The 54,005-nt window shown below is 65.5% G+C and carries 65 protein-coding genes, 1 tRNA gene and 1 pseudogene (1 of these 67 running past the window's edge); 51 read left to right on the top strand and 16 right to left on the bottom strand.

The window, feature by feature from the left end:
• The 24 genes from MBENS4_RS24030 to MBENS4_RS08940 form a co-directional block, all read left to right on the top strand.
• A protein-coding gene (locus MBENS4_RS24030) for a gp16 family protein (RefSeq protein WP_084592013.1) crosses the window boundary here: on the top strand, positions 1-557 show its 3' portion. 151 nt of this gene lie to the left of the window's left edge; the window shows 557 of its 708 coding nt (coding positions 152-708); its start codon lies beyond the left edge, outside the window; it ends in the stop codon at positions 555-557.
• Positions 557-742 carry a hypothetical protein gene (locus MBENS4_RS09045; protein WP_039390267.1) on the top strand — a complete coding sequence of 62 codons (186 nt, stop codon included), beginning with the start codon at positions 557-559 and terminating at the stop codon, positions 740-742. Before MBENS4_RS24030 ends, MBENS4_RS09045 begins: the two co-directional genes overlap by 1 nt.
• A gap of 3 nt (positions 743-745) precedes the next feature.
• Complete coding sequence (locus MBENS4_RS09040; RefSeq protein WP_052322138.1) at positions 746-1,015, top strand: hypothetical protein; 270 nt, start codon at positions 746-748, stop codon at positions 1,013-1,015.
• Complete coding sequence (locus tag MBENS4_RS09035) at positions 1,012-1,401, top strand: hypothetical protein (RefSeq protein WP_039390265.1); 390 nt, start codon at positions 1,012-1,014, stop codon at positions 1,399-1,401. Before MBENS4_RS09040 ends, MBENS4_RS09035 begins: the two co-directional genes overlap by 4 nt.
• Before the next feature lie 72 nt (positions 1,402-1,473).
• Entirely contained in the window at positions 1,474-2,160 is a 687-nt protein-coding gene (locus MBENS4_RS09030; protein ID WP_052322137.1) for a glycoside hydrolase family 108 protein, read from the top strand.
• Positions 2,157-2,801 (top strand): hypothetical protein, encoded by a 645-nt coding sequence (locus MBENS4_RS09025; protein ID WP_039390262.1) that lies wholly within the window; start codon positions 2,157-2,159, stop codon positions 2,799-2,801. The genes MBENS4_RS09030 and MBENS4_RS09025 overlap by 4 nt, the downstream gene beginning before the upstream one ends.
• Positions 2,798-3,238, top strand: a complete 441-nt coding sequence (locus MBENS4_RS09020; protein WP_039390260.1) for a hypothetical protein — start codon at positions 2,798-2,800, stop codon at positions 3,236-3,238. The genes MBENS4_RS09025 and MBENS4_RS09020 overlap by 4 nt, the downstream gene beginning before the upstream one ends.
• The gene (locus MBENS4_RS09015; RefSeq protein WP_039390257.1) at positions 3,238-3,585 is read left to right on the top strand and encodes a hypothetical protein; all 348 of its coding nucleotides are present in this window, start codon (positions 3,238-3,240) and stop codon (positions 3,583-3,585) included. Before MBENS4_RS09020 ends, MBENS4_RS09015 begins: the two co-directional genes overlap by 1 nt.
• Positions 3,582-3,881, top strand: a complete 300-nt coding sequence (locus MBENS4_RS09010) for a VpaChn25_0724 family phage protein (RefSeq protein WP_039390255.1) — start codon at positions 3,582-3,584, stop codon at positions 3,879-3,881. Before MBENS4_RS09015 ends, MBENS4_RS09010 begins: the two co-directional genes overlap by 4 nt.
• Complete coding sequence (locus MBENS4_RS09005) at positions 3,881-4,465, top strand: phage protein Gp27 family protein (RefSeq protein ID WP_039390252.1); 585 nt, start codon at positions 3,881-3,883, stop codon at positions 4,463-4,465. The genes MBENS4_RS09010 and MBENS4_RS09005 overlap by 1 nt, the downstream gene beginning before the upstream one ends.
• A complete protein-coding gene (locus MBENS4_RS09000) occupies positions 4,462-4,719 on the top strand; it encodes a hypothetical protein (protein WP_039390250.1) in 258 nt (85 codons plus the stop codon). Before MBENS4_RS09005 ends, MBENS4_RS09000 begins: the two co-directional genes overlap by 4 nt.
• The gene (locus MBENS4_RS08995) at positions 4,716-6,350 is read left to right on the top strand and encodes a hypothetical protein (protein WP_052322136.1); all 1,635 of its coding nucleotides are present in this window, start codon (positions 4,716-4,718) and stop codon (positions 6,348-6,350) included. The genes MBENS4_RS09000 and MBENS4_RS08995 overlap by 4 nt, the downstream gene beginning before the upstream one ends.
• Positions 6,347-8,452 (top strand): phage portal protein, encoded by a 2,106-nt coding sequence (locus MBENS4_RS08990; protein WP_039390248.1) that lies wholly within the window; start codon positions 6,347-6,349, stop codon positions 8,450-8,452. Before MBENS4_RS08995 ends, MBENS4_RS08990 begins: the two co-directional genes overlap by 4 nt.
• 4 nt (positions 8,453-8,456) lie before the next feature.
• Positions 8,457-9,170: an HK97 family phage prohead protease gene (locus tag MBENS4_RS08985; protein ID WP_052322135.1), complete on the top strand. Its 714-nt coding sequence runs from the start codon at positions 8,457-8,459 to the stop codon at positions 9,168-9,170.
• Between the two features lie 363 nt (positions 9,171-9,533).
• Positions 9,534-10,637 carry a phage major capsid protein gene (locus MBENS4_RS08980; protein ID WP_206778140.1) on the top strand — a complete coding sequence of 368 codons (1,104 nt, stop codon included), beginning with the start codon at positions 9,534-9,536 and terminating at the stop codon, positions 10,635-10,637.
• Positions 10,561-10,836: a hypothetical protein gene (locus MBENS4_RS26105; RefSeq protein ID WP_199904360.1), complete on the top strand. Its 276-nt coding sequence runs from the start codon at positions 10,561-10,563 to the stop codon at positions 10,834-10,836. Before MBENS4_RS08980 ends, MBENS4_RS26105 begins: the two co-directional genes overlap by 77 nt.
• A gap of 86 nt (positions 10,837-10,922) precedes the next feature.
• A complete protein-coding gene (locus tag MBENS4_RS08975; RefSeq protein WP_039390245.1) occupies positions 10,923-11,189 on the top strand; it encodes a hypothetical protein in 267 nt (88 codons plus the stop codon).
• 24 nt (positions 11,190-11,213) lie between these two features.
• Positions 11,214-11,651, top strand: coding sequence for a hypothetical protein (locus MBENS4_RS08970; RefSeq protein WP_039390244.1), 438 nt, complete (start codon positions 11,214-11,216; stop codon positions 11,649-11,651).
• Positions 11,652-11,654: 3 nt separating this feature from the next.
• Positions 11,655-12,221 (top strand): hypothetical protein, encoded by a 567-nt coding sequence (locus MBENS4_RS08965; RefSeq protein WP_039390243.1) that lies wholly within the window; start codon positions 11,655-11,657, stop codon positions 12,219-12,221.
• Positions 12,218-12,568 (top strand): hypothetical protein, encoded by a 351-nt coding sequence (locus MBENS4_RS08960; protein ID WP_039390241.1) that lies wholly within the window; start codon positions 12,218-12,220, stop codon positions 12,566-12,568. Before MBENS4_RS08965 ends, MBENS4_RS08960 begins: the two co-directional genes overlap by 4 nt.
• On the top strand, positions 12,558-12,689 hold the full coding sequence (locus MBENS4_RS27165) for a hypothetical protein (protein WP_255352644.1): 132 nt from the start codon (positions 12,558-12,560) through the stop codon (positions 12,687-12,689). Before MBENS4_RS08960 ends, MBENS4_RS27165 begins: the two co-directional genes overlap by 11 nt.
• Positions 12,690-12,939: 250 nt before the next feature.
• Positions 12,940-13,155: a hypothetical protein gene (locus tag MBENS4_RS08950; RefSeq protein ID WP_039390239.1), complete on the top strand. Its 216-nt coding sequence runs from the start codon at positions 12,940-12,942 to the stop codon at positions 13,153-13,155.
• On the top strand, positions 13,152-13,433 hold the full coding sequence (locus tag MBENS4_RS08945; RefSeq protein ID WP_052322134.1) for a hypothetical protein: 282 nt from the start codon (positions 13,152-13,154) through the stop codon (positions 13,431-13,433). Before MBENS4_RS08950 ends, MBENS4_RS08945 begins: the two co-directional genes overlap by 4 nt.
• Positions 13,427-13,951, top strand: coding sequence for a fatty acid desaturase CarF family protein (locus MBENS4_RS08940; protein WP_039390238.1), 525 nt, complete (start codon positions 13,427-13,429; stop codon positions 13,949-13,951). Before MBENS4_RS08945 ends, MBENS4_RS08940 begins: the two co-directional genes overlap by 7 nt.
• Positions 13,952-13,969: 18 nt before the next feature.
• Here the strand turns inward: MBENS4_RS08940 and MBENS4_RS08935 are convergent, their stop codons facing one another.
• On the bottom strand, positions 13,970-14,269 hold the full coding sequence (locus MBENS4_RS08935) for a hypothetical protein (protein WP_039390237.1): 300 nt from the start codon (positions 14,267-14,269) through the stop codon (positions 13,970-13,972).
• Between the two features lie 87 nt (positions 14,270-14,356).
• Here MBENS4_RS08935 and MBENS4_RS08930 point away from each other — a divergent pair, with 87 nt between their 5' ends.
• From MBENS4_RS08930 to MBENS4_RS08870, 13 genes are all read left to right on the top strand, one after another.
• Entirely contained in the window at positions 14,357-14,704 is a 348-nt protein-coding gene (locus tag MBENS4_RS08930; protein ID WP_039390235.1) for a hypothetical protein, read from the top strand.
• Positions 14,704-15,279 (top strand): hypothetical protein, encoded by a 576-nt coding sequence (locus tag MBENS4_RS08925; RefSeq protein ID WP_052322133.1) that lies wholly within the window; start codon positions 14,704-14,706, stop codon positions 15,277-15,279. The genes MBENS4_RS08930 and MBENS4_RS08925 overlap by 1 nt, the downstream gene beginning before the upstream one ends.
• Positions 15,272-15,700, top strand: a complete 429-nt coding sequence (locus tag MBENS4_RS08920) for a hypothetical protein (protein WP_039390231.1) — start codon at positions 15,272-15,274, stop codon at positions 15,698-15,700. The genes MBENS4_RS08925 and MBENS4_RS08920 overlap by 8 nt, the downstream gene beginning before the upstream one ends.
• A gap of 11 nt (positions 15,701-15,711) precedes the next feature.
• Complete coding sequence (locus MBENS4_RS08915) at positions 15,712-16,311, top strand: hypothetical protein (RefSeq protein ID WP_039390229.1); 600 nt, start codon at positions 15,712-15,714, stop codon at positions 16,309-16,311.
• A gap of 195 nt (positions 16,312-16,506) precedes the next feature.
• On the top strand, positions 16,507-17,013 hold the full coding sequence (locus MBENS4_RS08910; RefSeq protein WP_039390223.1) for a hypothetical protein: 507 nt from the start codon (positions 16,507-16,509) through the stop codon (positions 17,011-17,013).
• Entirely contained in the window at positions 17,010-17,267 is a 258-nt protein-coding gene (locus tag MBENS4_RS08905) for a hypothetical protein (protein ID WP_199904359.1), read from the top strand. The genes MBENS4_RS08910 and MBENS4_RS08905 overlap by 4 nt, the downstream gene beginning before the upstream one ends.
• Entirely contained in the window at positions 17,260-19,500 is a 2,241-nt protein-coding gene (locus tag MBENS4_RS08900; RefSeq protein WP_039390220.1) for a hypothetical protein, read from the top strand. The genes MBENS4_RS08905 and MBENS4_RS08900 overlap by 8 nt, the downstream gene beginning before the upstream one ends.
• Positions 19,497-20,165 (top strand): hypothetical protein, encoded by a 669-nt coding sequence (locus MBENS4_RS08895; RefSeq protein WP_039390218.1) that lies wholly within the window; start codon positions 19,497-19,499, stop codon positions 20,163-20,165. The genes MBENS4_RS08900 and MBENS4_RS08895 overlap by 4 nt, the downstream gene beginning before the upstream one ends.
• Entirely contained in the window at positions 20,158-20,763 is a 606-nt protein-coding gene (locus MBENS4_RS08890; RefSeq protein ID WP_039390215.1) for a hypothetical protein, read from the top strand. Before MBENS4_RS08895 ends, MBENS4_RS08890 begins: the two co-directional genes overlap by 8 nt.
• Positions 20,748-21,212: a DUF6950 family protein gene (locus tag MBENS4_RS08885; RefSeq protein ID WP_039390214.1), complete on the top strand. Its 465-nt coding sequence runs from the start codon at positions 20,748-20,750 to the stop codon at positions 21,210-21,212. Before MBENS4_RS08890 ends, MBENS4_RS08885 begins: the two co-directional genes overlap by 16 nt.
• On the top strand, positions 21,197-23,296 hold the full coding sequence (locus MBENS4_RS08880; protein ID WP_039390212.1) for a fibronectin type III domain-containing protein: 2,100 nt from the start codon (positions 21,197-21,199) through the stop codon (positions 23,294-23,296). The genes MBENS4_RS08885 and MBENS4_RS08880 overlap by 16 nt, the downstream gene beginning before the upstream one ends.
• Positions 23,297-23,304: 8 nt before the next feature.
• Positions 23,305-24,813 carry a hypothetical protein gene (locus MBENS4_RS08875; protein WP_039390209.1) on the top strand — a complete coding sequence of 503 codons (1,509 nt, stop codon included), beginning with the start codon at positions 23,305-23,307 and terminating at the stop codon, positions 24,811-24,813.
• A gap of 2 nt (positions 24,814-24,815) precedes the next feature.
• A complete protein-coding gene (locus MBENS4_RS08870; protein WP_039390207.1) occupies positions 24,816-25,757 on the top strand; it encodes a hypothetical protein in 942 nt (313 codons plus the stop codon).
• A 233-nt stretch (positions 25,758-25,990) separates the two neighbouring features.
• Here MBENS4_RS08870 and MBENS4_RS08865 read toward each other — a convergent pair whose 3' ends face one another.
• From MBENS4_RS08865 to coxB, 9 genes are all read right to left on the bottom strand, one after another.
• On the bottom strand, positions 25,991-26,878 hold the full coding sequence (locus tag MBENS4_RS08865) for a class I SAM-dependent methyltransferase (protein WP_052322132.1): 888 nt from the start codon (positions 26,876-26,878) through the stop codon (positions 25,991-25,993).
• Between the two features lie 17 nt (positions 26,879-26,895).
• Positions 26,896-28,296: a threonine synthase gene (gene thrC, locus MBENS4_RS08860; RefSeq protein WP_039390204.1), complete on the bottom strand. Its 1,401-nt coding sequence runs from the start codon at positions 28,294-28,296 to the stop codon at positions 26,896-26,898.
• Positions 28,297-28,445: 149 nt separating this feature from the next.
• A complete protein-coding gene (locus tag MBENS4_RS08855; protein ID WP_039390201.1) occupies positions 28,446-29,009 on the bottom strand; it encodes an SURF1 family cytochrome oxidase biogenesis protein in 564 nt (187 codons plus the stop codon).
• Positions 29,010-29,271: 262 nt separating this feature from the next.
• Positions 29,272-30,093 carry a cytochrome c oxidase subunit 3 gene (locus tag MBENS4_RS08850; protein WP_039390199.1) on the bottom strand — a complete coding sequence of 274 codons (822 nt, stop codon included), beginning with the start codon at positions 30,091-30,093 and terminating at the stop codon, positions 29,272-29,274.
• Positions 30,094-30,177: 84 nt separating this feature from the next.
• Positions 30,178-30,810: a cytochrome c oxidase assembly protein gene (locus MBENS4_RS08845; protein WP_052322131.1), complete on the bottom strand. Its 633-nt coding sequence runs from the start codon at positions 30,808-30,810 to the stop codon at positions 30,178-30,180.
• Between the two features lie 3 nt (positions 30,811-30,813).
• Positions 30,814-30,957, bottom strand: a complete 144-nt coding sequence (locus tag MBENS4_RS26100) for a hypothetical protein (RefSeq protein WP_199904358.1) — start codon at positions 30,955-30,957, stop codon at positions 30,814-30,816.
• 8 nt (positions 30,958-30,965) lie between these two features.
• Positions 30,966-31,886 carry a heme o synthase gene (locus tag MBENS4_RS08840; RefSeq protein WP_039392074.1) on the bottom strand — a complete coding sequence of 307 codons (921 nt, stop codon included), beginning with the start codon at positions 31,884-31,886 and terminating at the stop codon, positions 30,966-30,968.
• Positions 31,887-31,996: 110 nt separating this feature from the next.
• Positions 31,997-33,682 (bottom strand): cytochrome c oxidase subunit I, encoded by a 1,686-nt coding sequence (gene ctaD, locus MBENS4_RS08835; RefSeq protein ID WP_039390197.1) that lies wholly within the window; start codon positions 33,680-33,682, stop codon positions 31,997-31,999.
• Between the two features lie 35 nt (positions 33,683-33,717).
• Positions 33,718-34,710, bottom strand: a complete 993-nt coding sequence (coxB, locus tag MBENS4_RS08830) for a cytochrome c oxidase subunit II (RefSeq protein ID WP_052322130.1) — start codon at positions 34,708-34,710, stop codon at positions 33,718-33,720.
• Positions 34,711-34,918: 208 nt separating this feature from the next.
• On the opposite strand from coxB, the gene pyrE reads away from it, so the two are divergent.
• From pyrE to MBENS4_RS08785, 9 genes are all read left to right on the top strand, one after another.
• Positions 34,919-35,503 carry an orotate phosphoribosyltransferase gene (gene pyrE, locus MBENS4_RS08825; protein WP_039390195.1) on the top strand — a complete coding sequence of 195 codons (585 nt, stop codon included), beginning with the start codon at positions 34,919-34,921 and terminating at the stop codon, positions 35,501-35,503.
• A 72-nt stretch (positions 35,504-35,575) separates the two neighbouring features.
• Positions 35,576-36,319 carry a pyridoxine 5'-phosphate synthase gene (locus MBENS4_RS08820; protein ID WP_039390193.1) on the top strand — a complete coding sequence of 248 codons (744 nt, stop codon included), beginning with the start codon at positions 35,576-35,578 and terminating at the stop codon, positions 36,317-36,319.
• Positions 36,316-36,582 carry a hypothetical protein gene (locus MBENS4_RS08815; RefSeq protein WP_039390190.1) on the top strand — a complete coding sequence of 89 codons (267 nt, stop codon included), beginning with the start codon at positions 36,316-36,318 and terminating at the stop codon, positions 36,580-36,582. The genes MBENS4_RS08820 and MBENS4_RS08815 overlap by 4 nt, the downstream gene beginning before the upstream one ends.
• Entirely contained in the window at positions 36,579-37,001 is a 423-nt protein-coding gene (gene acpS / locus MBENS4_RS08810) for a holo-ACP synthase (protein WP_039390188.1), read from the top strand. Before MBENS4_RS08815 ends, acpS begins: the two co-directional genes overlap by 4 nt.
• A gap of 18 nt (positions 37,002-37,019) precedes the next feature.
• Positions 37,020-37,946 carry a signal peptidase I gene (lepB, locus tag MBENS4_RS08805; RefSeq protein WP_039390187.1) on the top strand — a complete coding sequence of 309 codons (927 nt, stop codon included), beginning with the start codon at positions 37,020-37,022 and terminating at the stop codon, positions 37,944-37,946.
• Complete coding sequence (locus tag MBENS4_RS08800) at positions 37,943-39,121, top strand: AI-2E family transporter (RefSeq protein ID WP_242404845.1); 1,179 nt, start codon at positions 37,943-37,945, stop codon at positions 39,119-39,121. The genes lepB and MBENS4_RS08800 overlap by 4 nt, the downstream gene beginning before the upstream one ends.
• A 57-nt stretch (positions 39,122-39,178) precedes the next feature.
• Positions 39,179-40,273 (top strand): DUF3089 domain-containing protein, encoded by a 1,095-nt coding sequence (locus MBENS4_RS08795; RefSeq protein WP_340140807.1) that lies wholly within the window; start codon positions 39,179-39,181, stop codon positions 40,271-40,273.
• A gap of 67 nt (positions 40,274-40,340) precedes the next feature.
• The gene (gene ruvX / locus MBENS4_RS08790) at positions 40,341-40,814 is read left to right on the top strand and encodes a Holliday junction resolvase RuvX (RefSeq protein WP_039390185.1); all 474 of its coding nucleotides are present in this window, start codon (positions 40,341-40,343) and stop codon (positions 40,812-40,814) included.
• A gap of 118 nt (positions 40,815-40,932) precedes the next feature.
• Positions 40,933-41,490 carry a CAP domain-containing protein gene (locus MBENS4_RS08785; RefSeq protein ID WP_052322129.1) on the top strand — a complete coding sequence of 186 codons (558 nt, stop codon included), beginning with the start codon at positions 40,933-40,935 and terminating at the stop codon, positions 41,488-41,490.
• 148 nt (positions 41,491-41,638) lie between these two features.
• Here MBENS4_RS08785 and MBENS4_RS08780 read toward each other — a convergent pair whose 3' ends face one another.
• From MBENS4_RS08780 to argH, 4 genes and pseudogenes are all read right to left on the bottom strand, one after another.
• The gene (locus MBENS4_RS08780; protein WP_039390182.1) at positions 41,639-42,433 is read right to left on the bottom strand and encodes a precorrin-2 dehydrogenase/sirohydrochlorin ferrochelatase family protein; all 795 of its coding nucleotides are present in this window, start codon (positions 42,431-42,433) and stop codon (positions 41,639-41,641) included.
• Between the two features lie 35 nt (positions 42,434-42,468).
• Positions 42,469-43,728: a diaminopimelate decarboxylase gene (gene lysA / locus MBENS4_RS08775; RefSeq protein WP_039390179.1), complete on the bottom strand. Its 1,260-nt coding sequence runs from the start codon at positions 43,726-43,728 to the stop codon at positions 42,469-42,471.
• Positions 43,729-43,796: 68 nt separating this feature from the next.
• Positions 43,797-44,054 carry a hypothetical protein gene (locus MBENS4_RS08770; RefSeq protein WP_039390177.1) on the bottom strand — a complete coding sequence of 86 codons (258 nt, stop codon included), beginning with the start codon at positions 44,052-44,054 and terminating at the stop codon, positions 43,797-43,799.
• 22 nt (positions 44,055-44,076) lie between these two features.
• A pseudogene (gene argH, locus MBENS4_RS08765) lies at positions 44,077-45,449 on the bottom strand (argininosuccinate lyase).
• A gap of 172 nt (positions 45,450-45,621) precedes the next feature.
• Between argH and MBENS4_RS08760 the strand changes: the two are divergent.
• Complete coding sequence (locus MBENS4_RS08760) at positions 45,622-46,080, top strand: TlpA family protein disulfide reductase (RefSeq protein ID WP_340140806.1); 459 nt, start codon at positions 45,622-45,624, stop codon at positions 46,078-46,080.
• Between the two features lie 112 nt (positions 46,081-46,192).
• Complete coding sequence (locus MBENS4_RS08755) at positions 46,193-47,296, top strand: bifunctional transcriptional activator/DNA repair enzyme AdaA (RefSeq protein ID WP_242404844.1); 1,104 nt, start codon at positions 46,193-46,195, stop codon at positions 47,294-47,296.
• Positions 47,297-47,300: 4 nt separating this feature from the next.
• On the opposite strand, the gene MBENS4_RS08750 is transcribed toward MBENS4_RS08755, so the two are convergent.
• Positions 47,301-49,160 (bottom strand): methyl-accepting chemotaxis protein, encoded by a 1,860-nt coding sequence (locus MBENS4_RS08750; protein ID WP_052322128.1) that lies wholly within the window; start codon positions 49,158-49,160, stop codon positions 47,301-47,303.
• Positions 49,161-49,353: 193 nt separating this feature from the next.
• On the opposite strand from MBENS4_RS08750, the gene MBENS4_RS08745 reads away from it, so the two are divergent.
• The 3 genes from MBENS4_RS08745 (at position 49,354) to MBENS4_RS08735 (ending at position 53,262) form a co-directional block, all read left to right on the top strand.
• Positions 49,354-49,427: transfer RNA gene (locus MBENS4_RS08745), tRNA-Gly, on the top strand.
• A gap of 77 nt (positions 49,428-49,504) precedes the next feature.
• Positions 49,505-51,013: a site-specific integrase gene (locus tag MBENS4_RS08740; protein WP_340140805.1), complete on the top strand. Its 1,509-nt coding sequence runs from the start codon at positions 49,505-49,507 to the stop codon at positions 51,011-51,013.
• A 434-nt stretch (positions 51,014-51,447) separates the two neighbouring features.
• Complete coding sequence (locus tag MBENS4_RS08735) at positions 51,448-53,262, top strand: ATP-dependent nuclease (RefSeq protein WP_039390171.1); 1,815 nt, start codon at positions 51,448-51,450, stop codon at positions 53,260-53,262.
• Between the two features lie 4 nt (positions 53,263-53,266).
• On the opposite strand, the gene MBENS4_RS08730 is transcribed toward MBENS4_RS08735, so the two are convergent.
• On the bottom strand, positions 53,267-53,593 hold the full coding sequence (locus MBENS4_RS08730) for a hypothetical protein (RefSeq protein ID WP_039390168.1): 327 nt from the start codon (positions 53,591-53,593) through the stop codon (positions 53,267-53,269).
• Positions 53,594-54,005 lie beyond the last annotated feature (412 nt).

Below are 54,005 nucleotides of genomic sequence, written 5' to 3'. Positions count from 1 at the left end.
TGAGCCTGACGAAGTGTTCCGACGCGCAGCTGGCCCGCATGATCGAGTTCCTGAAATCGCGCGGCTTCCGGCCGATCCAGCAAAAGGGCAACGCGGGCATCGCCCAGCATCCCATGGCGCGCAAGGCGCGTGCGCTTTGGATTTCGCTTCACCACCTGGGCGTGGTGCGCAGCGCGCACGAGGGGGCTCTGGAGGCATTCGCCAAGCGGCAGCTGGGCTGTGACAAGCTGATCTGGGCGCGCCAGTCGGATGCCTATCGCCTGATCGAGGCGCTCAAGAACATGGGCGAGCGCAATGGCTGGGCGATGAGCGATCACATGGACAAGCCATTCGGCCCGATCGGCCTGCAGCAGAGCCTGTGCAAGGCCATCCTTGCCCGGCTGAAGCGCGAGGCGAACATTCCCGAGGACTGGTCGCTGGACATCGCAGCCTATCGCCTATGCGGCATCGATACCGCCTGCGAGACGGCGTACACCGCGCAGCAGTACCAGGACCTGGCCGAGGCCCTGGGCAAGAAGCTGCGCGAGCTGGCGCCGGTGCGCGGGGGGCAGGAATAATGGCGCAGCGTCCCCGCTATACCAGCCAGTCGCGGTTCGGGCCGACGCGGGAATGGGAAGGCCTGCCCGAGCTTGGTTCGCGCACCGGCGCCCGGCGCAGCGCAGGCCTTCACCGGCTTGCCCTGGGCAGCCTTGTCCTAGGCGGCATCCTGATCGCCGCTCTTGCCGTCCAGATGGGAGGTTGAGCCATGTCGGGACCGCGTATTTCCGATCACGCCCTTGTCTGCTTTCTTCAGCGGGCGGGGGCATATGACATCGAGACGCTGCGCATGCGCATTTCCCAGGCGCTGGCCCGTTCCCACGAGGCCGTGCGAGCGATCAGCGACAGCGATTACCTGGTGCGCGTGGATGGGCATTCCTTCGTCGTGCGCGGGGAAACCGTGACGACGATCATGGATGACAGCACCTATCCGCGCGATCGCGCCATAGCGCTTGCGCCCCGGGGCGAGCGCCCATGATCACGCTGCCCGGCGTCCTTGCCCAGATCGCCGACGTGGCGGGTGAAGACGCCGCGCTGGCGATTGCCGAGGCGCGTGGCGGGACGCAGGTCTACATCCCGCCCGTGCCCGGCGCCGACCACTGGCTGACCAAGCTGATCGGCCGTGAGGCCGCCCGCGCGGTGGCCGACGAACTTACTTGCGGTGTGGGCGGCCTGCGCGTTGACCTGCCGCTTGGCCCGACCGGCCATGCCGCGCAGATGCGCGCCCGGATCGATGCGATGATCCAGGAAGGCCGTTCCGAGCGTGACATTGCGCTGTGCACCGGCTACAGCACCCGAACCATCCGCCGCCGCCGTGCCCGCCTGGGCAAAGATGGCGATGACAGGCAGATGAGCCTCTTCTGATCCCATGATCACCGCGCCCACGGACATGCGTCCGGGGCGCTTGGCGCGGTCTCAACCGCCACAAGCAGCGGCATGAGCAACGCCGCAACTCCTCCCCCGTCCGGTCAGGACGACATCGAAATTATCGTGCGCGCCTATTCGGTTCGCTTCGGCGTTGCCGTGCGCAAGCTGCTGCGGATCGAGGGCGGCTTTGTCGACGACAAGCTCGACCGGGGCGGCGCGACCAAATACGGAATATCGCTGCGCTTCCTGGCATCGGAAGGTGCGTTCGACGATGACGGCGACGGCAAGGCCGACTTCGATCTGGACATGGATGGCGATGTCACGATTGACGACATCCGCCTTCTGACCGTGAGCGGCGCGGTCTATCTCTACCACCGTTGCTTCTGGCAGGCCCTGCAGTGCGAGCGCTTTCCCGCACCGATCGGTGAAATGCTGTTCGACCAGGGCGTGAATGGCGGGCGCGGATCAGCCGTGAAGCTGCTGCAGCGCGCCATCAATCAGTGCCTGATGGAGGCACGGGCTAAGATGGGGGCGAAAGACGCGCCCGCCATGCTCAAGGTCGATGGTGGCCTTGGCGATCTGACCCGGACCGCGCTTGGCTGGGTTCTGCGCTATCCCTCGCTGGGCCGTGATGCGCTGGTGCCCGCGTTCCGCGCGGCCGCGCGCGAGCGGTACCGCGATATCGTGACACGCTACCCTTCGCAGCAGCGCTTCCTGAAGGGCTGGCTGGCCCGGGCGGACGAGCTGGGCCGTTGAGCCGCCTTCGTGCCCTTCTGGCCCTGGTGCCCGGGCTTGGCCCGCTTCGCGCCGCTGTAGGTGGGATCTGGCGTGCATGCTGGGCCGTCTTCGCCTGGATCTTTGCAGACTGGCGGCATGCGGCGCTGTTCGTGCTCGCCCTGGAAAGCCTCCACGCGAATGTCTTCGAGATCCCGGGCCTTCGCGGCGAGCTGGCCGAGGCCCGCGCGGACGAGACCAGAGCGCGCGAACGCGCCGAGGCCGCCGAGGCGACGGTTTCCAATCTGCAGGACGCTGCGCGCCAGGCCGAGGCCACGCAGGAAAGCAATCTTCGACGGGTCGCCGCCGAGCGGGCCGCGAAGGACCAGGAGGCGCTTCATGACTACCAGGATCGTATTGCCGCTTTGCGCGCTCGCCATGAGCGCCTGCAGTCCCAGGCCGCCGCAGCCGCTGCCCGCGTACCCGGCGCAGCTGACGTGTCCTCCAGCCTGGGAAGCGCCCGAGGAGCTGCTGAAGCGCCCGACGATACTGGACTTCCTCCCGTCCTCGTCTGCGAGCCGATGAACCTTCACGAGCGCCTGATCGCGAGCGAGCAGGCCGAGCAGCTCAACGCCCTGATCGACGCGGTCGAGGGGCAGGCCGCGATAAGGACCAATCCGTGATCGACCATCCCTTCCAGCACCTGGCGAGCTTTTACGGGCCGTGGTCGGCTTCGCTGGCCGCTGCCGTGATGCAGGACGCGCAGGTGGCCGCCCCTCTGCTGACGATCCAGTTCGACGGGATGGCAATCCCTGTTGTCCAGGTCGTGCTGGCTGCGGCCGGGGTTCTGCTGGCGCGGCCGCTGGCCCCGAAGCAGGAGCGGTCGCAGGGCACACTGCGGTTCCTGCTGGTGAGCGCGATCATGCTGATCGTTGCGGTCACCTGGGCGGCCCAGGCGCAGCCAGGCCCGCTGTTCGCCTTCGTCGTTGCCATCGGCCTTGGCTTCTCCGGCTACTCGCTGATCGAGCTGGCCGGCCGCGAAATCGAAAACATGATCAAGGCCATCTTCGCGTCGGTGACGGGCGCGATCGGGTCGCGCAATTCCGGGGATGATCTCTAATGGAAATCTGGCTGCAGTGGGCGATCATCGCCTTCATCGTTCTGGCGATCGGATACGTGGTGTTCCGGGGCGGTGCCGCGAACCCGGAAGGCACCGGGCACCTGGGCCGGAAGGTCAACGAGATCTCCAAGAACATGAACACGCTGAGCGGGCGCGTGGGCTATCTCGAGGCGGACCTCGACGAGATGAAGCGCGAGGTCGCCACCATCAAGGACATCGAGCGGATCGAGGAGCGGATCGCCACCGTGCGCGCCGAACTTGGCGGGCATCGCGAGCTTTCCCAGCGCACGAACCATTCCGTCGACCGCATCGAACGCATGCTTATTGAAAGGGGCCTTGGCAAATGAGTGGGCTGGCTGGCGTAATTGCCGAAGATGCACGGCTGCAGATCCTGCGCGAACTGGAGCGACAGGCGGATGGCCGCCTCAACGATCTGCTGATCCGGCGCACGCTGGATATCTATGGCATCCGCCGCGACCGCGACTGGATCAAGACACAGCTGCGCAAGCTGGAGCAGCTGGGGGCGATCGAGCTTTCCCCGGCCGGTGAGCTGCTGGTTGCCAAGCTGACGCGCGAGGGCCGCGATCACCTGGAAGAGCGCAGCGTGATCGCGGGTATCTCGCGGCCTGCGGATGTCGACTGATGGCGGGCGCGACCTCGAACCGGCGTGAAGGGCGCGGACGGCTTTCCTCGATCGACCTTCTGCCCGACGAGGCAGAACCGGACGTGGTCTGGGCGCTCGAGCAGCTGCGTGAGCGCAACCTGCCCCAGACGGCGATCCTGGCCGAGTTCAACGAACGCCTGGCCGATCGCGGCCTGGAGCCCATCTCGAAGTCCGCCTGGAGCCGCTTTGCCGTGCGCAAGGCGATCCAGTTCCGCAAGCTGGATGAAGTCCAGCGCATGTCGGGCGAACTGGTGACGTCGCTTGGCACGGAAGGGCCCGACCAGGTCACCGTGGCGGTGGCCGAGATGCTGAAGCTGGCGATGTTCCAGATGCTCGAGGATGGCGAGGTGACCACCAAGGGCATCATGGAGATGAGCCGAGCGCTGCAATCGGCGGTCAATGCGCAGAAGGGATCGGACGAATACCGCCGTCAGCTCGAGCGCCGTGTCTCCGAGCAGATGGAGAAGGCCGCCGACCGCGCCGAAGGGTTCGCACGCGAGGCCGGGCTTCCGGCCGATCGCATCGCGCAGATGCGCCGCGAGTTCCTGGGCGTGAAGTCATGAGCCGCCTGCCCGATCGTCCGCGCGGTGTGCGCAAGTACTGGAAACGCGAGATCCCCGACCTTTGCGAGATCGGCGTCTATCTGCGCGAGCAGCTGATCGGCCTTGCCGATGACTGGGGCGATCCGGTGGAGGCGGTGCGCTTCTCCCATGGTTTCAAGGTGCGGCGTGTCGAGGCGATCTATGCCAACGGCAAGCACGTGTCGCTGAGCCGACACGGCGCGGGCCACATGGTGTTTCGGGTGAAGCCGCTGTGAGCGTGGCCGAGCGCGATACCTTGCCCACGGCGGACCAGGCCCCGCCGCGTTCGCCCGTGGACGAGCTGGTGTTGGGCGAACTTCCGCCCGAGGACTTGGACCCGCTGGCCGATGGCATCCTGATGGAGCACCAGAAGGCCTGGATCGCGGATCAGTCCGACCTGAAGCTGGGTGAGAAAGGGCGGCGGACCGGCATCACGTTTGCCGAGGCGCTGGATACGACCCTGATCGGCGCTGCCGCCAAATCGGCCGGTGGGCAGAACAGCTATTACATCGGCGACACCAAGGACAAGGGCCTGGAGTTCATCTCGGTCTGTGCGCGCTTTGCCAAGGCGGTGGCCAAGGAACTTGTCCAGGTGCACGAGTTCCTGTTCGACGATGTCCAAGGCGATGGCAGCACCAAGCAGATCGCGGCCTATCGCATCCGCTTTGCTTCGGGCAACGAGATCGTCGCGCTGTCGAGCAACCCGGCCAATATTCGCGGTCTTCAGGGCCGCGTGATCATCGATGAGGCGGCGTTCCACCGCAATGTCGCGGCCGTGATCGATGCCTGCAACGCCATGCTGATCTGGGGCGGCGTGATCCGGATCATCTCCACGCACAACGGCGCGCTCAACCCCTTCAACGAGCTGATCAAGGACACTCGCGAGGGCAACTACGACTATTCCATCCACCACGTGACCTTCGACGACGCGGTGGCGAACGGGCTTTACGAACGTGTCTGCCTGATGCGGGGATGGACGCCGACGAGCACCGGCAAGGAAGAGTGGTATCGCAAGATCCGGCGCTCCTACGGCAGCCGGGTCGATGCGATGCGCGAGGAACTGGATGCCATCCCGCGCGAGGGCGAAGGCGTTCTCCTGCCGCTGGCCTGGATCGAGGCGTGCAGCACAAGCGAGTACAAGGTGCTGCGCTGGAGCCCGCCCCATGAGAACTTCGTGCGCATGCCCGAAGCTGCACGGCGCGGCGAAATGTACGATTGGCTGCAGCGCAATGTGCAGCCGATCATCCAGCGCTACGCCAATCAGGGCCTGACCTGGTTCAACGGCGGTGACTTCGCCATGCGCCAGGACCGCAGTTCGTACCCTTTCGGCTTTGTCGGCGAGGATCTGAAGCGCCACGTGCCCTTCATTGTGGAACTGCGCCAGTGCCCTTACGATCAGCAGAAGCAGGCGCTGTTCTGGGTGGTCGAGCAGCTTGGGTTGATCGGGACCTATGGCGGCGGCGTGCTGGATGCCAACGGCAACGGCATGGTGCTGGCCCAGGAGGCCGCGCAGAAGTTCGGGGCCGAGCGCATCGTCGAGCTGATGCCTTCGCCCGTCTGGCAACGCGAAACCGGGCCACGGTTCCGCGCCGCGTTCGAAGACGGCACCATCCTGATCCCGGCCGACCTCGACACCCGCAACGACCTTCGCCAGCTGGTCAACGCAGGCGGCGTCCCCAAGCTGCCCGCACATGTGCGCAACGAGGGGACGGACGGCGGCAAGCGCCACGGCGACAACGCCATTGGCCTTTGGAATTTCCATGCCGCCAGCATGCGCGATGCCGGTGCGCCCTGGCGTCCGCTCAACGACGCGCCCAGCACGGCCCGGCCGCGCGATCCCCTTTACGATGACTGGATACCGGCATGAATTGGTTCACCAAGGGCTTTTCCAAGGCGATGAACGCGATGCGCCATGTGGCGCGCGTGCCGTTCTTTGGCCAGCTACTGAAGCGCACTCGGTTCGACTATCGCAAGGAAATCGGCGACTGTCTGGATGCCTCTGTCGTCACCGCTCCGGCGCTGTGGATCGCCCGGGCTTTGCCCGAGGCCGTGCTGGAGGTGGAGCGTAAGGACGCGCAGGGAAATCCTGCGCCGATGCCGGATCACGCGATGGTCAAACTGATCCAGACGCCCAACCCGTTCTATGGCGACATCGCGCTGTGGATGGCGACGGTGGTGATGTTCTGCATCACGGGCAACGCCTACTGGATGATCATCCGGAACAAGGCTGGCATCCCGATCGAGCTGTGGTTCGTGCCCAGCTGGCTGATGGAACCCAAGTGGCCCGAAGGCGGCGAGGTCTATATCTCGCACTATGAGTACAGCCCAGGCGGCACAGAACCGATCAAGGTTCCGCCCGAGGACGTGGTGCATTTCCGGTACGGCATCAATCCGCGCAACACGCGCCTTGGCATGTCCCCGCTTGACGGCGTGATCCGCGAGATCTTCGTCGACCTGGAAAGCTCCAACTTCGTTGCCTCGCTCCTGCGCAACATGGGTGTGCCAGGTGTGGTGATCAGCCCCAAGGGCGGCGCGATGCCTGCGGGCGAGGACGTGGAAGCGACCAAGGCGTGGTTCAAGCAGGCCTTCGGCGGAGACAATCGCGGAGGCCCCCTGGTGATGGGCGCGCCGACCGACGTGCAGCCCTACGGTTTCAATCCGCAGCAGATGAATATGAGCGAGGGGCGCGACGTGGCCGAAGAGCGCGTCTGCGCGTGCCTGGGCATCCCGGCCGCCGTCGTGGGCTTCGGCGCAGGGCTGCAGCAGACCAAGGTGGGCGCGACCATGGAAGAGCTGCGCAAGCTGGCCTGGAACAACGGCGTATCGCCGATCGCACGCATGTTCGCCGACGAGCTGCAGCGTTCGCTGGTGGGCCAGTTCGGCAAGGCCGATGGACAGAAGGTGGGCTGGGACACCAGCGGCGTCGTCGCCCTTCAGGAGGATGAGGACAAGAAGGTCGAGCGCTGGAACAAGAAGCTGGCGAGCGGTGCCTACACCGTTTTCGAGTACCGCGTTGGCCTGGGCGACAATGCCGACGACAGCCACAAATTCTATCTGCGGCCGATCAGTTCGATCGAGGTCCCCGAGGGTGCGCCCATGCGTATTCCCGCCGCGCAGGAAGCCGAACCGACCCGCGCATTGCCCGCACCAGGTAAAGCCAAAGCGGAAGGCCGTGCGAGCGAGGCGGCCATGGAGCGCGGTGTCGCCTACGCCCGCATGCTCGAGCGGCAGGCAGGTGGCCATGAGACGGCGTTCGAGCAGGCGCTTACGGGCTTCTTTGCCCGGTTGCGCGAGGATGCCGCGGCCAAGGCGCTTCCGCTTCTTGAGCAGGATCCGACCATCAAGGACGCGAAGGCGACCCAAGGTAAGACCCGCCGCGAAAAGGCGGACGAACTGCTGATCGCCATGATCCTGGAGAGCCTGGGCATCGCGCGTTGGGACGCGGAACTGCGCCAGCAGTACGAGGCGCAGTATGCCGAGGTCGCGCGGTCGGTGTCCCAGGCGGCGAGTGAGGCAGGCCTGGGCGCATCGCTGCCCGATGTGGTTGCCCGTTCGATCGTGGCGGCCGGTGGCCGGCGTGCCGGACTGATCGACCTGGAGGGGCAGAGCCGCGATGCGCTGTTCAAGGCGCTGGCGCAGGGCCGCGCGGAAGGTGAAGGCGCGACCCAGCTGGCCAATCGCATCGCCGACATGGTGGAGGCCGGGCCCAACGATACGCCCCAGACCCGGGCACGCCGGATCGCGCGTACCGAAACCAAGTACGCGCAGAACATCTCCACCATCGAACGCGCGCGGGCGGCAGGTGTCACCAGCCTGATCATCTACGACGGCCGCCTTGGCCCCGGCCGATCCGTTCCCAGCCACATTGCCCGCAACGGTTCGATCGCCACGATCGCCGAGGCCCTGACCATGGCCGACGAAGAGCATCCCAACGGCACGCTGAGCTTCGCGCCCAATTTCGAGGAGTAGACCAATGAACGTGAAGTCGCTGACGATCGAGAAGATGGACGAGGCCGGGACCGGCCGCGCCCGCATCGCGCAGCTTTCCGCCGTGGACAGCGATGGCGACACCTACGCGCCCGGCGCGTTTTCGTGGGGCCAGGGCGGTGGCCAGTGGTGCCAGATCCTGCCTGCGCACAACCGCAAGGCCATGCCGCTGGGCAAGGCCTGGATCTACGAGGAGAACGACTGGGCCGTTGCGGATCTGCATCTCAACCTCAACACCCAGGCGGGCAAGGACTGGCACGAGACGCTGAAGTTCGACCTGGCCAAGGGCAATCCAGTGCAGGAGTGGAGCTATGGCTACGATGTCCTGGACGCCGACTACCAGCAGCGCGAGGGGCGCCACGTCCAGGTGCTCAAGAAACTGGGCGTGGATGAAATCTCGCCAGTCATTCGCGGGGCGGGCGTTGGCACCGGCACGCTTTCGATCAAGTCGGCCGAACTGAAGGCGGCGAACTTCGCACCGCTGATCGCGAACCTTGCCGAGATGGCCGAGGCGATCGGCGAGGATACCTCGCTTCTCTCGAAGACCGGCCTCAAGCAGCTGGGCGAGATTCACGTCTCGCTGGGCAAGGCCCTGGAGAAAGCTGCGACGACCGATCCCAAGGCCGAGCATGAAATCCAGGCCGCCCTTGGCGGGTGGCTTGCGTGGCAATCGCGGGGTCATCTTCCCGCTTCGGATTGAATATGCCGAAATTCCCGTCAGGACGCCTCAGGAGCGTTCTGACGGGACAATCCCTCACCTTGATGGGTGACCTTGCTTCTTAGGGCTTCTTAAGCGGCATTTCAGGGCGTTTGTGGCCCTGCTTTCTTCCCCCAATTGCAGCTGGACGCCACGTGGTGGTTGTCATCGGCTCATCGCATCGGCTAGACCGTGCCCCGCGCCTCCGAGTTCGGACGCGCCCTTCCCGACATCGCGAGACCTCCCGCTCGGACAGCCGTCCGGGGCGCATGGCCTGAGCGCCTGCTTCCATATGGCCCGACACTTTGAGCGTCACTCAGGCAATTGGGCAAGGGAGCAATCGGCATGCCGGTAGCGGAATTGAATTTGAAGCAGACCCGCGAGAAAATGGCGGTGAAGCAGCAGGAGCTGGGCAAGGTCTTCGAGGAAGCCCTGGTCAGCAGCGACAGCGGTCAGAAGCAGTACGACTTCAACAAGGTCACGTGCCTTGGCGACGGCGTGAAGGGTTCGGTCGCGGTGGCCAAGCGCGTTCAGGAGATGAACGCCGAGCTGAACGAGCTGGGCGAGCATGCCGATACGCTGGACGCCGCCGAGAAGGCCGCTGGCCAGCATGCTGATCGCGAGAAGGCCGCAAGCCAGTTCCGCCACTCCGGTTCGGGCGGCGGCAATCAGGGCCGTCCGCAGATCAAGTCGCTGGGCGAGCTGGTCGCGTGCGAGAAGGCGTACCAGGACTGGGCCGCGCGCGGTGCGCCCGATGGCATCTCCTTCAGCTTCGACGATGCCTGGGCTTCGGACCTTCTCGCCAAGGGCGCGCAGTACGACACGCTGGGCACCAAGACGCTGTTCGAGACCAGTGCCGGCTACGCCCCCGAAAGCATGCGCATGCCCGGCTTCGTCGATGCCGTCACGCGTCCGCTTCAGCTGCTCGACATCATCCCGATGTTCCGCACCGGCGAAAGCAGCATCAAGTTCATGCAGGAAACCACCCGCACCCACGCGGCGGCCGAAACGGCCGAGGGCGGTGCCTACGCGGAATCGACCTTTGCCTTCACCGAGCAGGAATCGCCGGTGCGCAAGATCACCGACAGCGTGCCGGTGACCGACGAGCAGCTCGAAGACGCGCCGATGATGAGCGGCTACATCAACAACCGTCTGACCTTCGGCATCCGCCAGCGGCTCGACGGGCAGTGCCTGATCGGCAACGGCACGGCGCCCAACCTGCGCGGCCTGAAGAACACGGTCGGCATCCAGACCCAGGCCAAGGGCACGGACCCTGTTCCCGATGCCTTCTTCAAGGCCATGACCAAGATCCGCCTGGTCGGCCGCGCGATCCCGACGCACCATGTCATGCACCCGACCGACTGGCAGGGCGTGCGTCTGCTCAAGACGGCCGATGGCGTCTATATCTGGGGCAGCCCGAGCGAGGCCGGTCCCGAACGCCTTTGGGGCCTTCCCTGTCGTCCAGGCTGACGCCGATGCGGCCGGTACGGGCTATGTCGGCTCGTTCCAGCCCGCCTGGCTGAGCCTGTTCGAGAAGAAGGGCGTCGACATCCAGATCGGCTACGTCGGCAGTCAGTTCGCCGAGGGTAAGCGCACCGTGCGCGGCGACATGCGCGCGGCCCTGGTGTTCTTCCGCCCGGCTGCATTCAGTTCGGTCACCGGCCTCTGATCCCGGCGGGGTGACGCAAAGTCGCCGGGCGAAGGCGCGCATCTTCGCCCGGCGCATCTTTCCCCTTCATCCGAAAGGCCCAGACGATGCCGACCATCTCCGGTCTGTCCGTTCCCATCGCGACCGCCATCATCCCGGGCGGTGCCTCCGGCGAGCATGCCGTGCCGGGCAACCTCACGCCCGACTGCGCGCTGCTCAGCGTTCTTCATGTCTCCGAGGGCGCACCGCCCAGCGTGGAGGCCGACCTCACCAGCGAATTTTCGATCACGGCCGGTGCATCCGGGACGATCGAGAACACGACCACGGACACGACCGGGGATTTCCTGATCGTGACCTGGGCGCTGGCCGAATGATCCTCTTTCCAAGGGAGTGTTTCCATGTTCGCTACTGAGCGCCTGTTCCTCACCGCCGACCGCACCCAGCTCGTGGGTGAAGGTCACAAGCTTGGTGCCACGTTGTACGCCGCGCCCGGCGACGAGATCCCCGACGAGGCAGCCAAGAAGTTCGGCCTGGTCGAGGGAGCCCTGCCCAAGGCGAAAGGCAAGTCCGAGGCCGAAAAGGCCGCCGAGGCGGAAGCTGCCAAGGCCGCTGCCGAGGAAAAGGCCAGCAAGGCTGCCGAGGCGAAAGCCGCCCGGGTGAAAGCGACGGCCGAGGCCAAGGCGAAAAAGACGGCTGCGAACAAGGAACGCGCCCCTGCCAAGGACAAGGAAGCCCCGGGCGATGCCGACAAGGGCAAAGCGGGCGCGGCCAAGCCGTCCGGCGATGGCCAGGACAAGGCCACCGGCGACACCTCGAGCGGCGACGAGGGGCAGTAAGCCATGGCGCTGATCGACCGGATCAAGGAACGCACCGGCAGCGATCTGTCGGACACCGAACTGCAGGACATGATCGACGCGATCACGGCCGACATGGATGCGCGTTTCGGTCCGGTCGGCGAATTCACGGTCGAGCTTGGCGATCCGACCGATCCCAGCTCGCGCTATCTGCGCACGTTGAAGCTGCCCCGGCCGGTCGATCCGGCTGAGCCGCTGACCGTCACCGAGATCGAGCCCGGCAACAGCGGCGATGCCTCGGCCGCGATCACGCTCGAGGCGGCGGACTATCGGCTGCTTCACGGTGGGCGGACGCTTCAGCGCCTGGTCACCGGGCCCAATGGGCGCAACTACTGGGCGCCGATGGTAAGCGTGACCTTCACGCCGCTGGGCGAGCAGGCCGCGCGTGACGAGGCGACGATCAAGCTGATGCAGCTGGACCTGTCCTATCGCGGTGGCCTCAAGAGCGAGGAAGCCGGGGACTACAAGTACACGCTTGCCACCAACATGGCCGACGAGCGTGAGGCCATCTTCGCAGGGCTCGCGCAGCGGCGCGGGTTGGTGATGGCTTGAAAGCCGTCGTCGCCATCGACTTTGCATGCAACGACCCTGCGGACGGGTCCTTCAATGGCCGCGCGGGATCGGCTTGCTACAACCTGCATGATGCCGAGATCGAGGCGCCGAATTTTCATGGCTATGCCTTCGCCGAAGTCGAGGGCGGAATTCGCATCCATGGCCGGGACTTCCCTGTCACCGCGTGCAAGCACTGGGTCGGGAACTGGTGCTGGAACCGCTACTACCTGAGGCGCGAGGACGCCAAGGCGCTCCTTCGCCATCTGCGCCGGCACCGCTGGCGCATGACCTGCGCGCCATCGCACCTCTACGCCTGGTTCAACAGGGAGCCGGTGCATGGCCGATGATTTCCCCGTTCTCGATCCGCAGTCCTGCGAATGGTGCGGCGGCGACTTCCTCCCTGACGACACGACGGGCGATGCCTGCGCGGAGTGCGCCGAGGATCTATCTCGAGGAGATGAAGACTGATGTTCAGATTTGGCGGACTTGTTGCAGCGCTCCTGGGGCAGGCCCTCGCGTTCTCGCCGATCGGGCAGGACATCATGGCCCCGACGCTCGAGGCCCCGGCACGGCCGAGCCGCAAGAAGCGTGTTCGCACGGCTTCACTTTCGCCGGAGAAGCTGCGCCGCAGCCGGGGCCCTGGTGCGAAGCCGAAGCGTCGATCGAACCGCCTGCACGTCGCCCGGCGCGCGCGGCGCCGGAACCGGAGGAAGGCGGCATGAGCGAAAACAAGCTCACCATCGATCCTGCAGACTTCGATCGCGCGGTGCTGGCCATGTGCAGTCTATGCGATGCCATGAAGCGCCTTGAGCGCTTCGTTAGCACCGCGGGCTTCGGCCTGGCCGAGGTCGAGGAAGTCGCGGCGAGGAGGCAATCCGCCGAGCGATTGCTCGAGAGGATTTCGCACAACCGTGCAGGGAGTGCAGTGCGATGATCCCCAAGCGCCATCCCGACACCACGCGCTGGCTGGGCGCTCCCAAGGGATGGGAGCCAGCCACGCACGGCTCTTGCAGCCATCTCGCAGTGACCGACATCGAGACGCCCTCGGGCCCGGCGATGCGGTCGCGCTGGGAGCCTACGCCGGGTGAACTGGCGATCCTCAATGCAGGGGGATCGGTCGAGCTGCAGATTCTGGGCTGTATGCATCCGCCTGTCAGCATCGTGGCGGTGCCCGCCGAAGGCAGCAAGCCGGAGGCGCAGGTGGCATGCTGACGATCTGGATCCTTTCCCAGGTGCTGACCGGCATCCTGTTCGCCGATTTCCTGACCGGTGTCGTGCATTGGCTGCAGGATCGCTTTGGACGTGAAAGCTGGCCGGTGCTTGGCCGCCTGGTGGTCGCGCCCAACCGGCGCCATCACGACGAGCCGCTGGCGTTCACCCGTGACAGCTTTGCCTCGCGCAATTCCACCGCGTTCGCAGCGGCGACGCTTCTGGCGCTGGTCCTGTTGGGCATCCTGGGGCCATCGCTGTGGCTGTTGACCGCATGGCTGGTCGGGGCGTTTTCGAACGAGCTGCACTTCTGGGCCCATCGGCCCGATCGTGCGCCCGGTGTGGTGCTGCTTTGCCAATCGGTGGGCCTGCTCCAGTCGCGCGCGCACCATGCGCGCCACCACGCTTCGCCCAACCGCACCTGCTATTGCATCGTGACCGAGTGGCTCAATCCGCTGCTCGATCGCGTGGGGTTCTGGAGCAAGCTGGAAGCGGCGGTTCCGGCGCGGTGGCTGGTATGACGCCGCGCCGGGACACCCTTATTCCGGATCGAGATGGAACGGCGGGAACGGCTTGGGCTCCATCTCTTCGAGCAACTCGGGAAGAGTGTGCTCTTGCAGATAGGCAGCTGAGAGAGCGAGGCACCGTTGAGCCTCGTCTACAGCTCGTTGCAGAAGCTCTTCGACAGGAGAGGCTATGTCGAACTTGAACCGTACCTTCAGTCGGGAAGCCTGGGCTACGCCGATGTCACCAATCTGTTCCGCTGTGGCGACGACGACTTCTGCCAGCCAAACGCTGTTGCCGATGGGCTGTAAGGCCTCGATCGAGAATCTTTCCATGTTCGAATCACTCCGTATTTCCAGCTTGGGTGTTTTTGGTACTCCGCCTGCTGAGGTACGACTACGGACGCCAGGAAGAACCCGCCCATGATCTCCGGCCGTCTCACCATGCGCGCAGTCGTGGAGCGCAGGACAGCAACCGACAAGGACGCCTGGGGCGCGCCGATCGGCGGCGTCTTCACGCCTGTCGGGGAGCCTGTCGCGTGCTTCATCTGGTCCAAGCAGTCGCGTGAGCTGGTCGACGGCGCGAAGATTGCGCTGATCGAAGACGTGCGCGGGCTGTTTGCCTTGGGCGCGGATCTGCAGGCGGGTGATGAGATCGCATCGGTGACCGACCGCAAGGGCACGGTGCTGATCGCGGGCCGCCTCAAGGTGGAAGGGCCGCCCCAGTTCAAGCACAACCACATCGAAGCCGCGCTTCAGAGGATCGGGTGATGGCGGGCGGGATCTCCAAATCGCTGACCTGGAAGGGCAATGCGGTGAAGGCGCGGATGAAGGCGGCGCAGCGCGAAGGCGTGAACCGGACGATGGCTGGCGCGGTGCGCCATGCTCGCGACAATCACAACTGGGATAACCAGACCGGCGTCCTCGAGGGCGGTATCGGCATCGTCACCTTCGCGTATGAGGACGAGAATGGTGTCACCGGCGTCTGGGGCGTCCAGGACGTGGCCTACGCCCGCATTCGCGAGCTGGGTGGCACGATCACGCCGAAGAAGGCGAAGTTCCTGGCCATTCCGATTTCAGATGCCGCGCGCCGTGCGGGCAGCCCGCGCCAGATGGCAAACCTTGCCTATGTCCAATCGGTCAAAGGCCAGCCCATGCTGGTCGATGCGGACAGCGGCGACGTGCATTACCTGCTGCGCAAGCGCGTGGTTGTTCATGCAGATCCGTATCTGCGCCCGGCCGCCGACGCGATCTATCCGCAGCTGACCGAAAACATCCGCAAGGCCTGGGAGAAGCACAAGCCGACGCAGGGCGGCGGTTCGAGCGAGGGGGGCGAGGATGCCTGATGTTGTGGCGGCAATCGTGGCGCTGCTTCTGGCCGACGCGGATGTGGCTGCCCAGGTGGGCGCACGCGGTTTTGGCGGTGAGCTGCCAGCAGACGAGACGGCATCGATGCCGCGCAAGGCCTTCGTCGTGCGCGCTTCGGGTGGGGCATCGCTGACAGGCGGCAGCTTTGCCGAGGTGGATGCGCAGCGCCTGGACGTGTTCACGTTCGGGGCCACGCCCGCCGAGGCTGGCGCGCTGAGCGATCTGATCTCTCTCAAACTGCGCCGGGTGGAGCGGACCGTGTCCGCGCAGACGCTGATCCACTGGGTGAAGAGCGCCGGGGGATATTCATCGGGGCGCGAGCCTGTGACCGAGTGGCCGCGCACCTTCCGTTCGTTTCAAGTCTTGCACGCGCTGGGCCCGGTTCCAGGCGTTAACTGAGGAGTAGTACCATGGAACCTTATGAGATCGTCGGGCAGCCGCTGACGCTGTGGCTGGCCCCCATCGGCACCGCCTTTCCGCTGGTGGATGCCGATCCGGCCGGTGACTGGAAGCTGGTGGGCACGAGCGGGACACGCAGCCAGAACGAAGACGGCGTCACGGTCCAGCACCAGCAGACCATCACCAAGGCCCGCCCGGGCGGCGCGACGGGCCCTGTGAAGGCCTTCCGCACCGAGGAAGAACTGATGTTCGGCCTGACGCTGTGGGACGTGACGCTGGAGCAGTATCTGCTGGCGCTCAATTCCAACGAGCTGACCACGACGGCGGCGGGTTCGGGCACGGCCGGTTACAAGCAGCTGGGGCTTAGCCGCGGCAAGGAAGTGGCGACCTACGCACTGCTGGCGCGGGGCGTTTCGCCCTATGGCGATGGTATGGTGGCGCAGTACCAGGTGCCGCGCTGCTACCAGTCGGCGAGCCCGTCGGTCGTGTATCAGAAGGGCACGCCAGCGGGTGTGGCGCTGGAGTGGACCTCGCTGGAAGACCTGAACGCGGCAAGCGAGGATCTGCGCTTTGGCGCCATGGTCTTCCAGCACCAGGCGGCGCTGCCCTAAGTTCGGGAGGCTGGCGCCAGGCGCGCGTGACGATTGCGCCAGGCGCTGCGATAGCGTAAGGGGTGCGGGCGAGCTAGTGGGCGGCTTTCCCGCACCTTCTCTTTTCCAGGATGGCCTGAACCGGACGGATGTCCGGGGCGCGTAAGGCGCGAAACGACAGGCATAGCGGCGGTCGATCCAGGAGACCTGCCGCCCATGACCGCCCCCGAAAATTCCGCACAGGACAACGCTGCGAACCCGCAGCCCCTGCTCGACCTGGAGACGCTGGTAACGCGCCCCTCCATCACGATCGACGGGCAGGTCTACGACATCCTGAGCCCTGACGAGATATCCGTCCTGGACAGCTACCGCTTCGGGATCTGGGGGCAGCGGATCAAGGATCTGTTCGCCGACGACAACGAGGCGAGCGAGGACGCTCTCACGAAACTGGTCGACAAGGTGGCCCGCAAGGTTGCGGTGGGCGTGCCAGACGAGGTGTTTGCCAAGCTGAGCGGCGCGCACAAGATGGCGATCACCGATGTTTTTACAGGGCTCCTGCTGCGCAATCGTCTCGGCGTGGCGGGAGCGATCGCGAGGGCGGCGGGCGTCGAAGCAAACCTGCCGACTGGGGCGATGTCCTCCCCCGGCTCCAGCGCTTCTATGGCGGCGACCCGCAGTGGTGGCTGGAGCGCGCGCCTGTCGCGTATGTTCGGGCGTTCATGACCATGCTGCCGCGCCTTCAGGCCGGTGAGCAGCTGGACGTCTATCGCGCCGTGGGGCTTGGTTCGGGTTCCTTCGAAAAGAAGGACGCGAAGCGGATGCTGGATCGTCTTCGCGACTGCGCATCGGGCCCCGGCCCGCGCGCGCGCAAGGCCAGCGCGGCCGAACTGGCCGCCATCGGGATCGGCATGGCGGTTCCGCCTGCTCAGACGCCTGTGAAGCCTTCCTCAGAGGCGGATGAGAACCGCGATGGCTGAGGAACTTGGCAGCGCGCTCCTGCGCATTTCCACTGACGATGCAAACTTCGACAAGTCGATCGACAACGCCCAGGCGCGCGCGCAGGAGCTGGGCAATACGCTGGACCTTGCCTCGGGCAGTTCAGTGGAGCTGGCCGATCGGCTTGTGGAGGCGGCGTCGAGCGGCGACCGGGGCGCGCAGGCGTTTCTTCGCGCGGGCGCGGCCATTGACGAGCTGGCGGCGGCGCAGGCCCAGTCCAAGGATGAGATCGACAACGCCAGGGCGTCCCTGAACGCCGGGACGATCACCCTCGAGCAGTACAACAAGGAAGTGCTGCAATCGCGCAGCGCACTGGGCATGTTCGAGGACAGCCACCGCCAGGCGCAGAACGAACTGAAGCGCACGCTCAACAGTATGGGCGAGGTCACTTCGGCATCCGGGGCGCAGCGCCAGGGGCTGATCCAGCTGGGGTATCAGCTGGGCGACATGTCCACGATGTACTCCATGGGCATGCGCCCGCAGCAGATCTTTGCATCGCAGATCGGGCAGATCACGCAGGCCATCCAGTTGATGGGCGGCGAGGCGAACAAGTTCACGACCTTCCTTGGTGGGCCGTGGGGCATTGCCATCTCGACGGCGGTCATTGTCCTGGGGCCGCTGATCGGCAAGCTTCTCGAGACAGCGGATGCGGCGGATACGGCTCGGGGCGCCATGGATGACCTGGTCGAGAAGTACCGGCAGCAGGGCGAGGAATCGGCGAAGGTCGCCAACGCGCAAGGCGTACTCAACAAAATGTACGAGCGGCGCCTCGAGATCGAAACCCGGCTCGACCAGCTTGAGGAAAAGAAGGGCAAGTCGTTCGGGCAGGAGCGAAGCCGACTGCGGCACGAGCTCTATCAATTGCGTGGTGACATTACCCTTCAAGAGGCTGCTGTCGAGAATGGACAGCGCGCGCGTGAGCGAAATGCGCCCAAGCCTTCGAGCACCGCGAAGTCCAAGTCGGGCAGCAGCTCCTCGTCCCGCGACACGATGGCGAGCGCCGAGGACCAGAGCGCCGCGATCGCCGCGCTCGAGCGTGAATTCCTTCAGGCCCGGCTGTCGGTCACGACCGACGCGGAAGAACGCGCGTCGATCGAGGCCGACCTGCTTTCCCTCGATCGCGAGCGCCGCCTTGCCGAGATCGAGAACAACGAACGCTTGACGCAGGCGCAGAAGGACGAGCGCAAGGCGATCATCGAGCGCACCTACGGCAAGGCCGGTGCGGACGGCGAAATCATCGTAGGCAACGATCCCGCCCATGTGCGGATGCGCCAGCAGCAGGACGCCGAGGCGGCGCGCCTGGACAACGACATGCTGGCCCGTCAGGCGAACGCGCTGGATGCCTGGTCGCAGATCGCGCCGACGCTTCGCCAGCGCGCCGAGCTGGAAGCCCGGGCCCTTGAAATCCACCAGCAGATCGAGCGCAACCTGCTTGAGCAGCAGATCGCGTCCGGGCAGATCGCCGATGCGGAAAAGGCGCGCGCGCTTCTGGCCAGCCAGCAGGAGGCGTCCCGTACCGGGCTGTCCCAGCGCAACGAGGGCCCGCTGGCGCGCTTCAACCGCCAGATGCAGGCCGACCAGGCCGAAACCGGCCTGCTGGTCGAGAGCCTGATCGTCCAGGAGCTGGACTATGTGCACCAGCAGCTGACCGACAGCATCGCCGAGCGCATCGGGGTGAAGGATCCGTTCCTGAAGGGGCTGATCATGATGTTCGTGCAGGATCAGCTGATCGCGCCGATGGCACAGGCGATGCAGGGCATGATGGGCGGCCTTGGCGGCGGAGGGGGCGGCGGGCTGTTCGGATCGATCGTCAAGGGGGTCCTGGGCGGGGTATCGGCCGCATTCGGCGGTGGCCTCAGCGCGGAAGGGATCGCGGCGGCCGCCCCAACCGTGGATGCAACCATTGCCGAGTTCGCCGGGTACTTTGCTGAGGGCGGAACGATCCCGGCCGGGTCCTGGGGCATTGCCGGGGAAGCCGGGCCCGAGCCGATCTTCGGGGGATCGAACGGCGTCAGCGTGATGTCGAACCCGACCGCACGCGGCCTTTTTGGCGGGGGCGCATCCGGCCCCAGTGCGCTGCACGTGACGGTTTCGGGGGCGCGCGGCAACGCCGAGATCGAGGAGATGGTCAACTCCGGCGTCAGCCAGGCGCTGTCTGCCTATGACGAAGTGGTTGGCGGCCGGGTGGAAGAGAACATCGCGAGGTATCGATGAGCACCTTCGACTGGCCCGCAAACCTTGTGCCCCTCAACATCGATATTCGTCCGCCGCGCGAAACGGCGGGCCTGACCACGAGCCTTTCGGGCAAGACGCAGGCCGAGCTGGTGCCCCGGCCGCCGTTCTCGGTGACGATGGAGTTCGACGAGCTGCACGGCGACGAGGTGCTGGCCTGGCGCGCGATCCTCGGCCTGCTGGAAGGCCGCAGCAACACCGTGCGCCTGCCCATCTTCGACCTGTGGTACCGCGCGAGCGACGCGCAGATCCGGGGCGGCGTGGTGCCCCATTCGGACGGTACCTTTTTTTCGGACGGGACAGGGTACGCGACACGCGATCTTTCGGGTGTGAACGTGACCGGCGTGCAGGGGCAGCGCAACGTGACTGCCGACTTCGGCGACTATGGCCAGCTGCTCCAGGCGGGGCAGTACTTCGGCCTTGGCGATTACCCCTATCTGGCGACCGGGGTGTGGTGGGAAGGAAACGTGGCGACCATTCGCACCTCGCCCACGCTGCGCGACGACTTCACGGACGAGGCCCTGCGCCTGAAGCCGGTGATGATCGGGCGCCTTTCGGACGATGATGGCGGGGCCCTGATGCTCAAGGGCCTCTACAACGGTGCGCCCTCGATCACGTTCATCGAAGACGAGGACGACGATGCCTAGCCTGTTTCCCGAGACCATTGCGGCCGACCTGGGCAAGCGCAAGGTGACCGTGGCCTTCCTGGTCCTGTTCGACTTTACCAGCGCGCCTGTGCGGCTGTGGCGCGGCTCCTTTACGCTGCGCACGAATGACGGCGAGCGCTGGAAAGGCCTGGGCAAGTTGGGATCGGTCAGCGGCATCCAGCAGGCGGTGAATGGCAATGCGCCCGAGATCAGCTTCACCCTTTCAGGCGTGGACGATGAAATCCTGCGCAAGGTGCGCCAGGAGTTCGCGGCCGAGGTGAAAGGGCGCCATGCCTATGTCCTCATCCAGTTCTTCGGTGTGGACGATCCTGACGATCCGGACAATCAGCGCCCCCTGGACAATCCCTATCCGATCGCGGCGGCGCGCATGCTGCGCCCGGAGTACGCGGCCGATCGGGACAGCGGTGAGCGTTCGGTGACGATCAAGGCGGAAAGCCTGTTCTCCCTGCGCTCGCGCCCGCGCTATTCGATGTACACCGACAGCGACCAGCGCGCGCGCTATCCCATGGCCAACGACAAGGGCTTCGAGTTCGTCGGCGAGGTGGTCAACAAGGTGGTCACGTGGCCCGACTACTGACCCCTGCCGCCGCCTGTTCCAGCGACGCCGTTGCGCACGAGCTGCGCCACTGGTCGACCTTGCCGTTTGTCGATGGAGAAACCGACTGCGGTCTTTCGGTGATCGCCTATGTCGAGCGGGTCAGTGGACGCGTTCTGACGCCCCGGCCGCGCTATGCCGGGAAACTGGGCGGGCAGCGGTTCCTTAAGCGCCGGGGAGGCTTTGTCGCGTTCGGGGACTGGGCTCTGGGGCAGCTTGGCTGTGCCCGCTGCGCGCAGCCCGTGCGCGGGGACGTCGGGCTGGTTGACCTGCCGGGTAGCGGGCTGACCGCCAGCCTTTGCCTGGGCATGACGGCGATGTCCGATCAGCCGTGGTGGGCGGCGCGTGCACACTTCGAAGTGATGGTGACGGCCCAGGTACCGGTTGCGGCCTGGCGCGTGGAAGGGGATGTGCAATGCCTCAAGCCGTAGCGCTCGCGATCATCGGGGCGACCGGTGCAACTGGCATCGCGGCTGCAGCCATTACGGTTGCGGTCTATGTCGGCTTCACGGTCGGTCTGAACTACCTGATGTCGGCCCTGTTCTCACCGGGCCGTCCCAAGCCAAGCGACGGGCAGGTGGTCTTCAGCGGATCGGCCGAATCACGCCGCGGCCACATCGGTATCGTTCATACGGGCGGCCTCCAGAGCTTCAAGGACAGCATCGATGGCACCCTTGGCATGGTGGTGACGCTGGGCACCGGCCAGGAAGGCAACATCCTCCAGCATCGCATACACGACCAGGTCGTGACGCTGGATGGCAGCGGCACGATCACCGAGGAGCGCTTTCGCGGTGCGGTGCACATTTACACCCGATCGGGATCCGACACGCAGACCTCAATCAGCCAGCTGACGGCGAAGTTCCCGAAGTGGACGAGCAACCACCGGCAACTGGGCTGTGCGCATGCGGCCATCATCTGCGACCCGGTCAAGCAAGAGTATTTCAGCGAGGTCTATAACGGACGCGAGCCGGTCTACACGCAGGTGCGCGAAGGCTGGTTCCTCTACGATCCGCGCCAGGACAGCACGGCGGTGATCTACGATGACGGCGAAGGCTTTACGGTCCTGGGCACCGGCCCGCAGCGCATTGACGATCGCAGCACCTGGGCGTGGTCTGACAACGCCGCGATCGCCATTGCCAACTATGTCGCACATGAAGACGGTTACGGCCTTGGCTACGACAACGTGAACTGGACGAACATCGCGGGCGAAGCCGATGTGAGCGATGAGAACGTGATGACGGTCCTGGGCGATACCATCGCCCGCTGGCGGATCTGGGCAAGCTGGAGCCTGGGCGGAGACGAACGCAAGAAGGTCCTTTCAGACATGCTGCAGGCCTGCGACGGCTTCTGCTGGCAGGGCCCGGACTTCAAGTTCAACCTGAAGGTCGGCGCGTATGAAGAGCCCGACATCACGATTACCGATGATCACATCCGGGCCGCGCGCACGGCGCTGGGCCCCACGGCGCAGCAACGTGTCTCAGCCCTCAAGGTGCTCTACACCGAAGCTTCGATCGGCTACCGCGAACAGGAAAGTGCGACCATCCAGGTGCCCGATGCGGACCTGGACGCGAACACGGATCCCAGTGCGGTGGAGCTGTACTGCGCCCCGCACCACAACCAGGCGGCCCGCATCGGCAAGTTGCAGGCATCGCGTCTGGGCGAGCGCTGGCATCTGGACCTGACGCTCAACCTGTTCGGCCTCAATCTGTTCGGGCGGCAGTTCTGCCGGGTCAAATCGGCGATCCTGGACATCGACGCGATCTTCAAGCTGGATGATGGGGTCAAGCTCAACATCTCGAAGAAGGGCACCTCGATCGGGGCGGCGATGGTCGAAGTCGAGGCGGGCGACTGGGCGTTCGATGCCAGCACCGAGGAAGGTACGCCGCCCATCACGCCAGACACCTCGACGACGCCTGTGACCATCCCGGTCCCAACCGGCCTGACGCTCAACACCGTCCAAGTGGTGACAGCTGCAGGCAACGGGGTGGCGATCGAGGCGAGCTGGGACGCGGGCCGTCCAGATCTCGCCTACCAGGTGCGGTACCGGCCGGTTTCCGGTGGGACGTGGGTGATGATGTCGGTGGACAACGATGCGCTCACGGCGCGCAGCGGCATCGTCGACAACGCCGAGGAATACGAAGTCCAGATCCTGGCCGTCACGATCAGCTATCGCCGCAGCGAGTGGTCGGCGAGCGTGACGATCACGCCAGCGGCCACCAATACCATCGCAGCTCCGACGAACCTGAGCGCAACGGGCGGGACCGGCGAAGCGGAGGTCACCTTCCGGATGCCCACGAGCACGAGCCTTGCCTTCGCGCGGCTGTACCACGCCGACAGCAGCGATTTCGGGACGGCAAGCCAGGTGGGTGCGGACATCGTAGGCGGCCTGGGCGAGGTCATCACGGTCACGGACAGCGGGCTTTCGTCCGGGACGCAATTCTATTGGGCGCGGGCATATGACGGATCGGGCGGCTCTTCGTCGCTCGTCGGTCCGGAGTCGGCGACGATCAGCTAAACGAGGTCATGATGGGGATTATTAGCGATGCATTTACGGAGGTCTTTCGAGACTTCCTCACCGATGGGGTTGCCTCCAGCGGAAAGTATGAGCCGATCAAGTCTGAGCTTCGAGCTTTGGGCCAAATGATCGATGACAAGATCGCGGAAGTCATATTGGGCGTTAGCCGGTATGCCACTGTTGCCGATCTGCCAGCTGTGACGGTTGACGACGCAGGGATCTCGGCGCGGGTCACGCTTGATCCGACACCGGCGAATAACACCTATTGGGTCGTCGACGCGACGGGGACCTGGGTGATTGACGCGAACTTCGTCGCCAACACCAAGGGCACCGACGGCGCTGACGGAATCGACGGCCTTCTCGCCGCCGCGACAATCGCCGAAGTTGAGGCTCAGAGCGACGACACCAAAGCCATCACACCTCGTGCAACTGATCAGCTATATGGCCCCTTGCGAGCAGTGCCTGTCCCATCCACCAGTCGATGGCTCGTCCCCTTCCTGAACAGCCTGGAAGAGGTAGTCGGCGGGTTTGAGCGCGAAACAGGGCGTTTCGTCGCTGAGTTCTCGCCTGACTGCATATTCCCAGCTTCGTTCCTGGATGTCCTGTCTGAGCAGTTGGTGCTGACGCCTGACGAATTGGGCAATCTCGGAGGTGACAGCTTCTCGGATCTCGCCCCTGAAGAGGACATCTCGGCGGCGACCGGCTTCGCGTGGACGAACCACGGGCGTGGTGGCTCATTCGCGGAGGAAGTGGCCGCGTACATCGGAGCCGTGCCAGCTCAAAATACTGCGGACTTCACGGTCCCCGCAGACACATCGTCGGTAGCAGTATCGCTTGACGTGGACGCCCTTTTCATCGCGAGTTCGTTCAACACGAGCAGGACTGGTGTGTTCGGCGGCATTCCGGGCACGCTGACCCGGACCACGACGGATGGCACGCGCGCGACAGCCTCGTATACGTTCGCCCGCACAACGGCGGGCACTGCGACGCTGATCGAGGCAGGTAGCGAGTTCGTTCCTGTCGCATATGAGCAGTTGCGCAATCAGGAATGGATATTCTGCTTCGGCAAGAACAACGCGAACAGCCAGACCTACGATGAAGCCATTCGCAATGTCGCGAAGGCTTACACCGGCCTGGTCAAGATGCAGCAGCGTAGGGCCGCGCGCATCATGTTCCGTTCGATCATTCCCAACCCGGCATCGGTGGTCGGCGATGACGATCACAAGGTGGTCCTGGCGATCAACAAGATCGGCGAACTCATTGCCGGAAACCAGTTCGTCAACACCTACGAATACTTGCTGCAGAACTACGAGGAAGCCGCAGCTTGGACCGGCCCGACCGGGACCGAGTACAGCCCTGTTGCCCTCAGCGCGGCGGACTACGCGCGACTGGATGCTGGCCTGATACCCGCATCCTTCATGGGCCTTGGCGTCCACCTATCCACGCAGATCTACAGCTTTGAACTCGAACTTGTGTCCCGCCGCCGCCGCGCGATGGGCGTCTTCGGAGACTACTGACAATGGCACTTTTCGGCTTCAAGGCGGATTACCCGTCGCCCGCAAAATTCGGGCAGAATGTGGCCTACGAGGGCCAGTCTCTGGGCACGCTTCTCCATTGGTCGGCTGCGCGACAGCCCACCCCTCTTGTAAGCGTCCCTCTCGACGGGGAAACCCTCGTCAACCTCGCCGCTGCGCGCGCCGCCGACATCATGTCCGTCACCGAGGCGGCGACACACCCCGTCTGCCGGGGCGAGAATGTCGGGGGTGGGGATCTCGTCGTGGAACTGTCCAGCGGCACAAACTCGCCGCATGTGGTTTCGACGCAGGCGGGGCTCCAGACATCACCCGCATCCTGGAATGTGAAGATACCGCAGGCGACCTTTGACTGGTTCCGCAACAACATCCCGGAGAATGGGTCGGCTATCGCTGTGGCGGCCTATTACCAGATCACGCGCAAGCAGCTTGGTGGCACGCTGCCCATCACGATGATCATCACGGGCGCGGGCCTCAGCAACCACCTCGGCTATGTCTCCGCCGACAACCTGTCCAGCGGGTCGGCGCGACCAACGGGTGATCCTGTCGGTGAGCCTGTCCAGCAGCTTGCTGGGACGGCGGGCGATCCAGCTTTTGCGGCCTACGGTGCCAGCGATGAATCCGGCACGCTCAGCACCTATGGGAACATCCACGGGCGTCAGATCGGCTTCGGCGCAACGGGCGCCTGGTCGTTCTCAGGTGGTGTCGGAGCCTACAACCGCGCGCCGTCCGGTATCTGTCACGAGGTCTTTGTCGACGACCTGCGCTTTGCCCAACGCGTCGGCACATCAAGCACGCTTGCCGAAGAGTACGCGGCATTCCTCGCCGAGCATCAGGCCTTGTGGACCAAAGCCTATGGCGAAGATGGCTGGCTCTACCCCGACCTGCAGGCCGGCGCCTACACCGATCCCGACACGCTACTGGTCTGATCGGAATGGCATCCAACCATGGTTCTCATTCTCATGTGAGAAGCCTCTGAGCCGATCAAAAGTGGCGGTCTAGCAACTGGAAAGTGCTCTAAAAGCTCTTGTCTCAGACTCTAAAACCTTTTGACCCGCTACAGGAATATCCATGGCCTCCTCTCCCCAGCCCCCTTCCGAAGGGCGCTCGATCAGACCGCCGGTTCACGGGGTCAAGGGACGGTAGATCCCTCTTCCCTTCCCTAAGCCGGGTTCGACCAGCGGGCGAAGATGGCGGTGGGGAGGAGGCGGCCTTCGCCGTCTTCGCGCACGGAGAGGTCGCCGTGTTCGATGGTGCCGGGGAGGTCTGTGAAGAGTTCGTCCATCAGCCCGGCCAGTGCGAGCGAGGACATCCGCACCGCGTAGACGGTGAGGAACAGGAAGCGGCTGTCGCCATCGAGCAGCTGGCGGCAGTTCGAGAGGAGCTCGGGCAGATTTTCTTCGAGGCGCCAGGTCTCGCCGCCGGGGCCGCGGCCGAACTTGGGCGGATCGAGGATGATGCCGTCGTAGCGGCGGCCGCGACGTACCTCGCGCGCGGCGAACTTGGCGGCATCGTCGATCATCCAGCGCACCGGGCGATCCTCGAGCCCTGCCAGCGCGGCGTTCTCGCGCGCCTGTGCGACCGACTTCTTCGAGGCATCGACGTGGGTGACGCGGCCATGCGCGGAGAGCGCCAGCGTGCCCACGCCGGTGTAGCCGAACAGGTTCATCGTCTCGGCATCGTCGCGCCCGGCCAGTTGCGCGCGCATCCAGTCCCACACCGGCGCCATGTCCGGGAAGAAGCCGAGGTGGCGAAACGGCGTGCAGCTGGCGGTGAAGGCCACCTCGTTCCAGGCGAGCGGCCAGCCTTCGCGCGGGACGTCGCGGTCGAAGAGCCACTTGCCCCCGCCATCTTCGTCCGAGCCGGGAACGAATTCGCCGTCGGCATCCCAGGTCTCGGTGCGCGGGCTCCACATCGCCTGCGGTTCGGGCCGCACGAAGCGGCGCGCGCCATAGCGTTCGAGCTTGCGGCCGTGGCCCGAGTCGACGAGGCCGTAGTCGTCCCAGCCTTCGCCGATCATCAGGACGGGGGATGTTAAGAGCGTTGCCATGGGCTGTGCCCTAGCCCTCAGACCTTGGGTGCGGCAAGCCCCGCGACGAATTCGGCCACGGCGTCGTATTCGCCCGCCAGCTTCGTGCACTTCTCCTCGCGGTCGAACAGGTCACCCACGCGCGCGGGCAGGCTCGGCCGGTGGCCGGTCGAACGCTCGACCGCCTCGGGGAACTTGGCCGGGTGCGCGGTCGCCAGCGTGACGACGGGCGTCTTCGCGTCGATCCCGGCGGTGCGCGCGGCGAAGAGGCCACAGGCGGTGTGAGGATCGATCAGCTCGCCGCAGTTCTCCCAGGCCCAGCGGATCGTTTCGGCCATCTCGTCCTGGTCGGCGCGGGCCGACTGGAAGAGTGCAGCCGCGCCTTCGCGCTGCGCGTTCGAAAGCTGCATCGCCTTGGTCGCCTCGAAGCCCTTCATCTGCTCGGCCATGGCCGCGCCGTCACGGCCGCCAAGGTCGAACAGCAGGCGCTCGAAGTTGGAGGAGACCTGGATATCCATCGAGGGCGCGGCGGTCGGCGTCACGGTCCCCTGCGAGTAGTCGCCGCTCGAGAGCGCGCGGTGCAGAATGTCGTTCACATTGGTGGCAACCACCAGCTTGGCGACGGGGAGGCCCATCTGCGCCGCGACATAGCCGGCGAAGACATCGCCGAAGTTGCCGGTCGGCACCGAGAAGGCGACCTCGCGCTCGGGCGCACCAAGCTGGAGCGCGGCGGCGAAGTAATAGACGACCTGGGCCATCAGGCGCGCCCAGTTGATCGAGTTCACCGCGCCGATCGCGAAGCGGTCGGTCATCGCGGTATCGTTGAACATGCGCTTCACCATCGCCTGGGCATCGTCGAACGAGCCGTCGATGGCGATGTTGTGGACGTTGGGCGCGAGCACCGTCGTCATCTGGCGGCGCTGCACGTCCGAGACGCGGCCGTGCGGGTGGAGCATGAAGATGTCCACCTTGGCGCGGCCCGCCACCGCGTCGATCGCGGCCGAGCCGGTGTCGCCCGAGGTCGCGCCCACGATGGTGAGATTGCGGTCCGAACGGCTGAGGAATTCCTCGAAGAAGAGGCCGAGCAGCTGGAGCGCGACGTCCTTGAAGGCGAGCGTGGGGCCGTGGAACAGTTCGAGCACCCAGTGCTGCTCGTCGAGCTGCTTGAGCGGCGCCACCGCCTTGTGCGCGAATCGGCCATAGGCCTCGGTGGTGAGTTCGAGCAGGCGCTCGTAGGTCAGGCTCTGGCCGACGAACGGCGCCATGACCCGCGCGGCGAGTTCGGCGTAGGAGAGACCGGCCATGCCCGCGATCTCGTCCTTGGAGAAACGCGGCCATTCGCGCGGAACGTAGAGCCCGCCGTCGCTGGCGAGGCCAGCCAGCGTGGCGCCTTCGAAATCGAGCGCCGGTGCGCTGCCGCGGGTGCTGATGTAGTCCATGACTTCCCTGTTCGTCGGATACGGCCTGCCGAAACGGACCTTGCTCGGTGGTTCTGCCCGGTGTGCCCGCGGCCTTTGCAGGCGCGGTTAGCGCCCGCAAGGCGGCAAGGCAATCCCGCTGTGAAACGGGGCCCCACGAAACGCAAGGCTCACGAACGCCCCCTGCGGCGCAAGACCATTGCGTAAATGACCAGCGCGGTCAGTGCAAAGGCGAACCACTGGACCGCGTAGGAGAGGTGGTTGTTGGGCAGATCGGACGGGTCGGGAAGCGCGTTCGCCTCGAGCCCGCCCAGCGCCGGGTCGGCCACCAGACGCGGGCCCGGCGCGATCACGCCGTGCACCTCGCCGCCCTGCCAGGTGCCCTTGCCATCGGGCCGCCGGGTCCAGCCCAGCACCACCCGCGCCTCGCCGCCACCCGCCAGCGCGCAGGTCGCGGTGCGCGCGAAGCCGGTCTCATCGTTGCGATTGCGGCCCGCCACCGCGCTGGTCGCGGTCACGGCGGTGCAGGTGAGATGGGCGCGGCGATAGAGCAGCCGCGCGCCCGGACCTTGCCTCGGCCAGGCGATCTCCTGCGTGAGGCCTGCCGCCCCGGCGTAGTGCCCGAGCAGCTGGGCCTTCTCCTCGCGGCGCTCCAGCTGCCAGAGGCCAAGCGCGATCATCACGCCGACGGCGAGAAGCACGACGAGCGTGGAGACAATGGGGATGGAGCGCATGGATCAGGGCCTTTTCGTCGGGCACGGGAATCAGGAAGAGAGATACAAGGGGCCATCGCCCCTTGCCCCCGGAATCGGCGACCTCACCTTTCCCGGCCACCGCAGCGTGCGAAAGGTGAGGTAGACAGTTTGGGGAGCCCGAGGGCAATGGCCCTCGGAAATCTTCTTTCCACTTGCAATCGTACGTGAGGCCCCACCAAACCGAAAGGGCAGCCGGCGCGAACGCGGGCTGCCCTTTGCGGCTTTGCAAGACCGGCGCGGATCAGTGCGTGGGATAGCCCCAGCCGCCCCAGATGTAGACCGCGACGAAGAGGAACAGCCACACGACGTCGACGAAGTGCCAGTACCAGGCCGCGGCCTCGAAGCCGAAGTGCTGGCGCGGCGTGAAGTCGCCCTGATAGCTGCGCACGAGGCACACGGCGAGGAAGATGGTGCCGACGATGACGTGGAAGCCATGGAAGCCGGTCGCCATGTAGAAGGCCGAGCCATAGGTGTTGCCGCCAAAGCCGAAGGGCGCGTGCAGGTATTCGTAGCCCTGGATTGCGCTGAACAGGACGCCCAGCGCTATCGTCGCCCACAGGCCCTTCTTGAGGCCCTCACGGTCGCCGTGGATCAGCGAGTGGTGGGCCCAGGTCACCGTGGTGCCCGAGGTCAGCAGGATCAGCGTGTTGAGCAGCGGCAGCGCGAAGGGGTCCATGACCGCCTCGATCGCCTTGGGCGGCCACTGTCCGTCCACCACCTCGGTAAGGGTGGAGGGGAACAGCGAGAAATCGAAGAAGGCCCAGAACCAGCCGACAAAGAACATCACTTCCGAGGCGATGAACAGGATCATGCCGTAGCGCTGATGCAGCTGCACGACCGGGGTATGGTCGCCCGCGCGCGCTTCGTGGACGATCTTGGAGAACCACATCCACATCGAGGCGATGAGGAGCGCCAGGCCCATCCACGGCACGAAGGCACCGCCGGGCATGTCGTGCATGAACAGCACCATGCCCGAGGTGAAGATCAGCGCGCCCAGCGTGGTCGCCAGCGGCGCGATGTCCGGCGGCAGGATGTGGTAATCGTGGTTCTTGGTACCGGCCATGTGCCTTCATCCCCGTTTATCGAATACTGTTCTAGCCGCTGCGCCCGGCGCCACGTGCCGGAGGAAACGGTCCCCAAATGAGCCTTAACTTCCCGCCCCGGCGCGGTCCAGACCCTTTGCATCCGCAGGAGATGTCTGAACTTCGTTGAGGTGGAAGGTGTAGCTGAGCGTAATCTGTTCGACGTCCTTGTTGTCTTCATCGCCAAGGATCGCCGGATCGACGTAGTAGAGCACCGGCATCTTCACGGTTTCGCCGGGCTGGAGTGTCTGCTGCGTGAAGCAGAAGCACTGGATCTTGTTGAAATACTTGGCCGCCTGTTCGGGCTCCACGTTGAAGCTGGCGGTGCCGGTCACGGGTTTGTCCGAGGTGTTGGTGGCCTCGAACAGCGCCATGTCGCGCTGGCCCACGGTGATGTCGTGGGTGGTCTGGAGCGGCTTGAAATTCCAGGGCATGTCATGCGCGACATTGGCGTCGAAACGGATCGACATGGGCCGCGCGGCGACCTGGACAGCCTCAGCCGTCGCCCCGTCGACGCGCTGGGTGGTCCCGCCATAGCCCGTCACCTGGCAGAAGATGCGGTAGAGCGGCACCGCGGCGAAGCCCAGCGCCAGCATGCCCAGCGCCATCGAAAGACCGATCAGGCCAACCTTGCGGTTGCGGCGGCGCGTCTGCGCGCCCTGGCTCGTGGCATCGTGGGGCGTGGACAGGCTCGCCATGGCTCAGCCCATCTTCGCGATCGAGATGAAGAAGACGAGGACCACGAAGGCGGCAAGCCCCAGACCCAGCACGCGATTGCGATCCTTGCGGATCTGCTCGATGCTGCGGGTATCGGGCGCGGGGGTCTCGGGCTTTTCCTCGTCCATAAACTCCCTCAGATGACGATGAACCGGTCGAGCACCAGCGCGGCGAAGAGCGCGAAGAGGTAAATGACCGAGTAGGCAAAGAGCTGCTTCTCGGGCTTCATCGTGTCCTCGTCGCCCCGCGTACGCAGGCCGACCCGGATCGAGAGCGCGAGGAACAGCGCGGACAGCACGAACGCGCTCGCGCCGTAGACGAGGCCCGTGCCGCCGATCCACCAGGGGACCATCGTGAGCGGCAGGAGCAGCACCGAGTAGATCAGGATCTGTCGGCGCGTGGCCTTTTCACCCGCGACGACCGGCATCATCGGGATGCCGACCTTGGCGTAGTCGCTCTTCACGAAGAGCGCGAGCGCCCAGAAGTGGGGCGGCGTCCACATGAAGATGATGGCAAAGAGCACCACTGGCATGAGCGTGATCTCGCCCGTCGCGGCGACCCAGCCGATCAGCGGCGGGAACGCGCCTGCGCCGCCACCGATGACGATGTTCTGCGGTGTGCGGGGCTTCAGCCAGATGGTGTAGATGACCGAATAGTAGACGATCGAGACGGCCAGGATCGCGGCCGGCAGCCAGCCGATCGCAAAGCCCATCAGGAAGACCGAGCCCGAGCACAGCACCAGCGCGAAGTCGCGCGCGGTGGTGCGGTCAAGGCGGCCTTGCGGGAGCGGGCGCTTGGCGGTGCGCTTCATCCCCGCATCGAGGTCGGCTTCCCACCACTGGTTGAGCGCGGCCGCGCCCCCCGCCCCGATGGCGATGCACAGGATCGCGGTGAAGGCGAGGACCGGGTGGATGCGCGTAGGCGCGGCGATGAGGCCGCACAGGCCGGTGAAGATGACAAGGCTCATCACACGCGGCTTGGTCAGCGCGATGAGGTCACGCCATTCGGCCGGACGCCGGGCGGGAGCCGGATTCGGGGGGGTAATCGAGGTGGTCATGGTGGCGTGCCCATACACCGTTCGTGCCTTTCAGGCGAGACGGACAATTTGCCCGACCCGAAGGCCCGGCAAATCGTCGCGTATGCGCCGTTGGGAGGGACCGGGACCGATCAGTGGTGCGCGGCCTCTTCGATGACCGGAAGGGTCTCGAACTGGTGGAACGGCGGCGGGCTGGTCAGCGTCCATTCCAGCGTCGTCGCGCCCTCGCCCCAGTAATTGTCCTCGGCCTTGCGGCCCGCGAGGAAGGCGTAGGCGATGTTCACGAACCAGACCACCAGCGAAGCGGCCATGACCATGTAGCCGATCGTCGCGATGTGGTTCCAGTAGGTGAAGGCTTCCGGGTAGTCCGGGTAGCGACGCGGCATGCCCTGCATCCCCAGGAAGTGCATGGGGAAGAAGATCATGTTCACGCCCACGAAGAACACCGCGAAGTGCACGTAGGAGAGGAACTCCGAGTGCATCTTCCCGCTCATCTTCGGGAACCAGTAGTAGAAGCCGGCAAAGAGCGCAGTCACCGCGCCCAATGAGAGCACGTAGTGGAAGTGCGCGACGACGTAGTAGGTGTCGTGCAGGTTGTCGTCGACACCGCCGTTCGCGAGCACGACGCCGGTGACGCCGCCCACGGTGAACAGGAAGATGAAGCCGATCGCCCAGATCATCGGGCTCTTGAACTCCATCGAGCCGCCCCACATCGTGGCGATCCACGAGAAGATCTTCACGCCGGTCGGCACCGCGATGACCATGGTGGCCGCGGTGAAGTACATCTTGGTGTTCACCGAAAGGCCGGTCGAATACATGTGGTGCGCCCACACGATGAAGCCGACGACGCCGATCGCGACCATGGCGTAGGCCATGCCGAGGTAGCCGAAGACCGGCTTCTTCGAGAAGGTCGAGATGATCTGCGAGATGATGCCGAAACCGGGCAGGATCATGATGTAGACTTCGGGGTGGCCGAAGAACCAGAACAGGTGCTGGTAGAGCACCGGATCACCGCCGCCGGCGGGATCGAAGAAGGTCGTGCCGAAGTTGCGGTCGGTCAGCAGCATGGTGATGGCCGCGGCCAGGACCGGCAGCGAGAGCAGCAGCAGGAACGCGGTGACCAGCACCGACCACACGAACAGCGGCATTTTGTGCAGCGTCATGCCCGGCGCGCGCATGTTGAAGATGGTGGTGATGAAGTTGATCGCGCCCATGATCGAGCCGGCACCCGAAAGGTGCAGCGCGAAGATGCCGAAATCGACGGCAGGCCCGGGCGAACCGTAGGTCGAGAGCGGCGCATAGACCGTCCAGCCGGTCCCCGCACCAAGCCCCGTACCGCCCGGTACGAAGGCCGAGCACAAGAGCGAGACGAAGCCCGCCACGGTCAGCCAGAACGAGATGTTGTTCATGCGCGGGAAGGCCATGTCCGGCGCGCCGATCATGATCGGCACGAACCAGTTGCCAAAGCCGCCGATAATCGCGGGCATGACCATGAAGAAGACCATGATCAGGCCGTGCGCGGTAATCAGCACGTTCCAGGTGTGGAGCGTGGTGGTGAAATCGGGATTTTCCGCCCCGAACCACTTGGCGAACATGTCGAGGTACTGGATACCCGGCTCGGCGAGCTCGACGCGCATCATGCCCGAAAAGGCGCCGCCGATGATCCCCGCGATGATCGCGAAGATCAGGTACATCGTGCCGATGTCCTTGTGGTTGGTCGACATGAACCAGCGGGCGAAGAAGCCCGGGTGGTCATGCCCGTGATCGTGGCCGTGGTCTGCGACGTGGCCCTGGAACTGGTCTGCGGTGGTTGCCATGGTGGTAAACCCTAATCCTTGCGTTCGCGGGGCCGTCAGGCGGCAGCTTCGGTGGCGGCGTCTTCCGGCATGTCGGCCGGGACGGTTTCGCCCTCGGCCTCCGGTGCGGCCGCGGCCGGCTCTTCACGCCCGTCGATCACGGCGCCGGGATGGGTCAGGACCCACTGGTTGTACTTTTCGCGCGGGAGCGCCTCGAGCGCGATCGGCATGTAGCCGTGCTTCGCGCCGCACAGTTCCGAACACTGGCCGTAGTAGACGCCCGGCTTCTCGACGAAGAGGACCTTCTCGTTGATGCGGCCCGGCACCGCGTCGAGCTTGAACCACAGCGAAGGCACCGCGAACGAGTGGATCACGTCGGCCGCGGTGATCTGCAGGCGGATCGGTTCGCCCGCGGGCACGACGAGGCGGTTGTCGACTTCGAGGTGCGAGGGGCCGTCCCAGGCCTGCGAACCGACTTCGCGCACGCCGTTGTTGATGACCGGCTGGCCCGGAATGTTGAGCATGTTCGAGATCACCTCGAACTCGCCATTGTCGGGGTAGCCATAAGTCCAGAACCACTGGTTGCCGGTGACCTTGATGGTCAGCGCTTCCTTGGGCGCAGGCTTGTACTGCTTGGCGATGAGGTCGATCGAGGGGACCGCGATGCCGAGCAGAATGAACACCGGCAGGATCGTCCAGACGACCTCGATCGCGGTGTTGTGGCTGGTCTTGGAAGCGACCGGGTTGGCGCGGCGGTTGTAGCGCACCACGACCCAGATCAGCAGCGCGAGCACGAACAGCGTGATGATCGTGATGATCGGCATCAGCGCGTAGTTGTGAATCTTCAGCGCGTATTCACCAATCGGCGAATACTGGTCCTGGAAGCCGATCCCGCCCGGCGTCGGCATGCCCACGCCTTCGGTCGGCGTCATCGGCGTGTAGCTACCTTCCTCCTGCGCCAGCGCGGGCGCGGCCAGAAATGCAGCTGCGAAAAAAAGGCTGGCCTTCCCCAAAAGGCGCGGTGAGCGGGCGATGTGTCCGGATATCATCGTTATAGCGCTTCCGTTTCTCTTTTATAACGTACACGCGAATCGCCCCGCCTGCACGCACCCCAAATGCGGAGGCTCTTGCCCCCCTTCCATCTTGGCCTATACGCGCGCTTGCTGCGCGTCTCAAGCGCTACTAGGGAATTTTTGACTTTGGGCGCCGCGCAAGGCCGCCGAATTACGTGTTTTTAATGAAAGGAAGTTGACCGCCATGCAGGAAGAAGAGGTCCTCGCCGAGTTCCGCGCCAGCAAGGCCCTGTTGGAAGGACATTTCCTTCTTTCCTCGGGCCGCCACAGCGCCCACTACCTGCAGTGCGCGCGCGTTCTGCAGAGCCCCGACCGCGCCGCACGTCTGGCCGTCGCGCTGGCCGCCACGTTCCCCCACGACGTGCGCAGGCAGATCCAGAAGGTCGTCTCGCCCGCGATGGGCGGGGTCATCATCGGCCAGGAAATGGGCCGTGCGCTCCAGGTCGATGCCATGTTCGTCGAGCGCCCGACCGGCACGTTCGAGCTGCGCCGCGGCTTCGAGCTCGATCCGGGCGACAAGGTGCTGATGGTCGAGGACGTGGTCACCACCGGCAAGTCCAGCCGCGAGGCAATCAAGGCGATCGAGGCCGCCGGCGGCACGGTCATTGCCGCAGCCGCCCTCGTCGACCGTTCGGCGGGCGCTGTGGACCTGGGCGTCCCCTTCTACCCGCTCGTCGCGCTCAGCTTCCCGACGTATGCCGAGGACGAGCTTCCGGCCGAGCTTGCCGCCACCCCCGCGATCAAGCCGGGCAGCCGCCAGCAGCCCTGACCCGCAAGGCGCCCGGTAGCCCCGGGCGCCGCCCTCGCCGTTCCCCTCCTGCAACGCAAAGGCCCGCCTCCCGTGTCCAGCGTCCACCACCCTGCGCACCTGCGCCTTGGCGTGAACATCGATCACGTCGCCACCATCCGCAACGCGCGCGGCGGGCTCCATCCCGATCCGGCCCGTGCCGCGCAGATCGTGGCGCAGGCGGGCGGGGACGGCATCACCGTGCACCTGCGCGAGGATCGCCGCCACATCGTCGACGGTGACATCCAGCGCGTGCAGGACGCAACCGGCCTGCCCGTCAACTTGGAGATGGCCGCGACCCAGGAGATGCTGGAAATCGCGCTCAGGCATCGCCCGCACGCGGCCTGCATCGTGCCCGAGCGGCGCGAGGAGCGCACCACCGAGGGCGGGCTTGATGCCGCAGGCCTGCACAACCAGCTCGCCCCCATCGTCGGCCGGCTGACCGAGGCGGGCGTGCGCGTCAGCCTCTTCATCGGCCCCGAACCGCACCAGATCGCGGCGGCGATGAAGCTGGGCGCCCCGGTGGTGGAGCTGCACACCGGCGAATACGCCCACGCCACCGGCCCGGACGTGGCGACAGAGCTCAGGCGCATCGCCGACATGGCCGCGCTCGCCGCCAAGAACGGGATCGAACCCCACGCCGGGCACGGCCTCACCTACGAGAACGTCCAGCCGATCGCGGCCATCCCCCAGATCGCCGAGCTCAACATCGGCCACTACCTCATCGGCGAGGCCATCTTTACCGGGCTCGAGGCCAGCATCGCGAAGATGCGTGCGCTGATGGACGAGGTCCGGTGAAACGTGAAGGTGCGGATTTTACGCGCCTCAAACGCCGCATCCGCCTTGTTTGCCTGGGTTTCGTCCCCATAGTCGCCTGCATCACGACGGCACTTGCCCTCTGGAGCGACTACCGCGCCGGACGGCCGTTCGAGCCGCACCCGATCTTTTCGGGGCTGGGGCTCATCGGCTGGGGCTTTGCCGTCTTCGTGCTCTCGGGCCCCGCGCTGACCGCGGCCGAGCGCATTCGTGCAGACTGGCGCAACAGGAGAAGGCGCAAGTGATCATCGGCCTGGGTTCGGACCTGTGCAACATCGAGCGCATCGCCAATTCGCTCGAACGGTACGGGGACCGCTTCCTCAATCGCGTCTTCACCGAGAAGGAGCGCGCCAAGGCCGCGCGGCGCCCGCACACCGTCGCGGGCACGCTGGCCAAGCGTTTCGCGGCCAAGGAAGCCTATTCCAAGGCGGTCGGGACCGGTTTCAAGCAAGGTGTCTTCATGAAGGACATCGGCGTCGTGAACGCCCCGTCCGGCGCGCCCACGCTGGCGCTGTCGGGCGGCGCGAAGGAGCGGCTTGATGCGATGACCCCTGCAGGGCACGAAGCCGTGGTTCACCTCACGCTCACCGACGATCACCCATGGGCGCAGGCTTTCGTCGTCATCGAGGCGCGCCCGCTCGCCCCTTGCGCCGCTACCGAGTAGAGTTTCTTGTCCCAGACCATGCGCGAACCGTCCGCCCCCTCTTCCGAAAACTCCACATCCGCCAAGGCGAAGGGGAAGGGTAAGGAAAAGGTCAACTGGCTGCACGAAGTGCGCGGCCTCGCGCTGATGCTGCTGGGGGTGCTGGCGTTCCATTCGTTCGTGGCCAAGCCCTTCTACATTCCCTCGATCTCGATGATGCCGGGCTTGCTGGTGGGAGACCGACTCGTCGTCTCCAAGTACGCCTACGGCTGGAACTGGTCCTCGATCAGCTTTCACGCCCTGCCGCGCAGTGATTGGCGGATCCTGGGTTCCACGCCCGAATACGGCGACATCGTCATCGTCGTGCCGGGCAACCGCAAGGAAGACCTCATCAAGCGCGTGGTCGCCCGCCCCGGCGACCGGATCGCGGTGATCGACGGGCGCATTCGCCTCAACGGCCGCTTCATCCCGCGCGAGGTCGTGCCCGCCACGCAGCTGGGCGCCGATCCCGCGCTCCAGTGCGACGGGCAGGAAGTGGGCCACTGCTACGACGGCTTCGAAGCCTTCCGCACCCGCCTGCCCTCGGGCCGCGAAGTCTACGAAATGCCGACCTACCGGGAAACCTTGCCCAACGGCGCGAGTTACAACGTCATCGATTACATGAACCAGCGCCTCGACAACTACCCGGAGACCCGCGTGCCCGAAGGCCACGTCTTCCTGATGGGCGACGACCGTGACCGCTCGTCCGACAGCCGTGCCCCCTTCGACGACTGGGCCGGGGTGCCCGGTGGCGGCCTCAACGGCCCTGTGCCGCTCTCCGACATTGGCGGGCGCGCGGAGTTCATCACGTTCTCGCTCGATGGCACCCAGACCTGGAACCCGCTGACCTGGTGGAGCGCGCTGCGCCCCGGCCGCGCCTTGACCAGCCTGCGCCCTGCCCTCGACGCGAGCAAGGCCGCGCAGTGAGCCTTGCTGCGGGGGAGCCCCCGCAGACCGCTCCGGGTGCCGAGGAACCCGCGGCGCCCTCCCCCGCCCCCGAGACGACTTCGCGCGTGCGGCGGGTGGGCCCTACCGACATCGCCGATCCGCTGATCCGCACCGAGGCGCGCAAGGCCTTCGTGTGGATCGGCATGCTGCTGCTTTTCGCGCTGGCGATCTTCCTCTCGCAATCGCTGCTGGTCATCTTCGGGGGCATCGTGTTCGGCGCGCTGCTTGATGGCGGCGCGCGCCTGCTGGGCCGGGTGGTGCCGCTCGGGCGCACCTGGTGCGTGGCCATCGTGCTCGCCCTCGCTCTGATGGCGGTCATATGGATCGCGCGTTTTGCCGGGAGCCAGATCGCGGTCCAGGCCGCCGAACTTCCCGCCACGATCGAAGGGCAATACTACCTCGCGCTGGAATGGTTGCGCGGCCACGGTCTCAACGTCACGGCGGTGGACCTGCGGTCCATGGCGCGCGAGGCGATGGGCGGGATGAGCCAGGTCACGGCGGTGGTGGGCGGCCTCATCGGCGCGGTCACCACGCTCTTCCTGATCCTGGTCCTGGGCATCTACTTCGCGCTGGAGCCACGCCTCTACCGCCGCGGCGTGGGCTGGTTCCTGCCGGTCGACCGGCGCGACCATTTCGAAGGCACCGCGCGCGCGATGGGCGCCGCGCTGCGCCGCCTGCTGTTCGGGCGCGTCATCGGCATGAGTGTGGAAGGCCTGTTCACCTGGGCCATGCTGGAGGCCTACAGCGTGCCGATGGCTGCGCTCCTGGGCATCATCACCGCGCTCCTCGCCTTCCTCCCCAACATCGGCGCGCCGATTTCGGGCGCGATCATGATTCTCGTCGGCTTTTCGGGCGGCATGGAGATGGGGCTCTACACGATGTTCGTGTACCTCATCGTCCACCTCATCGACGGCTACGTGATCGTGCCCATGATCGCGCGCAAGACGGTGGACCTGCCGCCCGCGCTGGTCCTTGCCGCCCAGCTCATCCTGGGCGTCCTGTTCGGTATCCTGGGCCTGGCCCTTGCCGACCCGCTCGTGGCCATGCTCAAGATCTGGCTGGAGCGCGAGGCCGCGCGCAACCGCGTTCTGCCCCCCGGCACGCAAGTCCCGCCCGAGGCCGACACCGATCCTGCAGGCGCGCTGCACGCCTGAGGCCCTCTCGCACCGGCCATCTTGACCGATCCGGCCGAACCGGCAACAGGAGAGACCATGGCCCGCAAGTTCCTCTATGTCGTCGCCGTGTGCCTCGTGCTCTTCGTGGCCGCACGCCTCGCGCTCACCTTCTGGTCGGACGAGCTGACCGAGCTCACCTTCGTCCCCTCGGGCGAGTTCGAGACTCGGCCCGCCAAGCCCGAAGGCGACTGGGACGCACCTGCGATGTGGGTCGCGCGGCCCGGCCTTCAGAACGACCCCGCGCAGTGGCTGCCCGAAGGGGCGAGCACGGCACCTATGGGCTCGGCCCGCGCGGCCATCTTCTTCGTGCATCCCACCAGCTACATGGAGAAGGCGCACTGGAACGCGCCGCTCGACGACGAGGACGCGAACAATCGCGCCGCGCTCTTCACGCAGACCATGGCCAGCGCCTTTACCGCCGCGGGCGATGTCTGGGCCCCGCGCTACCGCCAGGCCACGATCGGCGCCTTCTTCACCGCCCGGCCCGAAGCGCAGCAGGCGCTCGACCTTGCCTATGGCGACCTTGAGAGCGCCTTTGCCGTGTTCCTGCGCGAAAACCCGGAAGGGCCCATCGTCCTTGTCGGCCACAGCCAGGGCGCACTGCTGCTGCGCCGCCTGCTGCGCGACCACGTGGCGGGCACGCCCGTCGCCGCGCGCGTGGCCGCGGCCTACCTGCCCGGCTGGCCGGTCTCGCTCGACCATGACCTGCCGAAGATGGGGCTGCCCCAGTGCACCAGCGACAACCAGGCGGGCTGCGTGCTTTCCTGGCTCTCGGTCGCCGACCCGGCCGACACCTCGGCTCTGACGGCCGGCTACCTGCGCCAGACCGGGCTTGACGGGCAGAAGCTCGACGGCAGCCCGTTCCTGTGCACCAACCCGCTGATCGGCGCGCAGGACGGCGCGGCGGATGCGCGCGCCAACACCGGCACGCTGGTCCCCGACTTTGCCGAGAAGACCGGCACGCTGGCCCCGCAGGTCGTGCCCGCGACCTGCGAGCTCGACAACTTCCTGCACATCGGCGCGCGCCCAAGCTGGAGCTGGGCGATTACGTGCTGCCGGGCAATAACTACCACGTCTACGACATCCTGCTGTTCTGGGAGAACCTGCGCGCCGACGCCCGCAAGCGTCTGACCGCCTGGCTCGCCGCGCAGGACCAAGCGCCCGAGGAAAGCGCCCCCAAGGTGAAGGCCGTCGGCTGATGAGCACCGTCACCACCAGCGCGCTCGACTTTCGCGACGCCCTGCCCGATGCGGGTGCGCTCCTGGGCCTTGACCTCGGCACCCAGACCATCGGCACCGCCTTCTGCGATGCGGGCTGGCGCTTCGCCTCGCCCGGCAAGACCCTGAAGCGTGGCAAGTTCGGCGCCGACAAGGCCGCGCTCTCCGCCCTTGTCGCGGAGCGTTCGATCACCGGCATCGTCATCGGCCTGCCGCTCAACATGGACGGCTCGGAAGGTCCGCGCTCGCAGTCGAGCCGCGCCTACGCGCGCAACCTCGCCGCGCTGGGTCTGCCCATCCTGCTGTGGGACGAGCGCTGGTCGACCATGGGCGCCGAACGTGGCCTGCTTGACCAGGACATGAGCCGCGCCAAGCGCAAGGAGCGCATCGACAGCGCGGCCGCCGCCGTCATCCTGCAGGGCGCCATCGACGGACTGGCCGGGGGCATGTTCTGAGCCGTCCCGGCGTCCCGCACATCGGATTTTAACGATTTCAGCTCCAAGCCCTGTGATGTTCCGGAAATTGACAGGAACGCGCCTCTAGGCGCCGCTGTCACGAAGACGGGGTTGCAAGATGGGTTTGGGCATACTCGCCGCCGCGGCCGTGGCGGTATCGGGCAGTGGCGGTGCGACCGCTATCGGCAGCGCGGCAGACAGGTCGGGCCTGGCCGATGTCGTCCTTGCCATCCACAACCAGGAACGCGCCGCCGTGGGCGCCCCACCGCTGCGCTGGAGCCCCAGGCTGGCCCACGAGGCGCAGGGCTGGGCGCAGCGGCTCGCGGCCACCGGCACCTTCAGCCACGACACCTCCAACCGCGACACCGGCGAGAACCTGTGGATGGGTACGCGCGGCGCCTACCGCGTTGCGGACATGGTCGCAGGCTGGGCCCACGAGAAAACCGCGCTGAACGCCCGGCGCTCCTGGCAGTCCGATTTCCCGCGCGTGGGCCACTACACGCAGATGATCTGGGCGCGCACGAGCGCGGTCGGCTGCGCCCTCGCCCAGAGCGCCCACCACGAATACCTCGTATGCCGCTACGATCCGCCGGGCAACGTGTGGAACGAAAGCCCCTACACCACGGCGGAGCTGGCCTCGGGCCGGCGTTTCGCGGCATCCGGCGCGCGCGAGTAGAAGGAATAAGAAGAGAATTTCAGAGGGCCATCGCCCTCGGGCTCCCCGAACTGTCGAGGTTTCCTTCCGCGCGCCACGTAGCTTGTGAAAGGTGAGGTCGCCCATTTTGGGGTCAAGGGGCGATGGCCCCTTGAAGAATAGCCTTCTTTTACCCCTTTGGCGCGCGCATCACCACGGTCAGCCCCGCATCGGCCTCGACCGCAGCGCCATTCTCGATCCCATGGCGTACCGCATCAGCGCGGGCCCGGACGAGGAGCGCTTCGGGGATACCCGGTTCACAGGCCAGCGTGTCGGCCTCACCGATGAGGCGGGCCTGGCGCAGGGTCAGGTCGTCGGGGTCAAGGCTGGTGAGCGCGATCTCGAACAGGCCGCGCGCCTGTTCCTGCACCGTGCCCGAGAGCCATTGCTCGACCTTGTCCGCGCTGTCCTCGCGCAGGGGGTCGAGCGGACCTCCTGCAGTCAGCGCAGCATCGATGGCGCGGCGCCGGTCGGCCGCAGCGGGCCAGCGGCTGCGCAAGGCCCCGCGCGCATCGCGCAAGGCGGCGGCGAGTTGGCCGAGCGACTGCGGGAGCAGCGTTTCAAGGCGTAGGCGCAGGTGTTTGGCGAGCCCCGCCGAGGCCCCGCCGGTCCCGAAGGCGACAAGGACCGGCGTGCGGTCAAGGATCGAGGGCACCGTGAAGTCGCAGAGCGAGGGCCGGTCGGTGACGTTGACGAGCAGGCCCGCCCCGCGCGCGCGGCGCGCATCGCGCGTGGCAAGCTCTTCCTCCTCGTGCGCGATGAAAGCCAGCCGCGCGCCGCGCAGCAGCCCTTCGCGAAAATCGTCGATCACAAGGCCGCCCGCCCGCTCGACCAGGCGGCGCTTGGCAAGAGCGGCCTCGCCGCGTCCGAGGACAAGGACGGGCCGGTCCCGGACGGCGTGGAAGAGCGGCAGATTGTCGATCATCGCCGCTCCTTACCAAGCCTGCGCGTGGGGCTCAATCAGGCGAGGAAGTCCGGCACGCTCTCGGCCGCGAGGATCGTCTCCGGCTCGATCCGACCTGCAACCAGCGCCCAGGCATCGCCATCGACCATGACTTCGGGCACCAGCGCGCGGCTGTTGTAGGTGTTGGCCATCGTCGCGCCATAGGCGCCCGCGGTGCGGAAGACGACGAGATCGCCTGCCTTGACCACGTCGACTTCGCGGTTCTTGGCGAAAGTGTCCGAGCTTTCGCAGATCGGGCCCACGACATTGGCCGTGAAAGTCTCACCAGTCGGCTTGACCGCGGCAAAGTCGTGCCAGGCATCGTACATCGCCGGACGGGCAAGGTCGTTCATCGCCGCATCGACGACGATCCAGGGCGCGGAGGTCCCCTCCTTGACGCGGATCACCTCGGAGACGAGCACGCCCGCATTGCCCGAGATCACGCGGCCCGGCTCGAACATGACGGTCACGTCCCAGCCCTTGGTCACCTCGACCACCATCGCGCCGTAATCGGCGGGCGTGGGCAGGCTCTCGTTGCCCTTGTAGGGAACGCCGAGACCTCCGCCCAGGTCCATGTGGGTGACCGAAAGGCCCTGCGCGCGCAGCTCCTCCATCAGCGCGCCCATCTTCACGAAGGCCTGGCGCGAGGGTTCCAGGTCGCTGATCTGGCTGCCGATGTGGACGGCTAGCCCGCGCATGTTGAGGCCCTCGAGCGCGGAGAGGCGCGCGTAGATCCCGGCGGCGCGGTCATAGGAGACGCCAAACTTGTTCTCGGCCTTGCCGGTCGAGATCTTCTCGTGGGTGCGCGCATCGACGTCCGGATTGACGCGCAGCGCGCAGGTGGCCGTGGCGCCGAGTTCGGAGGCGATGGCCGCCAGTTCGACGCCCTCTTCCTCGCTCTCGAGGTTGAACTGGCCGATCCCCGCCTTCACCGCCGCGGTCAGCTCGCGCTTCGACTTGCCCACGCCCGAGAAGACGATGTCCTCGGCGGGCATTCCGGCGGCCAGCGCGCGGTTCATCTCGCCTTCCGAGACCACGTCCGCGCCATAGCCTTCCTTCGACAGCAGGCGCAGCACGGCCAGGTTCGGGTTCGACTTCACCGCAAAGGCGATGTGCACGCGCGGCAGGCCCGAGAGCGCCTCGCGAAAGACGCGGGCGTGGCGCTCGAAGGTCGCGCGCGAGTAGACGTAGACGGGGGTGCCGACGTCGCGGGCGATGTCGGCGAGCGGCACCTGCTCGGCGCAGAGCTCGCCGTCGATCAGCTGAAAATGGTCCATGGGTGTCCTGTCGGAAAATTCGGTGTGGGCCCGCCACCGGGGCGGGCCGCTGCATTAGAGAGGCGTGGTTACTGCGGATCCACCGCGCGCTCGGGCGGGGGAAGATCGAAGGGATCGTCCTCGCGTTCCTCCGAGCGCGTGCGCAGCTCGACGCTGCGTTTGGGAATGGCGATGGTCGGGATGGTGAGCAGTTCGCGCGGCGCGGGTTTCTGCGCCCGCCCGTACGGCGCCGGAGGCAGGCTCGCGCCTTCCTTGACCGCAAGATCCGCGCGCTGGCCGCAGGCCGCCAGCGCCGCCAGGACCAGAAGAGCCGCTACGTTGCGCATTCCCGTGTCTCCTCGCCTGTCCTCAGGCCATGCCGAGCGCGGCGCGGGCCTCGGCCACGCGCGCACGCACCTGGTCGGGCGCGGTGCCCCCGTGCGACATGCGCGCGGCGACCGACGCCTCGACCGAGAGCGCCTTGAATACGCGCTCGTCGATGCGGCTGTCGATCTCTTTCAGGTCTTCAAGCGGCAGCTGGTCGAGCGCAACACCGCGGGCCTCGGCCAGCTTCACCGCCGCGCCCGTGATGTGGTGCGCCTCGCGGAAGGGAATGTCGCCCTCGCGCACCAGCCAGTCGGCAAGGTCGGTCGCGGTGGCAAAGCCCATCTCGGCGGCCTGGCGCATGCGCTCGGTCTTGAAGTCGCTGTCGGCGACCATGCCGGTCATCGCCGCGATCGAAAGCGCCAACAGGCCGTGCGCCTCGAAGACGGGCGGCTTGTCGTCCTGCATGTCCTTGGAATAGGCGAGCGGCAGGCCCTTCATGGTCATCATCAGGCCGGTGAGGAACCCGCGATGCGGCCCGCGTGGCCACGCACCAGTTCGGCGGCGTCCGGGTTCTTCTTCTGCGGCATGATCGAGCTGCCGGTCGAGAGCGAATCGGCCATGCGCACGAAGCCGAAGGGCTGGCTCGCCCAGATGATGAACTCTTCGGCCAGGCGCGAGAGGTGCAGCGAGCACTGCGCCGCGGCCATCAGGTAGTCGAGCGCGAAGTCGCGGTCCGAGACGGTGTCGAGGCTGTTCGCGGTCGGCCCGTCAAAGCCCAGCGTCTTGGCGGTCATAGCGCGGTCGATGGGAAAGCCGGTGCCCGCGAGCGCCGCTGCGCCCAGTGGCGAGCGGTTCATGCGCACGCGGTTGTCGGCCAGACGCGAACGGTCGCGCGCGATCATCTCGTAATAGGCCATCAGGTGATGGCCCAGCGTCACGGGCTGCGCGGTCTGGAGGTGGGTAAAGCCGGGCATGATCGAGGCCGCGTGGGTTCCGGCCTGCGCCACGAGCGCCTTCTGCAGCGCCTCGAGCCCTGCGTCGACCTCGTCGATCGCCTCGCGCACCCAGAGCTTGAAGTCGGTCGCGACCTGGTCGTTGCGGCTGCGCGCGGTGTGGAGGCGCCCCGCGACCGGGCCGATCAGTTCGGCCAGGCGCGATTCGGTGGTCATGTGGATGTCTTCGAGGTCCCAGTTTTCGGGAACGCCGTTCGCTTCGTACTCGGCGGCGACCTGGTCGAGACCCTCGGTGATCGCCTTGGCATCCTGCGCAGTCACAATGCCCTGCGTGCCCAGCATCGCGACGTGCGCCTTGCTTGCCGCGATGTCCTGACGCCACAGTGCCTTGTCGAAGGGAATCGACGCGTTTATCTCGCGCATGATCGCCGACGGTCCTTCCGCAAACCGTCCGCCCCACATCTGGTTGGAGCCCCCGCCCGTGCCATTGTCCAAATCGCTCACGTCGCTCGTCCTGTATTCGTGTGCCGGGTCCTGTGCCCTGCTGCTCGCGGGCTGCGATAGGCAAAGCGCACCCGACGCGCAACCAACAGCTTCGCAGGCTCCGGCAGGCGGGGGCGCCGAGGCGCCCACCGTGCCCACAGCGCAGGGCAAGCTGGACCGTTCGCACAAGGGTGAGCCGATGCCCGTGATCGCGCTCAGCGACCCCAGCGGCGAAAGCCTCGATCTGACTTCGCTCAAGGGCAAGCCGGTGCTGGTGAACCTGTGGGCGACCTGGTGCGCGCCGTGCGTGGAGGAACTGCCCACGCTCAACACCCTGATCGGGCGCGAGGACGACCTGGGCGTCACCGTCCTGCCCATCTCGCAGGATGCGGGCCAGAGCGGCAAGGTCGTCGAGATCCTGCGCCGCCGCAAGCTCGACAACATCGAGCCCTGGATCGACGAGCAAGCCGACCTCTCCTTCCAGTACGGCGGCAACCTGCCCGTCACGATCCTGTTCGACGCCAAGGGCAAGGAAGTGTGGCGCTGGACCGGCGGCAACGACTGGACCAGCGCGGAGGCCCTGAAGCTGATCGCCGAAGCGAAGGGCTGAGAGGGCACAGGAGAGAATCCGAGGGCCAGCGCCCTCGGAAATCCTCTTTTTCCAGCATCTTCCCTCCTGCAGAAATAGACGCCCGAAATCCGGCGCCAAGGTCAGAGACAAGATGGTACAAGGCGCCATGCTGTTCGATCTTCCCGATGACGCGGCGCTCTATGCCGCCCTGCTCGCCCGCGATGCGCGCTTCGACGGGCAGGCCTATGTCTGCGTTGCGACGACGGGCGTGTTCTGCCGCCTGACCTGTCCGGCGCGTAAGCCCAGGCCCGAGAACTGCACCTTCCGCCCCACCATCGGGGAGTGCATCGAGGCGGGTTTCCGGCCCTGCAAGCGCTGCCACCCGCTGGAAGCCGCCGCCAGAGCCGAGCCGGTGATCGAGACACTGCTGGCCGCACTCGACCGCGCGCCCGCCCGCCGCTGGAGCGAGGGCGACATCGCCGCCATGGGGCTCGACGCCTCGACCGTGCGGCGCGCCTTCAAGCGCCATTTCGGGATTACCTTCCTGGAGATGGCCCGCCAGCGCCGGGTGCGCGAAGGCTTCACCACGCTCGCCGAGGGCGGCAACGTGATCGAGGCCCAGCTGGAGGCCAGCTTCGAATCCCCCAGCGCCTTTCGCGCCGCTTTCGCACGCCTCCTGGGCTGCGCTCCGGGTGAGCTCGTCCACGGCGAGGGGCTGCTGCGCGCGAGCTGGATCCCGACGCCACTGGGCGACATGATCGCGGTCGCCTCCGCGCATCACCTGCACCTGCTCGAATTCGTCGACCGCAAGGGTCTGCCGGCCGAGCTGAAGAAACTCCAGGCCGGAACCAACGCGCGGATCGGCATCGGCGCGCTCGGGCCCATCGAGCAGGCCAGCCATGAGCTGTCCGCCTACTTCGCGGCGCAATCGGGCACGTTCGAGACCCCCATCGCCATGGCCGGCACGCCTTTCACCCGGCAGGTCTGGGAGGCGCTTCGCACGATCCCCCCCGGCGAGACCCGCAGCTACGGCGAACTTGCCCGCCAGATCGGGCGCCCCAGCGCGGTGCGCGCGGTCGCAAGGGCCAATGGCACGAACCAGATCGCGCTGATGATCCCGTGCCACCGCGTGATCGGCGCGGACGGCTCACTCACCGGCTATGCGGGTGGCCTGTGGCGCAAGCAGCGCCTGATCGAGATCGAGCGCACGTTGCGCGAAAAGAGGACGGCCACCTCCCGCGACGAGGCCGCCTGACCTCTCAGAACTCGGCCCAATCGTCCTGCACAGCGAGGTTGCCCTGCGTCATCGGCGCGGGGGACGGTGCGCGCGCCGGGCCGCGCACGGGCAGACGCTGGACATTCGCCCCGCCCATGCCACCACGCGCATGGGCGCCAAGATCGAAGCGTCCGACGAGCTGGCCCATGCGCTGGGCTTCCTGCGCCAGGCTGCGCGAGGCGGCCGTCGATTCCTCGACCAGCGCCGCGTTCTGCTGGGTCGTGGTGTCCATCTGGCCCACCACCTGGTCGACCTGGCCGATGGCGTTGGCCTGTTCGTTCGCCGATTCCGCGATACGCCCGATCATGTTCGCCAGCTCCCCGGTGCGCGTGACGATCTTGCCCAGCGCCTCGCGGGTCTGGCCCAGCATCTCGACGCCGTTGTGCACCTCGCCGCCGCTGGTCTGGATGATCCCGCTGATCTCGCGCGCGGCCTCGGCCGAACGCTCGGCCAGCGCGCGCACTTCGGTCGCGACCACCGCAAAGCCCTTGCCCGCCTCGCCCGCACGCGCGGCCTCGACCCCGGCGTTGAGCGCCAGGAGGTTGGTCTGGAAGGCGATGCCATCGATCAGGGTGACGATCTCGGCCATGCGTTGGCTCGACTTGGAGATGGCCTCCATCGCGGTGCTCGCGCGGACCATGATCTGGCTGCCATCCTCGGCCTCGCGCTCGGTCGCCTGCGCGTTGTCGCGCGCGTCCTGCGCCACGCGGGCGGTGTCCGAGACCGACTCGCGCAGTTCGCGCACGGCCGCGGCCGACTGCTCGAGCGCCGCCGCCTGCGCGGTGGTGCGTCCGGCCAGATCGTCGGCGGCGCTGGCGATCTCGCTCGCGCCATTGTTGACGTTGTCCGCCGCGCCCGCAACGTCGCCCAGCACCGTGGCGAGGCTCGTCACGGTCTCGTTGAAGTCGACGCGCAAGCGCTCGTAATTTTCCGGGAAGCGCGTGGTGATCGCGCAATCGAGCTTGCCGCCCTTCAGCGCCTCGAGCCCACCGGCCAGTTCCTCGACGACGACCCGCTGCGCCTTGGCCGCCGCCTCGGCGCGCTTGCGGGCACGCTCGGCAACGGCCTCCTTGATGGCCTCCAGCGCGCGGGCGATCGCGCCGATCTCGTCGCGTCCCTCGCGCCCGGGCACGGCGCGCTCGAGGTCGCCGCGCGCCATGTCCTCCATCGCGCGCGTCAGCCCGGCGAGCGGGCGCACCACGCGGTTGGTCATCACCACCAGGACGAGGACGCAGGCCGCGCCGATCAGGACCAGCAGTCCGACGATCCAGTTGAAGGAGCTTGCGACCGTCGCCTTGCCCTCTTCGCCCGCGGCGTTGCCGATCTCCACGTTGTAGGCGAATTCCTCCTTCACCAGCGAGTCGAGACGGTAGCCCAGCGGCTTCAAGTCACGGTTGTAGAGCCCGGTCGCCTCATCGGTGCGCAGGCCCATCGAGGCCGAGCGCACGCCCTGTACCTCGCGCTTCCATTCGTTCCAGGTCGTCGTAAGCTGGCTGAAGAGCTTTTCCTCCTCGGCGTCGGACACCAGGTTCCGGTAATGGGAGAGCCGCGCGTCGGTCTCCTTGAGCGTCGTTGCAAGTTCCTCGTCGATGCGGCGCGTCTCGCTGCGCGTATCGGCCAGGATGTGCTGCGAGATGAGGATGCGCGCCTGGGCCTGGTGCTGCGCGACCTCGCCCAGGACCGACAGGCTGGGCACGGTGTTGTCCGAGGAATAGGACAGGCTATCGCCCAGCCCATCAATGAAGCGCAGCGCCATCGCCCCGCTCACCAGCGCCAGGGCACCGATGAGCAGCGTCGTCACCAGAGTGACCGTCCGAATCTTGAGATTGCCCAGCAGTACCATCGCGATGTCCGTCTTCCCGCCACGCCCTGTCGTGACCCCGGCGCGGGTACCACGCGCCCTCGAACAAAGCCCTGAAGCCTCGCCCCCGCAGGAATACGCACGTCCCGAAGACGCTCCGAGCCCCCGCGGCGGCAGCGCCACCTCAAAACCCCATTGACCAAACGACCAAACCGGTGCAATCGGACCTGCCTTCGCGGGTGTAGCTCAATGGTAGAGCAGCAGCTTCCCAAGCTGACGACGAGGGTTCGATTCCCTTCACCCGCTCCAATTCTCGACAACATACTGAAAAACAGCCATTTTCTCGCCATATCGGGCCGGAAGACCGTGTTTGTAGCACAGAACTGTTGCACAACGCGGCCACAAAGGTCGCATCAAACCATTTGAATCGTTCAGAAAATCGTCTTCCGGACTGTAGCACACGATCGTTGCACAGAACGTCGTCACGGGGACTATGGCGTCGAGGTTCGATCTACCAATTTCGCGTGCGGGTGCCGGTCGATATCAGGATCAGCATGGGGCGGACCCATCTGAGCCGAAGCCTTCGTACCGACAGTCGGACAGAGGCAATGCGATTGGCTAGAATGGTGGCATCCGACTTTGAGGTTCTGTTCGAAGAAGAACGGGCAAAGGCAGGCCTGCCGTTCAACTCGCGTATTCGTGCTTCCGTGACGATGGACGGAACAGTCCTTGGAACGATCACGGGGCGATCTCGCTTGGCTTCGTACGAAGAGGAAGGTGGGTGCGAGGCTTCAGTCCAGCCAAGCAGTCCTACCCTTTCGACCATCTACGAGCGTTTCCTCGCCGATCCTACGAAGAAGCGGTCTGACAGGACGATGCTGGCGCATCGAACGACTCGAAACGTTATGGAGGATGTGCTCGGGGCATCGACGCCATTGCGATCCATCACGAGGGAAGATTGCCGTGAATTGCTGGAGATATTGCGCTGGCTCCCCGTGAACCTTCGCAAGAAGTACCCCGATCTGACCGTCCGCTCCGCCTCCGAGCTTGCCCGACAAGATCACAGGATCGCCACGATCAATGCCACGAACCTCAATGCCTACATGGCCCGCTTCGTCACGATGCTGAACTGGGCCGTGCAGGAGGAATACCTTGAACGGAACCCTGCACGAGGGTTGCAGTGGGCAGAAACCACGGCCCGGCAAGACCGGCGAAAGCCATTCGAACCATGGCAGCTACAGCGTATCTTTCACGCCCCGATCTACACCGGATGTAAAGATGCGCAGACGGGTTATGCCGAACCGGGTGAGGTCATCGCGGATGGTGCGCGGTATTGGGTGCCGCTCCTTGGCCTCTTCACGGGAGCGCGACTCAACGAGTTATGCCAACTCGATGTTGCCGATGTCCGCGATGTCGATGGGGTAGCATGCATTGTCATCACGACGTCGAGCTTGGTCGGAACGATCGACAAAACGCTGAAGACCCGATCGAGCGAAAGGATCGTTCCGATCCATCCAACGCTGCACGATATCGGCTTCATGGCATTCGTCGCGCGCAAACGGAAGGAAGGCTCGATCAAGCTGTTCGACGATCTTCCAACTGGTGCACGCGGGTTCCGTTCAGTGGCATTTTCCCGGTGGTTTTCGCGCTTCCTTATCAGTGCAAAGGCAAACGCGCCCCAAACCTGCTTTCACTCGTTCCGGCATGGATTTCGCGACGCTGCTCGTAACGCGCGGATCGAACGAGATATCGCGCTCCGCCTTGGTGGCTGGATCGCCGGCGGAAATCAGAGTGAGACTGCCGATGACTATGGCACTGGCTATCATCCGCGAATCTTGTTTGAAGCAATGTCCCGAATCGAATTCCCAAATGTGAGCGTAGGTCATCTCCGCTGAAGGATGTGGCCAGCACTTAACGGACATTCAGGTGGCTGTCTGACCAGACTGCTGCGCATTAGGACTTAAAAAAAGCGAACGCAGAAGGGCACCCCGACAATTGAAGTTAGAAAATCGTTCATTGTCTATACCAGCCTATGCTCGCATAGCCGAACCTTACCCAAATCGGCCATTGTTCCGAAAGTGACGGAAGTCAGCCTCCACACGAGTGGGGTGGCAAGTTCAATCTTTGCCGCGCCCACCATCTTTTCAGATACGTAGCTGGACAGATGACCCCACCACTTCGGTCAGGGGTATCGTCGGTGTAGCGAGATAGCGGCTCCCGACTGCGCCCCATGCGCCCTCTCCCCAACAAGTACAGTTCAAGCCATTGGCGCAAGGCGAATTAGCTCCTATCTTCTTGAGAATTCAACGCAGATCAGAGGGCATCGAGGATGAAGTTCGAAGGCTTTCAAGTAACCAACTTCCGTAATGTGATTGATTCCGGCTGGATCAACGCTAATCAAATCACTGCGTTTGTTGGGCAGAACGAGGCTGGAAAGAGCAATCTCTTCGAGGCGCTATACTGCCTGAACCCCATCGATGACGCGACCTATGATCTCGATGAAGATTGGCCGGTCGATAAGTGGGAGGGACGAAAGGACGCCAAGGGGAAGCAAGTTTGCTGGGCATTGTTCTCTCTCGATGGGGACGAGATAGAAGCGCTTTATGAATATGCCGCCATCAAGCCTGAGGCACCGGCCGAGGGCACGGAAGGAGGCGAAGGAGAATCCCCCGCCAAAGTCACGCTCCCGAGAGAGGTGAAGGTCTCACTGGCGAAAGCCTATGGATATCGGACGGGTTTCCATCAGTGTGGATTCGAGGACGGCATCCTAGACAAGGACAAAGCAGCGGAGTGGATGCAGGAGCAAACGCCCAAGTTTGTTTACATCCGCGATTATGAGATGTCCGGTGCGCAAATCGAACTCGATCAGCTAAAGCAACGTCTCGATAAGGCTGGCGGGCAGCGCCACAAACTTCCCAATGAGGACCAGACAATCCTCATCATCCTTGATCTCGCGAACATCGAACTGCAGGACTTTCTTGAGAAAGGCCAGTCCTCTGAGGGGCGTACGATCCGATCCTTCGACAAGCGCTCTGCATCAAAGTACCTCACCAAGCAATTCGCAGACCTCTGGCAACAGAAGGATGTGTCGTTCGACATTGAGATTGATGGGCCAACGCTAAATATCTTTGCGGAGGATGCAGGCATTGGAATGCCGGTGCGGCTGCACCGCCGCTCGACCGGCTTTCGCTGGTACGTCTCCTTCGCATGGAAGTTCACTCATGCGACAAATGGCGACTTCAAAGATTGTGTTCTCTTGCTCGAGGAGCCGGGGGTGCATCTTCATTTCACCGGCCAACGGGACTTGCTGAAGGTGTTCGAGCGACTCGCAGAGCATAACACTATTCTCTACACCACTCATCTCGCGTCCATGGTGGATCAAGCACACCCGGAGCGTGTGCGGATCATCGAGAGCCGCGACGATCATGTCGCCGTGACCCAAGGTATTGTGAGTTCGCAACGAGCGCCAATGGCGGTGATCGAGCAAAGCCTCGGGCTCACCGGGGATCACAGCGGCATCCTTGGGAGCCGACAAGTTCTGATAGTCGAAGGCGGCGGCGATGCGGTGGTCTTGCACAAGCTGTCAGGCTTGCTCAAGGCCGCCGGGAAAGAGGGATTATCGGACAGGATACACCTCTGGCCCGCTGACGGCGCTTCCAAGACTCCAATGTATGCCGGATTCGCCATCGGACAGGGCTGGGATGCGGGCGTACTTCTCGACAGCGATGAAGCGGGCAAAAAGGCGAAGGGCAAGATTGACGAACTTTATGTGTCCAAGATGGCAGCTGACAGTGGGCAGAAGTTCAGGACAATTATGCTCGGCAAGGCAGCCGGCACGAAGCAGACAGACTTCGCAATTGAGGACCTGTTTCCGCCTAAGTTCTTCATCGACTGCGTGAACGAGACTTACGGCATAGCCATCAAGGCGGAGGACCTGCCTGAAGACGGCTCCGACATGATCAGCAAGAAGGTCGAGCACGTCTTGAAGACGAGGCACGGCCATAGCCAACTCGACAAGAAGCGCATCATGGGCGAAATGTGGAAGCAATTCGATGCGTGGAAGTCAGTGGATGATCTCCCGGCACACACCACTGGCCGAGCCGAGAAGGTATTCAAGGCGATCAACGAAGCCTTCGGGGACTAGTCGCTCACAGAGCGTAGGGGCTCACATCCAAATGCGCGCAGGGATGGCAAAGCCGATTGTGCGGCCCCTCGCTCTCGAGGAGCGCCTTGCCGGGGGTGCAGCCCTTCTTAAGGGCGATCTCCCCGGCGCGCACCATCGTCGCGTCTGCGTACTCGGCAGCCTTATACAGCGGCGCGGCCTCGCCAGTCGCGACCTCGGAGACATTCTTTCGGAACGCGGCAGCGCCACTCTTCAGGATCAAAGCGGTTGCGCCCTTTACGGCGGGCACGTCCACGCTCGAAATCTCGTTCAAGGTCATATCGCGGACGATCATTTTCTTGGGCAGGGTCATTGCGCGGGTTCCTTTTCAACAGGGAGAGATGATGGGTCCGCCCCATGCTGATCCTGATATCGACCGGCACCCGCACGCGAAATTGGTAGATCGAACCTCGACGCCATAGTCCCCGTGACGACGTTCTGTGCAACGATCGTGTGCTACAGTCCGGAAGACGATTTTCTGAACGATTCAAATGGTTTGATGCGACCTTTGTGGCCGCGTTGTGCAACAGTTCTGTGCTACAAACACGGTCTTCCGGCCCGATATGGCGAGAAAATGGCTGTTTTTCAGTATGTTGTCGAGAATTGGAGCGGGTGAAGGGAGTCTGCCACGCCTCGGAACCCAGTTTACGGCCAAGACTGGTTTCCGTGCCTCTGGCACCTTCAACATCTTCAATGGGTTGCTCGGTTGCTCGATGTGATTCCGG

It is taken from the genome of Novosphingobium sp. MBES04 (assembly GCF_000813185.1).
Classification (GTDB): domain Bacteria; phylum Pseudomonadota; class Alphaproteobacteria; order Sphingomonadales; family Sphingomonadaceae; genus Novosphingobium; species Novosphingobium decolorationis.
This window is presented reverse-complemented; position numbering and strand designations above follow the sequence as displayed.

Excerpts from the sequence above, each read along its gene's own strand:
- MBENS4_RS08850 (WP_039390199.1), bottom strand. The coding sequence starts at position 30,093 with ATGGCCGGTACCAAGAACCACGATTACCACATCCTGCCGCCGGACATC.
- MBENS4_RS08845 (WP_052322131.1), bottom strand. The coding sequence starts at position 30,810 with ATGGCGAGCCTGTCCACGCCCCACGATGCCACGAGCCAGGGCGCGCAG.
- MBENS4_RS09005 (WP_039390252.1), top strand. The coding sequence starts at position 3,881 with ATGGCGGGCGCGACCTCGAACCGGCGTGAAGGGCGCGGACGGCTTTCC.
- MBENS4_RS08970 (WP_039390244.1), top strand. The coding sequence starts at position 11,214 with ATGTTCGCTACTGAGCGCCTGTTCCTCACCGCCGACCGCACCCAGCTC.
- MBENS4_RS08945 (WP_052322134.1), top strand. The coding sequence starts at position 13,152 with ATGATCCCCAAGCGCCATCCCGACACCACGCGCTGGCTGGGCGCTCCC.
- MBENS4_RS08905 (WP_199904359.1), top strand. The coding sequence starts at position 17,010 with ATGACCATGCTGCCGCGCCTTCAGGCCGGTGAGCAGCTGGACGTCTAT.
- MBENS4_RS08865 (WP_052322132.1), bottom strand. The coding sequence starts at position 26,878 with ATGGCAACGCTCTTAACATCCCCCGTCCTGATGATCGGCGAAGGCTGG.
- MBENS4_RS08895 (WP_039390218.1), top strand. The coding sequence starts at position 19,497 with ATGAGCACCTTCGACTGGCCCGCAAACCTTGTGCCCCTCAACATCGAT.
- MBENS4_RS08855 (WP_039390201.1), bottom strand. The coding sequence starts at position 29,009 with ATGCGCTCCATCCCCATTGTCTCCACGCTCGTCGTGCTTCTCGCCGTC.
- MBENS4_RS08915 (WP_039390229.1), top strand. The coding sequence starts at position 15,712 with ATGGAACCTTATGAGATCGTCGGGCAGCCGCTGACGCTGTGGCTGGCC.
- MBENS4_RS08795 (WP_340140807.1), top strand. The coding sequence starts at position 39,179 with ATGGCCCGCAAGTTCCTCTATGTCGTCGCCGTGTGCCTCGTGCTCTTC.
- MBENS4_RS08755 (WP_242404844.1), top strand. The coding sequence starts at position 46,193 with ATGGTACAAGGCGCCATGCTGTTCGATCTTCCCGATGACGCGGCGCTC.
- MBENS4_RS09015 (WP_039390257.1), top strand. The coding sequence starts at position 3,238 with ATGGAAATCTGGCTGCAGTGGGCGATCATCGCCTTCATCGTTCTGGCG.
- MBENS4_RS08890 (WP_039390215.1), top strand. The coding sequence starts at position 20,158 with ATGCCTAGCCTGTTTCCCGAGACCATTGCGGCCGACCTGGGCAAGCGC.
- ctaD (WP_039390197.1), bottom strand. The coding sequence starts at position 33,682 with ATGGCAACCACCGCAGACCAGTTCCAGGGCCACGTCGCAGACCACGGC.
- MBENS4_RS09000 (WP_039390250.1), top strand. The coding sequence starts at position 4,462 with ATGAGCCGCCTGCCCGATCGTCCGCGCGGTGTGCGCAAGTACTGGAAA.
- MBENS4_RS08870 (WP_039390207.1), top strand. The coding sequence starts at position 24,816 with ATGGCACTTTTCGGCTTCAAGGCGGATTACCCGTCGCCCGCAAAATTC.
- MBENS4_RS08730 (WP_039390168.1), bottom strand. The coding sequence starts at position 53,593 with ATGACCCTGCCCAAGAAAATGATCGTCCGCGATATGACCTTGAACGAG.
- MBENS4_RS08780 (WP_039390182.1), bottom strand. The coding sequence starts at position 42,433 with ATGATCGACAATCTGCCGCTCTTCCACGCCGTCCGGGACCGGCCCGTC.
- MBENS4_RS26105 (WP_199904360.1), top strand. The coding sequence starts at position 10,561 with ATGGCGTCTATATCTGGGGCAGCCCGAGCGAGGCCGGTCCCGAACGCC.
- MBENS4_RS08935 (WP_039390237.1), bottom strand. The coding sequence starts at position 14,269 with ATGGAAAGATTCTCGATCGAGGCCTTACAGCCCATCGGCAACAGCGTT.
- MBENS4_RS09035 (WP_039390265.1), top strand. The coding sequence starts at position 1,012 with ATGATCACGCTGCCCGGCGTCCTTGCCCAGATCGCCGACGTGGCGGGT.
- MBENS4_RS08750 (WP_052322128.1), bottom strand. The coding sequence starts at position 49,160 with ATGGTACTGCTGGGCAATCTCAAGATTCGGACGGTCACTCTGGTGACG.
- MBENS4_RS08940 (WP_039390238.1), top strand. The coding sequence starts at position 13,427 with ATGCTGACGATCTGGATCCTTTCCCAGGTGCTGACCGGCATCCTGTTC.
- MBENS4_RS08965 (WP_039390243.1), top strand. The coding sequence starts at position 11,655 with ATGGCGCTGATCGACCGGATCAAGGAACGCACCGGCAGCGATCTGTCG.
- MBENS4_RS08735 (WP_039390171.1), top strand. The coding sequence starts at position 51,448 with ATGAAGTTCGAAGGCTTTCAAGTAACCAACTTCCGTAATGTGATTGAT.
- MBENS4_RS27165 (WP_255352644.1), top strand. The coding sequence starts at position 12,558 with ATGGCCGATGATTTCCCCGTTCTCGATCCGCAGTCCTGCGAATGGTGC.
- MBENS4_RS08770 (WP_039390177.1), bottom strand. The coding sequence starts at position 44,054 with ATGCGCAACGTAGCGGCTCTTCTGGTCCTGGCGGCGCTGGCGGCCTGC.
- lysA (WP_039390179.1), bottom strand. The coding sequence starts at position 43,728 with ATGGACCATTTTCAGCTGATCGACGGCGAGCTCTGCGCCGAGCAGGTG.
- ruvX (WP_039390185.1), top strand. The coding sequence starts at position 40,341 with ATGAGCACCGTCACCACCAGCGCGCTCGACTTTCGCGACGCCCTGCCC.
- MBENS4_RS08920 (WP_039390231.1), top strand. The coding sequence starts at position 15,272 with ATGCCTGATGTTGTGGCGGCAATCGTGGCGCTGCTTCTGGCCGACGCG.
- MBENS4_RS08930 (WP_039390235.1), top strand. The coding sequence starts at position 14,357 with ATGATCTCCGGCCGTCTCACCATGCGCGCAGTCGTGGAGCGCAGGACA.
- MBENS4_RS08950 (WP_039390239.1), top strand. The coding sequence starts at position 12,940 with ATGAGCGAAAACAAGCTCACCATCGATCCTGCAGACTTCGATCGCGCG.
- MBENS4_RS08975 (WP_039390245.1), top strand. The coding sequence starts at position 10,923 with ATGCCGACCATCTCCGGTCTGTCCGTTCCCATCGCGACCGCCATCATC.
- MBENS4_RS09045 (WP_039390267.1), top strand. The coding sequence starts at position 557 with ATGGCGCAGCGTCCCCGCTATACCAGCCAGTCGCGGTTCGGGCCGACG.
- MBENS4_RS08900 (WP_039390220.1), top strand. The coding sequence starts at position 17,260 with ATGGCTGAGGAACTTGGCAGCGCGCTCCTGCGCATTTCCACTGACGAT.
- MBENS4_RS08910 (WP_039390223.1), top strand. The coding sequence starts at position 16,507 with ATGACCGCCCCCGAAAATTCCGCACAGGACAACGCTGCGAACCCGCAG.
- MBENS4_RS08880 (WP_039390212.1), top strand. The coding sequence starts at position 21,197 with ATGCCTCAAGCCGTAGCGCTCGCGATCATCGGGGCGACCGGTGCAACT.
- MBENS4_RS08785 (WP_052322129.1), top strand. The coding sequence starts at position 40,933 with ATGGGTTTGGGCATACTCGCCGCCGCGGCCGTGGCGGTATCGGGCAGT.
- MBENS4_RS08990 (WP_039390248.1), top strand. The coding sequence starts at position 6,347 with ATGAATTGGTTCACCAAGGGCTTTTCCAAGGCGATGAACGCGATGCGC.
- MBENS4_RS08985 (WP_052322135.1), top strand. The coding sequence starts at position 8,457 with ATGAACGTGAAGTCGCTGACGATCGAGAAGATGGACGAGGCCGGGACC.
- MBENS4_RS08875 (WP_039390209.1), top strand. The coding sequence starts at position 23,305 with ATGATGGGGATTATTAGCGATGCATTTACGGAGGTCTTTCGAGACTTC.
- thrC (WP_039390204.1), bottom strand. The coding sequence starts at position 28,296 with ATGGACTACATCAGCACCCGCGGCAGCGCACCGGCGCTCGATTTCGAA.
- MBENS4_RS08840 (WP_039392074.1), bottom strand. The coding sequence starts at position 31,886 with ATGACCACCTCGATTACCCCCCCGAATCCGGCTCCCGCCCGGCGTCCG.
- coxB (WP_052322130.1), bottom strand. The coding sequence starts at position 34,710 with ATGATATCCGGACACATCGCCCGCTCACCGCGCCTTTTGGGGAAGGCC.
- lepB (WP_039390187.1), top strand. The coding sequence starts at position 37,020 with ATGCGCGAACCGTCCGCCCCCTCTTCCGAAAACTCCACATCCGCCAAG.
- MBENS4_RS09040 (WP_052322138.1), top strand. The coding sequence starts at position 746 with ATGTCGGGACCGCGTATTTCCGATCACGCCCTTGTCTGCTTTCTTCAG.
- MBENS4_RS09010 (WP_039390255.1), top strand. The coding sequence starts at position 3,582 with ATGAGTGGGCTGGCTGGCGTAATTGCCGAAGATGCACGGCTGCAGATC.
- MBENS4_RS26100 (WP_199904358.1), bottom strand. The coding sequence starts at position 30,957 with ATGGACGAGGAAAAGCCCGAGACCCCCGCGCCCGATACCCGCAGCATC.
- pyrE (WP_039390195.1), top strand. The coding sequence starts at position 34,919 with ATGCAGGAAGAAGAGGTCCTCGCCGAGTTCCGCGCCAGCAAGGCCCTG.
- MBENS4_RS09030 (WP_052322137.1), top strand. The coding sequence starts at position 1,474 with ATGAGCAACGCCGCAACTCCTCCCCCGTCCGGTCAGGACGACATCGAA.
- MBENS4_RS08925 (WP_052322133.1), top strand. The coding sequence starts at position 14,704 with ATGGCGGGCGGGATCTCCAAATCGCTGACCTGGAAGGGCAATGCGGTG.